Source organism: Microcoleus sp. Pol12A5, from assembly GCF_036701435.1.
Classification (GTDB): Bacteria; Cyanobacteriota; Cyanobacteriia; order Cyanobacteriales; family Microcoleaceae; genus Microcoleus.
Map to the genome: position 1 here is coordinate 1 of NZ_JAUBQU010000008.1, position 57,671 is coordinate 57,671.

The 57,671-nt window shown below is 46.5% G+C and carries 49 protein-coding genes (1 of these 49 running past the window's edge); 21 read left to right on the forward strand and 28 right to left on the reverse strand.

Features of this window, described 5'->3' with window-relative positions:
• Nucleotides 1-376 precede the first annotated feature (376 nt).
• From QUA45_RS03635 to QUA45_RS03645, 3 genes are all read left to right on the forward strand, one after another.
• The gene (locus QUA45_RS03635) at nt 377-1,633 is read left to right on the forward strand and encodes an ABC transporter substrate-binding protein (RefSeq protein WP_333219531.1); all 1,257 of its coding nucleotides are present in this window, start codon (nt 377-379) and stop codon (nt 1,631-1,633) included.
• A gap of 151 nt (nt 1,634-1,784) precedes the next feature.
• Nucleotides 1,785-2,735, forward strand: coding sequence for a branched-chain amino acid ABC transporter permease (locus QUA45_RS03640; RefSeq protein ID WP_333219533.1), 951 nt, complete (start codon nt 1,785-1,787; stop codon nt 2,733-2,735).
• A gap of 164 nt (nt 2,736-2,899) precedes the next feature.
• The gene (locus QUA45_RS03645) at nt 2,900-3,835 is read left to right on the forward strand and encodes a branched-chain amino acid ABC transporter permease (protein ID WP_333100993.1); all 936 of its coding nucleotides are present in this window, start codon (nt 2,900-2,902) and stop codon (nt 3,833-3,835) included.
• 324 nt (nt 3,836-4,159) lie between these two features.
• Here QUA45_RS03645 and QUA45_RS03650 read toward each other — a convergent pair whose 3' ends face one another.
• The 13 genes from QUA45_RS03650 to QUA45_RS03710 all read right to left on the reverse strand — a co-directional run bounded on the left by QUA45_RS03650 (nt 4,160) and on the right by QUA45_RS03710 (nt 15,177).
• A complete protein-coding gene (locus tag QUA45_RS03650; protein WP_333100992.1) occupies nt 4,160-4,567 on the reverse strand; it encodes a VOC family protein in 408 nt (135 codons plus the stop codon).
• A gap of 98 nt (nt 4,568-4,665) precedes the next feature.
• On the reverse strand, nt 4,666-5,079 hold the full coding sequence (locus tag QUA45_RS03655) for a VOC family protein (protein WP_333219535.1): 414 nt from the start codon (nt 5,077-5,079) through the stop codon (nt 4,666-4,668).
• Between the two features lie 88 nt (nt 5,080-5,167).
• On the reverse strand, nt 5,168-5,599 hold the full coding sequence (locus tag QUA45_RS03660) for a YciI family protein (RefSeq protein WP_333219536.1): 432 nt from the start codon (nt 5,597-5,599) through the stop codon (nt 5,168-5,170).
• A 37-nt stretch (nt 5,600-5,636) separates the two neighbouring features.
• Nucleotides 5,637-6,089: a nuclear transport factor 2 family protein gene (locus QUA45_RS03665; RefSeq protein WP_333219538.1), complete on the reverse strand. Its 453-nt coding sequence runs from the start codon at nt 6,087-6,089 to the stop codon at nt 5,637-5,639.
• A gap of 175 nt (nt 6,090-6,264) precedes the next feature.
• Entirely contained in the window at nt 6,265-6,624 is a 360-nt protein-coding gene (locus QUA45_RS03670) for a YciI family protein (RefSeq protein WP_333219540.1), read from the reverse strand.
• An 89-nt stretch (nt 6,625-6,713) separates the two neighbouring features.
• Nucleotides 6,714-7,958: an RNA polymerase sigma factor gene (locus QUA45_RS03675; RefSeq protein WP_333219542.1), complete on the reverse strand. Its 1,245-nt coding sequence runs from the start codon at nt 7,956-7,958 to the stop codon at nt 6,714-6,716.
• Between the two features lie 25 nt (nt 7,959-7,983).
• Nucleotides 7,984-8,550: a GNAT family N-acetyltransferase gene (locus QUA45_RS03680; protein ID WP_333219544.1), complete on the reverse strand. Its 567-nt coding sequence runs from the start codon at nt 8,548-8,550 to the stop codon at nt 7,984-7,986.
• A 25-nt stretch (nt 8,551-8,575) separates the two neighbouring features.
• Nucleotides 8,576-10,447, reverse strand: a complete 1,872-nt coding sequence (locus tag QUA45_RS03685; RefSeq protein WP_333219546.1) for a serine/threonine-protein kinase — start codon at nt 10,445-10,447, stop codon at nt 8,576-8,578.
• Between the two features lie 229 nt (nt 10,448-10,676).
• Nucleotides 10,677-11,636 (reverse strand): aldo/keto reductase, encoded by a 960-nt coding sequence (locus QUA45_RS03690; RefSeq protein ID WP_333219548.1) that lies wholly within the window; start codon nt 11,634-11,636, stop codon nt 10,677-10,679.
• Between the two features lie 304 nt (nt 11,637-11,940).
• Nucleotides 11,941-12,492 carry a DUF3124 domain-containing protein gene (locus QUA45_RS03695; protein WP_333219550.1) on the reverse strand — a complete coding sequence of 184 codons (552 nt, stop codon included), beginning with the start codon at nt 12,490-12,492 and terminating at the stop codon, nt 11,941-11,943.
• 78 nt (nt 12,493-12,570) lie between these two features.
• Nucleotides 12,571-13,851 (reverse strand): HAMP domain-containing sensor histidine kinase, encoded by a 1,281-nt coding sequence (locus QUA45_RS03700; RefSeq protein ID WP_333219552.1) that lies wholly within the window; start codon nt 13,849-13,851, stop codon nt 12,571-12,573.
• Between the two features lie 9 nt (nt 13,852-13,860).
• Nucleotides 13,861-14,547: a two-component system response regulator RppA gene (gene rppA / locus QUA45_RS03705; RefSeq protein WP_333219554.1), complete on the reverse strand. Its 687-nt coding sequence runs from the start codon at nt 14,545-14,547 to the stop codon at nt 13,861-13,863.
• 246 nt (nt 14,548-14,793) lie between these two features.
• Nucleotides 14,794-15,177, reverse strand: coding sequence for a nuclear transport factor 2 family protein (locus QUA45_RS03710; RefSeq protein WP_333219556.1), 384 nt, complete (start codon nt 15,175-15,177; stop codon nt 14,794-14,796).
• Nucleotides 15,178-15,392: 215 nt separating this feature from the next.
• Here QUA45_RS03710 and QUA45_RS03715 point away from each other — a divergent pair, with 215 nt between their 5' ends.
• Both QUA45_RS03715 and QUA45_RS03720 read left to right on the forward strand, forming a co-directional pair.
• On the forward strand, nt 15,393-15,728 hold the full coding sequence (locus QUA45_RS03715) for a YnfA family protein (protein ID WP_333219558.1): 336 nt from the start codon (nt 15,393-15,395) through the stop codon (nt 15,726-15,728).
• Between the two features lie 163 nt (nt 15,729-15,891).
• A complete protein-coding gene (locus QUA45_RS03720) occupies nt 15,892-16,278 on the forward strand; it encodes a hypothetical protein (protein WP_333039132.1) in 387 nt (128 codons plus the stop codon).
• 131 nt (nt 16,279-16,409) lie between these two features.
• On the opposite strand, the gene QUA45_RS03725 is transcribed toward QUA45_RS03720, so the two are convergent.
• Nucleotides 16,410-16,814: a BON domain-containing protein gene (locus QUA45_RS03725; RefSeq protein WP_333098202.1), complete on the reverse strand. Its 405-nt coding sequence runs from the start codon at nt 16,812-16,814 to the stop codon at nt 16,410-16,412.
• A gap of 344 nt (nt 16,815-17,158) precedes the next feature.
• Here QUA45_RS03725 and QUA45_RS03730 point away from each other — a divergent pair, with 344 nt between their 5' ends.
• The 3 genes from QUA45_RS03730 (at nt 17,159) to QUA45_RS03740 (ending at nt 22,566) form a co-directional block, all read left to right on the forward strand.
• Complete coding sequence (locus tag QUA45_RS03730; protein ID WP_333219560.1) at nt 17,159-19,873, forward strand: cation-transporting P-type ATPase; 2,715 nt, start codon at nt 17,159-17,161, stop codon at nt 19,871-19,873.
• A gap of 81 nt (nt 19,874-19,954) precedes the next feature.
• The gene (locus QUA45_RS03735; RefSeq protein ID WP_333219562.1) at nt 19,955-20,479 is read left to right on the forward strand and encodes a hypothetical protein; all 525 of its coding nucleotides are present in this window, start codon (nt 19,955-19,957) and stop codon (nt 20,477-20,479) included.
• Nucleotides 20,480-20,934: 455 nt separating this feature from the next.
• Nucleotides 20,935-22,566: a sodium:proton antiporter gene (locus tag QUA45_RS03740; protein ID WP_333219564.1), complete on the forward strand. Its 1,632-nt coding sequence runs from the start codon at nt 20,935-20,937 to the stop codon at nt 22,564-22,566.
• On the opposite strand, the gene QUA45_RS03745 is transcribed toward QUA45_RS03740, so the two are convergent.
• The 3 genes from QUA45_RS03745 to QUA45_RS03755 all read right to left on the reverse strand — a co-directional run bounded on the left by QUA45_RS03745 (nt 22,523) and on the right by QUA45_RS03755 (nt 24,387).
• Entirely contained in the window at nt 22,523-23,239 is a 717-nt protein-coding gene (locus tag QUA45_RS03745) for a TrkA family potassium uptake protein (protein WP_333098198.1), read from the reverse strand. The genes QUA45_RS03740 and QUA45_RS03745 overlap by 44 nt on opposite strands.
• Before the next feature lie 208 nt (nt 23,240-23,447).
• Nucleotides 23,448-23,729, reverse strand: a complete 282-nt coding sequence (gatC, locus tag QUA45_RS03750) for an Asp-tRNA(Asn)/Glu-tRNA(Gln) amidotransferase subunit GatC (protein ID WP_190663714.1) — start codon at nt 23,727-23,729, stop codon at nt 23,448-23,450.
• A 136-nt stretch (nt 23,730-23,865) separates the two neighbouring features.
• Nucleotides 23,866-24,387 (reverse strand): photosystem I assembly protein Ycf3, encoded by a 522-nt coding sequence (locus QUA45_RS03755; RefSeq protein ID WP_332954237.1) that lies wholly within the window; start codon nt 24,385-24,387, stop codon nt 23,866-23,868.
• A 632-nt stretch (nt 24,388-25,019) separates the two neighbouring features.
• Between QUA45_RS03755 and QUA45_RS03760 the strand changes: the two genes are divergently transcribed.
• Nucleotides 25,020-26,336 carry a hypothetical protein gene (locus QUA45_RS03760; RefSeq protein ID WP_333098196.1) on the forward strand — a complete coding sequence of 439 codons (1,317 nt, stop codon included), beginning with the start codon at nt 25,020-25,022 and terminating at the stop codon, nt 26,334-26,336.
• Nucleotides 26,337-26,537: 201 nt separating this feature from the next.
• Here the strand turns inward: QUA45_RS03760 and QUA45_RS03765 are convergent, their stop codons facing one another.
• Nucleotides 26,538-26,762: a hypothetical protein gene (locus tag QUA45_RS03765; protein WP_015174403.1), complete on the reverse strand. Its 225-nt coding sequence runs from the start codon at nt 26,760-26,762 to the stop codon at nt 26,538-26,540.
• Nucleotides 26,763-26,953: 191 nt separating this feature from the next.
• On the reverse strand, nt 26,954-28,129 hold the full coding sequence (locus QUA45_RS03770; protein WP_333098194.1) for a SpoIID/LytB domain-containing protein: 1,176 nt from the start codon (nt 28,127-28,129) through the stop codon (nt 26,954-26,956).
• Between the two features lie 264 nt (nt 28,130-28,393).
• Here QUA45_RS03770 and QUA45_RS03775 point away from each other — a divergent pair, with 264 nt between their 5' ends.
• The 5 genes from QUA45_RS03775 to secA all read left to right on the forward strand — a co-directional run bounded on the left by QUA45_RS03775 (nt 28,394) and on the right by secA (nt 36,606).
• Nucleotides 28,394-29,326, forward strand: a complete 933-nt coding sequence (locus QUA45_RS03775; protein ID WP_333098192.1) for a ribonuclease Z — start codon at nt 28,394-28,396, stop codon at nt 29,324-29,326.
• 298 nt (nt 29,327-29,624) lie between these two features.
• Nucleotides 29,625-29,843, forward strand: coding sequence for a hypothetical protein (locus tag QUA45_RS03780; RefSeq protein WP_333098190.1), 219 nt, complete (start codon nt 29,625-29,627; stop codon nt 29,841-29,843).
• Entirely contained in the window at nt 29,836-30,261 is a 426-nt protein-coding gene (locus QUA45_RS03785) for a retroviral-like aspartic protease (protein ID WP_333098188.1), read from the forward strand. Before QUA45_RS03780 ends, QUA45_RS03785 begins: the two co-directional genes overlap by 8 nt.
• A 69-nt stretch (nt 30,262-30,330) precedes the next feature.
• Nucleotides 30,331-33,447 (forward strand): HEAT repeat domain-containing protein, encoded by a 3,117-nt coding sequence (locus QUA45_RS03790; RefSeq protein WP_333219566.1) that lies wholly within the window; start codon nt 30,331-30,333, stop codon nt 33,445-33,447.
• A gap of 342 nt (nt 33,448-33,789) precedes the next feature.
• On the forward strand, nt 33,790-36,606 hold the full coding sequence (gene secA / locus QUA45_RS03795) for a preprotein translocase subunit SecA (protein WP_333098183.1): 2,817 nt from the start codon (nt 33,790-33,792) through the stop codon (nt 36,604-36,606).
• Nucleotides 36,607-36,699: 93 nt separating this feature from the next.
• Here secA and QUA45_RS03800 read toward each other — a convergent pair whose 3' ends face one another.
• The 3 genes from QUA45_RS03800 to QUA45_RS03810 form a co-directional block, all read right to left on the reverse strand.
• Nucleotides 36,700-36,993 (reverse strand): DUF3288 family protein, encoded by a 294-nt coding sequence (locus QUA45_RS03800; protein ID WP_333098181.1) that lies wholly within the window; start codon nt 36,991-36,993, stop codon nt 36,700-36,702.
• Nucleotides 36,994-37,079: 86 nt separating this feature from the next.
• The gene (locus tag QUA45_RS03805) at nt 37,080-37,988 is read right to left on the reverse strand and encodes a hypothetical protein (protein WP_333098179.1); all 909 of its coding nucleotides are present in this window, start codon (nt 37,986-37,988) and stop codon (nt 37,080-37,082) included.
• A 55-nt stretch (nt 37,989-38,043) separates the two neighbouring features.
• Entirely contained in the window at nt 38,044-38,613 is a 570-nt protein-coding gene (locus QUA45_RS03810) for a tetratricopeptide repeat protein (protein WP_333098177.1), read from the reverse strand.
• Between the two features lie 171 nt (nt 38,614-38,784).
• Between QUA45_RS03810 and QUA45_RS03815 the strand changes: the two genes are divergently transcribed.
• Nucleotides 38,785-39,525 carry an SDR family oxidoreductase gene (locus QUA45_RS03815; protein WP_333098176.1) on the forward strand — a complete coding sequence of 247 codons (741 nt, stop codon included), beginning with the start codon at nt 38,785-38,787 and terminating at the stop codon, nt 39,523-39,525.
• 51 nt (nt 39,526-39,576) lie between these two features.
• Nucleotides 39,577-40,566, forward strand: coding sequence for an NADPH:quinone reductase (locus QUA45_RS03820; protein ID WP_333098175.1), 990 nt, complete (start codon nt 39,577-39,579; stop codon nt 40,564-40,566).
• A gap of 532 nt (nt 40,567-41,098) precedes the next feature.
• Here the strand turns inward: QUA45_RS03820 and QUA45_RS03825 are convergent.
• Nucleotides 41,099-43,153, reverse strand: coding sequence for a serine/threonine-protein kinase (locus QUA45_RS03825; RefSeq protein WP_333219568.1), 2,055 nt, complete (start codon nt 43,151-43,153; stop codon nt 41,099-41,101).
• Nucleotides 43,154-43,605: 452 nt separating this feature from the next.
• On the opposite strand from QUA45_RS03825, the gene msrP reads away from it, so the two are divergent.
• Nucleotides 43,606-44,589 (forward strand): protein-methionine-sulfoxide reductase catalytic subunit MsrP, encoded by a 984-nt coding sequence (gene msrP, locus QUA45_RS03830; RefSeq protein WP_333098172.1) that lies wholly within the window; start codon nt 43,606-43,608, stop codon nt 44,587-44,589.
• 183 nt (nt 44,590-44,772) lie between these two features.
• Nucleotides 44,773-45,432, forward strand: a complete 660-nt coding sequence (locus QUA45_RS03835) for a Uma2 family endonuclease (protein WP_333098171.1) — start codon at nt 44,773-44,775, stop codon at nt 45,430-45,432.
• Nucleotides 45,433-45,541: 109 nt separating this feature from the next.
• On the opposite strand, the gene miaA is transcribed toward QUA45_RS03835, so the two are convergent.
• Complete coding sequence (gene miaA / locus QUA45_RS03840) at nt 45,542-46,444, reverse strand: tRNA (adenosine(37)-N6)-dimethylallyltransferase MiaA (RefSeq protein WP_333098170.1); 903 nt, start codon at nt 46,442-46,444, stop codon at nt 45,542-45,544.
• A gap of 258 nt (nt 46,445-46,702) precedes the next feature.
• Here miaA and gyrB point away from each other — a divergent pair, with 258 nt between their 5' ends.
• Entirely contained in the window at nt 46,703-48,643 is a 1,941-nt protein-coding gene (gene gyrB, locus QUA45_RS03845; RefSeq protein WP_333219569.1) for a DNA topoisomerase (ATP-hydrolyzing) subunit B, read from the forward strand.
• A 249-nt stretch (nt 48,644-48,892) separates the two neighbouring features.
• Nucleotides 48,893-49,609, forward strand: a complete 717-nt coding sequence (locus tag QUA45_RS03850; protein ID WP_333069533.1) for a heme oxygenase (biliverdin-producing) — start codon at nt 48,893-48,895, stop codon at nt 49,607-49,609.
• A 250-nt stretch (nt 49,610-49,859) separates the two neighbouring features.
• Here QUA45_RS03850 and QUA45_RS03855 read toward each other — a convergent pair whose 3' ends face one another.
• Nucleotides 49,860-50,513, reverse strand: a complete 654-nt coding sequence (locus tag QUA45_RS03855) for an S-layer homology domain-containing protein (RefSeq protein WP_333219571.1) — start codon at nt 50,511-50,513, stop codon at nt 49,860-49,862.
• A 132-nt stretch (nt 50,514-50,645) separates the two neighbouring features.
• On the reverse strand, nt 50,646-54,209 hold the full coding sequence (mfd, locus tag QUA45_RS03860; protein WP_333219573.1) for a transcription-repair coupling factor: 3,564 nt from the start codon (nt 54,207-54,209) through the stop codon (nt 50,646-50,648).
• A 289-nt stretch (nt 54,210-54,498) separates the two neighbouring features.
• Here mfd and QUA45_RS03865 point away from each other — a divergent pair, with 289 nt between their 5' ends.
• Nucleotides 54,499-55,830, forward strand: a complete 1,332-nt coding sequence (locus QUA45_RS03865) for a hemolysin family protein (protein ID WP_333098166.1) — start codon at nt 54,499-54,501, stop codon at nt 55,828-55,830.
• Nucleotides 55,831-55,897: 67 nt separating this feature from the next.
• Here the strand turns inward: QUA45_RS03865 and QUA45_RS03870 are convergent, their stop codons facing one another.
• Nucleotides 55,898-57,232, reverse strand: a complete 1,335-nt coding sequence (locus QUA45_RS03870; RefSeq protein ID WP_333098164.1) for a hypothetical protein — start codon at nt 57,230-57,232, stop codon at nt 55,898-55,900.
• A gap of 6 nt (nt 57,233-57,238) precedes the next feature.
• On the reverse strand, nt 57,239-57,671 hold the 3' portion of the coding sequence (locus QUA45_RS03875) for a hypothetical protein (RefSeq protein ID WP_333098161.1). The gene runs 893 nt beyond the window's last position; the window shows 433 of its 1,326 coding nt (coding positions 894-1,326); its start codon lies off the right edge, out of view; the stop codon is at nt 57,239-57,241.

A 57,671-nucleotide genomic window follows, 5' to 3' on the forward strand; every position in this document is an offset into this window, starting at 1 on the left:
CTAGATCTCTCTATCTTGATTTTTTTGACGAGGTTAATAGTGCTTTAAGCTTTCAAACTATTCTTTTTTCTAGGTTCAGTTTTTTGCCTTGAGTTCGCGGTTGTTTGAACCGCCTCTCTTCTGGCGCTTTATTAATGTATCAACTCTCCCCAGAGTTGTCAAGCGTTTTGCGAAAATATTTTTGAGTTTGTTTGTAGCCTATACGCACCAACGATTTGAGCTGTTTATTCCCGATCCTGCCTCCGCTGGCTGACTCCTCTTTCCGGGAAGGGGTCTTTTTTTTTGCAAGATGGGACTTTTGGGGGGAGTATCTACCGCGCATGGGTAGAATGTCTCTACGTGTAGATGTTCTATATATATGTTCGATCGCCCGCTCATGAAAAAACTTACAGTCCGCCCTAGTGGCTTATTCATTACCTGCGCTTCACTGCTGATCGCTTGCAGTCAGACGAACACTCCCCAAACCTCCACTACAGCATCTCCGGCGAGTTCGCCATCTCCCGGTGCTTCCCCAGAGGGCTCGCCTGGGGGAAGTTCCAACACTATATCTATAGGTATAGGGGTAGCCCAAACTAGCAATGTGGCTTTACTGGGTCAGGAACAGGTGGCTGGGGCGAAAATTGCTGAGAAGTATTTCAACGATAAGGGCGGTGTGGATGGGACGCCGATTAGACTGGTGTTCCAAGATACCGGTGGAGATGAACAAGGAACGATCAATGCCTTCAATACTCTGATCAATCAGGATAAAGTGGTAGGTATTGTGGGGCCTACCCTCTCGCAACAAGCTTTTAGTGCCGATCCGATCGCCGAGCGAGCAAAAGTTCCCGTACTCGGACCCTCCAATACCGCTAAAGGCATTCCCCAGATTGGCGATTATGTGGCCAGAGTCTCCGCGCCTGTGGCTGTGGTAGCACCTAATGCGGTGAAAGCTGCACTGAAGCAAAATCCCAATATTAAGAAAGTAGCCGTGTTTTTTGCTCAGAATGATGCTTTTAGCAAATCTGAGACTGAAACTTTTCAAACTACTGTTAAAGATATGGGACTGGAATTGGCAACAGTCCAAAAATTCTTGACTACTGATACAGATTTCCAATCTCAAGCTACTAACGCAATAAATGTCAACCCCGATTTGATAATTATTTCCGGGTTGGCCGCCGATGGAGGCAATTTAATTAAGCAATTGCGGGAGTTGGGATATAAAGGCGTTATCATTGGAGGCAACGGTCTGAATACTTCTAATGTATTTCCTGTTTGCAAGGCTCTTTGCGATGGGGTTTTGATTGCCCAAGCCTACAGCCCGGAGTACGAAAATGAAGTTAATAAGGCTTTTCGCGATGCTTATCGCGCTCAATTCAAGAAAGAACCGCCTCAGTTTAGCGCTCAGGCTTTTACTGGCGTACAAGTTTTTGTTGAGTCATTAAAGGCAATTAATGCTAAATCTAAGGTTAGCGAAAAGCCGTTGGCCGAGTTGCGTACAAATTTGAATCAGCAGTTGTTGGGTGGTAAGTACGATACGCCTTTGGGGGAAATTTCTTTTACGGCTGAAGGTGAGATTAATCAGAAAGAGTTTTATGTGGCACGGATTAAGATGGAGGCTGATGGCAATAATGGTAAGTTTGATTTTTTGAAATGAGGGGAAAGGGAAGTTGGCAAACTGATTTTGTAACAGATGTAAGGGATATAACAGGCGTCAGGAAGACCGAAGAAGTAAGAGGGAAGAGGGACAATCGCGGACGTATTTGTTGTTGAATGATTTTGGTGTGATGCTCAACTCTTAACTGGTAATGGACTTAACTCTGTTTTTGCAACAATTTTTGAATGGTTTGTCGATCGGCAGCGTGTATGCTATTTTTGCCCTGGGATACACGTTAGTCTTTTCTATTCTGGGAATTATTAATTTTGCTCACGGTACAGTATTTACGTTGGGTGCTTATTTCACCTATGCGCTGATGGGAGGTGCTTTCGGTTTTAATGGGTTGTGGTCTAACGCTCGAATTCCCGTGGATTTGCCTTTTGCTGTGGCGTTAATTTTGGGAAGTGTCATGGCTGGTTTGGTGGGAGTAATTGTTGAAAGAGTGGCTTTTTTGCCTTTGCGCAGACGACATTCTGATTCTCTGCTGACTGTGGTTTCTAGTTTGGGTGTGGCTGTTGCGATCGCCAATATCATCCAATATCTTGTCGGTGCGGAAATTTACACTTTTCCTGCTAACACTTACGGTTATTTACCGCCTGCCATTAACTTCGGTACAGCGGATAAACCAATTCCGATTCGGACTGTTCAAATAGTAATTTTTGCGATATCAGTTGCGATTGTGGCTGTCTTAACTTACTTAATAAATTTTACTAAATTTGGCAAAGCAATGCAGGCTGTGGCTGAAGATGCGACTACTTCTAGTTTATTGGGGATTGATACTGATAGGTACATTGTGTTGACGTTTTTTGTGAGCAGTTTTCTGGCGGGTTTGGCGGGGAGTTTGGTGGGTTCTAGTGTGAGTATTGCTGGGCCGTATTTTGGTATTGCTTTTGGTTTGAAAGGTTTGGCGGTGATTGTACTTGGTGGGTTGGGGAGTATTCCAGGGGCAGTTTTGGGAGGTTTTATAATTGGTTTGGTGGAAGCTTTTGTGCCTGGTGATTTTTCCGCTTATAAGGATGCTGTTGCTTTTGCTATATTGTTTATTATGCTATTGGTTAGACCGCAGGGTTTGTTTGGACGGCGTTTGATTCAGAAGGTGTAAGATAATTCGGCGATTTAAATCGCTCAAGAGTCAAACTAAGTCTATCTTCAAAAAACTAAGAAATAGAGGTGTTTGATTCAGAAGGTGTAAGATAATTCGGCGATTTAAATCTCTTAAGAGTCAAATTGAGTCCCTCTCTAAGAGACTAAGAAATAAAAAAAGTTATGAATGAATTTTTTACTACTTATGGGTTTCTGATTGTCTCGATGTTGCTGGGTGCAATGTTGGGAATGTCGCTGTATTTGCCTTTAATGACTGGACAGTTGTCTCTGGCTAGCCCTGGTTTTTATGCTTTGGGTGGGTATATTGCGGCGATTTTATCTACGACGGTGTTTCAAACCACAGGGGGTTTATTTCCACTGCCTTTGCTGTTATTAGAGATGATAATTGCAGGGTTTGTTTCGGGGTTCCTGGGGATTTTGGTGGGAATTCCGGCGCTGCGGTTGAGTGGGATTTATTTGGCGATCGCCACTATTGCTTTTGTGGAAATTCTGCGGGTTTTATCGCTGAATCTAGATATCACTGGCGGCGCAGTTGGCATTTTTGGGATTCCGCAACCGTTTGCGACGCCGATCGAGTATTTGTGGATTGTACTACCTTTACTGTTGGTAAGTATGGCGATTGTCTATCGGCTGGAACGGATTCGGGTGGGGCGGGCTTTTGCAGCGATCCGCGCTGATGAGTTGGCGGCTGATGCGATCGGCATTAACCCAACTTTTTATAAGGTTCTGGCTTTCACGTTAGGTGCTGTTTTAGCTGGGGTTGTGGGTGCCGTTAGCGCTCATTTCCTCAATACTTGGAACGCCCGTCAAGGTACTTTTGATGCTAGTATTATTTACTTGACTTCTGTGTTGATTGGTGGTAGCAGAACTTTTCTGGGAGCAGTTTTGGGTGGGATGGTGTTTACTGCTTTACCCGAGGTTTTGAGGGGGATAGCAACTATTCAGGGATTGCCGATTTGGTTGGCGCAATTTCTGCGGGATGGGCGGTTAATTGTGTTTGGGTTGTTGATAGTTTTGGGAACGATATTTTTTCCGCAAGGGCTGGTGACGCCGGAGTTGTTGAAGAGGTGGAGGAAGGGCGATCGTACTTCTGTTTAAAAAAGGATGGCCAGCCATCGCCGACCTCAGCAATCATCACTACCGTATCGTTGATGCGGACTTCAGAGTCGATCGGCTTTTCCGATTCATTGGGGAACCGCCTCAGTTCGATCGCTCCCCATACTCAGATGAGAAATGCGATGTTTCTGCTACACCACCGACAACGAAATAGGGCGAAACGCAGTTGTAGCCAACTGGTTTAGATGATGAATTCATGGTTTATGCGGTCTTTTTGGATATTCGATCGCTCTTCTCAATGCGATCGCTAACTTGGACCCATTGAGAAGAGCTTTGTATTGTTTTCACGAAGCAGATAGAAAATGCCTAACCTTGATTGACTGCACTGGGTTCCATGAATACAGTTTCCCAAATGTGGCCATCTAAATCCTGAAAGCCATGACCATACATAAATCCGTAGTCTTTGGGTTCATTGTAGGTAGTTCCGCCAGCAGCAACTGCCTTGCCAATCATTTTATCCACTTCTTCTCGGCTCTCGGAAGACAAGCACACCAGCACTTCTGTACTCTTGGTGGCATCGCAAATTGCGTTGGGTGTAAATTCCTTGAACTTGGCTTCTGTCAATAGCATGACGAAGATGTCTTCGCTCACAACCATACAAGTGGCAGTTTCGTCAGTAAATTCGGCGTTAAAACTGAATCCAAGTTTAGTAAAAAATTCGACAGACCGAGCGAGATTTTTGACGGGTAAATTCACGAAAATTTTAGTAGCCATGTTTTCTCCTTTTTAACTTCGATCGCAAGGTGAAACATTAACGATTTTTCGCTAATGTTTGAATTGAAGGGTAAAGCCTGTGAGCAAACTTGAAAGGGTTAGGTAGCTGGCTGGACATTAATCATCCACGGTGTGCCAAATCGATCGACAAGCATTCCAAAACGGGTAGACCAGAAGGTCTCTTGGAATGGCATCTTTACCGTTCCGTTTTCTGCCAATTTTTGAAAGATCCGCTCCGCTTCGACCAGATCGTCAAATTGAAGATTCACAGAGAATCCCTGTGGTTTTTTAAAGCCATCGGGTGGAGTGTCAGAACCCATCAATACCATTCCACCAACAGTTAAGCTGGCGTGCATGATTCGATCGCGCTGTTCGGAGGGAATTTCCTCAGACATGGGCGCATCCCCATAGGTCATCATGTCGCCGATTTTGCCACCTAAACACTGTTCGTAGAATTTAAATGCAGCTTCGCATTCACCATCAAAAAAGAGATAAATATTCGATTGCATCATGTACTCCTTTGGTTAATAGTCGATCAAGCAATCCATTCACGGGAAATGATGTGACGGCCGGACGAAAAGTTAGGCAGTATTGATGCCCTCAAGAACGCTGGAGTTGTTCTGCCCCCGCCCGAATGCGTTCTTCCTGTTCCCTGAGTTCCGGCGTCAAGGATTCGCCGAAGTCCTCTGCACTAAAGATCGGGCGAATTTCGATCGCGGATTCTCCTGGCATCGGGTTGGGGCAGCGTTTGACCCAGGCAATCGCTTCGTCCATCGACTGCACTTGCCAGATCCAGAATCCGGCAATCAGCTCTTTTGTCTCTGTGAACGGCCCGTCAATCACGCTCCGATTTGTGCCTGAAAACGTCACCCGCGCTCCTTTTGAGCTGGGATGTAGCCCTTCGCCAGCGAGCATAATTCCCGCCTTGACCAATGCTTCGTTGTACTGCCCCATTTCCGTCAGAAGCTGTTCGCTGGGCATGACGCCTGCCTCTGAGTCTTCGGTAGCTTTGACTAGAACCATGACTTTCATCGTGAAATCTCCTTTTGTTTATGGTTGTTGAGCTGGGCTAAGGTGCGATCGAGAAAACGGCTTGAGACGTTTCTGGATCGAAGGGGACAGAGCAATGCTCGTGCACAATCTGCCATCTGCCCTGCTTCCGCTGGCACGCGGAGGTGATTCGCATCCACATCTGCGCCCCTGGGTGATCTGTTGGCATCCCTGTGAAGTGAAAAAGCCAGTGCGCGATCGCCAAATCACCGCTCACGGTGAGGCTGAGGTCTCGCATCTCAATCCCGAAGGAGTCCGGGAAGCAAGGCAGGCACGCCTCCCACGTCCGTCGAAATTCATCTGCACCTTTGATTTGGAACGGCGGTATTGCATCGAAAATAATCACATCTTGGGCGTAGTGCGCCATGATGCCATCGATGTCTTTGGCGCAGATGGCACTGGCCGTATCTGCGATGATTTGTCGAATCTGCGCTTCCTCTTGTGTTTTGGTGGTTTCGGTTGTCACAGTCATCGCGGTATCTCCTTATTGATGTCGATTGGTTTTCCGGGCGCAGATTGAAAACTGCTAACCCTTGCTCTACCATCTAGTCGAATAGAGGTGCGCGCGATCGACAAGTTGAACATTTTTTCTGGAAAAGTTTGTCAGTGCGGATGTGGAACTTTGCGTTGAGCGGTATTGACGGCAACTACTGGTCTGATGGCAAGCCCGACAGTTCCACGATCGGGCGAATTTCAACCGTACCTTTACTGGCGCTTGGTATGCGTGCTGCGATCGAGATCGCTTCGTCAAGATCCTTGGCATCGATCAGAAAGTAGCCGCCGAGTTGTTCGCGCGTCTCCGCAAACGGCCCGTCGGTGACAAGTTTTTTGCCGTCACGCACTCGAATACTGGTTGCTGTGGCGATCGAGTGCAGCGGCGAAGCACCCAAATATTGATTGTTCGCTTGCAGTTCTTGGGTTAGCTGCAAAGATTCTGCGTAGCATTGCTGCCGCTCGCTTTCAGTCCAGGCATTTTCGTCGCTGTAAATCAGCAATATGTATTTCATCGTTACTCCCAAATTCGATCTGAGATAGTCGCCTTCATTTAGTAGTCGTTCGGCGAAGCTGCAAATCGACAGCAAAGCAAAAAATTTTTTCAGCCTAACTCGCGAAGGCGTTTTTCGAGAAAACGACGCTCTGGTTCCTGTTTCACGATCGCCAGCGCCTTTTGGTAGGATTCTCTGGCATCAGCCATTCTGCCCAGCCGCCGACACAAATCGGCTCGCGCGGAGTGTGCCAGATGGTAGTCTGCCAAATCGCCACGCGCTAATATTTCGTCGATCGATTGCAGTCCCGGTAAGGGGCCATCGCGCATTGCCACTGCCACCGCCCGATTTAAGGCAACTACCGGCGACGGCTCTAATTGCACGAGCAGGTCGTATAAGCCCACAATCTGCGCCCAGTCCGTTGCTGCAGCACTCTGGGCCTCTGAATGCACCGCTGAGATCGCAGCCTGAAGCGTGTACGAACCAAACCGTCCCGATGATAGCGATTGCTGCACCAGCAACCTGCCTTCAGAAATTTGTGCTTGATTCCAGAGCGATCGATCTTGGTCTTCGAGAAGGATGAGGTCGCCTGTGGAGGAAGTGCGTGCGGTGCGCCGCGATTCTTGCAGCAGCATCAGCGCCAGGAGTCCAATTACCTCGGAGTCTGGCAACAGTTCCATTACCAGCCGTCCCAAACGGATCGCTTCGTCAGCGAGATCGGCCCGCGTCAGCGATCTACCAGATGAGGCCGCGTACCCTTCGTTAAACACCAGGTAGATCGTTTGAAGCACGGTTTCCAATCGATCGGGCAAATCGGTTATCGACGGCACTTGATAAGGAATACGCGCGTCGCGGATTTTCGCCTTGGCCCGCACGATCCGCTGCGCCAATGTGGGGGGAGCAATCAGGAAGGCACTGGCAATTTCCTCGGTACTGAGTCCGCAGACTTCCCGCAGCGTCAACGCCACCTGAGCTTCTGGCGACAGGGCCGGATGACAGCAAGTGAAAATCAAGCGCAGGCGATCGTCCTCAACGTCCTCGTCATCCTCGATTGTGGTGTCACTCGGATCGAGTTGTTGAGCGAGTTCTGCCAAGTGCGTATCAAAGCGGGCGCGACGGCGGATGGTGTCGATCGCTTTAAAGCGACCCACTGAAACAAGCCACGATCGCGGGTTAGCGGGGATGCCGTCACGGGGCCATTGCGCTACGGCCGCAGCGAAGGCTTCGTGCATCGCCTCTTGGGCGCGATCGAAGTCACCCAGCAAGCGGATCAGGGTGGCTAAAACGCGACGCGACTCGGATCGGTACACAGCTTCCACCTGCTGACGGATTTGATTGGCTGCTGTCTCATTCATAAACCGTTCACAAAACAAACATATATTATCGGCCGTGCCGCCGAGTACGATGCTCCCATTGCGCCCGTGCAATCCGCCAATGGACCTCGCTCCAACCGCGATCGGACATCCATGATGACCCTGGGCGGGTAGCAACCACCTCTGCTCCTATCCACTCGGCCAACCGAGCGATCCGGGTATTTGCACTGACGGTAGACCCGGAGATCGCCTTCAGATCGAGTTCCGCGAACCCAAAGTCTAGCAGCGTACGCCCCACCTCGATCGCGTAGGCATATCGCCCCCAATAGGCTGGTGCGAGTTCTAGACCAAATTCCATCTCGCCAGTTTCGCACAACTCTCCCCGCAGTCCGCAGCAACCAACAAGCGCGTAAGGTTCCTGTCGTTGTACGATCGCCAGTTGGTAATTGAGTCTAGGGCGATCGCCAGCCCATGCCTGAAACATCTCGAATAGGCGTGCGGCCTGGTCGGGACTAGACCGATCTGGTTCGTAAAATGTCTGGTTGCGCGGATCGGCTTGATAGTCCAAGAATGGCGATCGATCGGAATCTACAAAGTCACGCAGCAGAAATCTTTTGGTTACAATTTTTATCATAACTTACAACTTTAATTATGGGTCATTAAACAAACATCATATTCTGCCAAATCTTAATAGTTTTGTCACTGCTGCCGCTAGCCAAAAACTCTCCTTCCGGGCTAAAATTAACGGAATAAACAGAGTTAGTATGACCTGCAATATTACAGATTTCTTGACCGTCTTTCAATCGCCAAATCTTGATAGTTTGATTGCTGCTGCTAGCCAGAATCTCGCCATCGGGACTAAAAGCAATAGAATCAACATACCAAGAATGTCCTGTGATAGTTAAAACTTCTTGCCAATCTTTGACCCACCAAATTTTAATAGTATTGTCATGGCTGCCGCTAGCCAAAAACTCTCCATTTGGACTAAAAGCTATGCAGCGAACGGAGTCTGTATGGCTTGTAAGTGTGCGAATTAGCTTCCCATCTGTGACTCGCCAAATTTTGACTGTTTTGTCCCAACCGCAGCTAGCAATAGTTTCTCCATCAGGGCTAAAAGCAACAAAATAAACTAAATTGATGTGACCCGCAAGCGTGCGAATTTCTTGCCCGTCTTTGACTCGCCAAATCTTGATTGTTTTGTCCCAACTGCTGCTAGCAATAATTTCGCCATCGGGACTGAAAGCTGCGCCGTAAACTGAGTTACTATGACCGATTAGGGTGCGGATTTCTTGTCCATCTTTCATCCGCCAAAGTTTGACAGTTTTGTCGTGGCTGCTGCTGGCTAGCATCTGTCCGTCCGGGCTAAAAGCTACTGTATAAACCGAGTTAGCGTGTCCTGTGAGGGTGACAATCTCTTGCCCGTCTTCAACTCCCCACAGCTTGATTGTTTTGTCATCGCTGCCGCTGGCTACAACTTCTCCGTTGGGGCTGAAAGCCACAGAGTAAATTAAGTTTCTGTGACCTGTGAGGGTATGAAAACATTGCCAGTTATAGGTTTGCTGTTGGGGCTGGGCGGGAGTTTTTCCTGGTTTAACTAACTTGGAATTTGTTTGAGGGATTGCTAGATCGCTCGCAACTTGGGGATTAATTTCTTTTAATACTTCAACAGCCGTTTGATAGCGGCGGTTGGTAGCATTTTGAATCATTTTGTCTAAAATTTTCCCCAGTTGTTCACTCACCGGGTTGTTAGCCAAATACTGCCGCCAGATCCAGGCATCTTCACCAGGATCGAACAGGTCAAAAGGGGAAACTTGAGTTAGCAAATACAAACAAGTTACGCCTAAACTGTACAAATCGCTGGTAAAAAATGCTTTGCCTCTAGCTTGTTCGGGGGCGATGTATTCGGGGCTGCCGATGCTGGTTCCTGTTTTGAGTAATGCTGTACCTGTGGCAATTTTTGCGGCGCCAAAGTCTACTAAAACTAATTTTTTGTCGGCGCGGCGGATGATGTTTCCGGGTTTGATGTCTCGGTGAATAACGTTGTGGGAATGGATGAAGTGAAGGACGGGTAATAAGCTATTGAGTAAGTCTTGAATTTGATTTTCTGTAAATGTTCCTTCTGTTTCTACAATTTGTGCTAAATTTTGCCCGTCGATAAATTCTTGGACTACATATTGTCTGCTATCTTGGATGGAATAGGCTAATAGTTCGGGAATTTGAGGGTGTTTGCCCAATTCGTCTAATCGCATTGCTTCTTGTTCAAAAAGTTCGGCTGCTTTTTTGCTGTTGCGATTGCTTGCTGATGGGATGAGTTGGGTTTCTGGGGGTAAAAATTGTTTGATGACGCAGCGAGGTTTTGAGGGTTTGTCTTCGTCAACGGCGAGAAATGTTCTACCAAAACCGCCTTGTCCGATCGCCTTTATGGCCCGGTAGCGATCGCGCAGCAGCAGTTTTGAACGGCAATTTCGGCAAATTTTGGCTGCGGGAGGGTTTTGCGGCTTAGAACAGTTGGGGTTTAGGCAGTAACTCATTCGATTTTAGATTTTAAATTTTAGATTTGGGATTGGGGATTACGGATTTGAAATTTTATGTTTTTGAATATTTGCCCTAGGCAGTAAATATTATAATACCTCTTGCCCGACTCTATAAAATTTATAGAACTTATTCTCAGAGGGGTTTTACCCGCTACTTCTAGGGGTAAGGTGCGCGCCAATAGCGCACCCTACATATAGAGGTTTTGCTAGTCCTGAATTAACTCTTTTAGAAATTCCACATAACGGGGTTATCGTCTAAATGATCGGTGACGGTGCGGCCGATGGCGTCAATTTCTTTTAATTCCTCTTCACTCAATTTTACCTCAGCAGCTTTCGCATTTTCGGCTGCTTGTTCGCCGTCGCGCGCCCCGACAATTGCATTTGTTTGTGGCTGGGAAATCAACCAAGCTAAAGCTAAATTTCCTAAGCTTGTCTGGTGGCGATCGGCAATTGGCCTGAGTTGATTTAATGCTGTTTGCACTCGGTCGTAATTTTCTTTGATAAACAGCTTATTTTTGGCGCGGTGGTCGCCTTCTTCAAACTTGTGTTCTGGCCCGAATTTACCTGTCAATATTCCTTGAGCTAGAGATGAATAGGCAATGATGGAGATATGATTGTCCACACAATAGGACATAGCATCTTTTTCTACCCAGCGCCAAAACAGAGAATATGGCGGTTGCAAGCTGTCGATGCGTCCGTATTGGGCCGCTTCTTCTATTTGGGCGCGCGAGAAGTTGGAAACGCCGATCGCCCGAATTTTTCCCTGTTCTTTTAACTTGTTCAAGGCGTCCATTGTTTCTGCAATTGGCACTAACTCGGAATTCCAAGTGCCAGCGGGCCAGTGGATTTGGTAAAGGTCGATATAATCGGTGTTGAGGTTTTTTAGCGATCGATCGCAGGCTTCGATTACCAAATCGGGTTTCAGGTGGTTGGCGAAAACTTTGCTAGCATAAACTACTTGCGATCGCACATCTGAAAGTGCTTGACCGATAATTTGTTCCGAATGCCCTTCTCCGTAAACCTCAGCCGTATCAAATGTGGTAATACCTGCCTCAAAGGCGGCGCGCATTGCTTTTACAGTTTCAGCATCCTCAATTCCCACCCACATCCGCTTCCCAGCTTGCCAAGTCCCCATAATTATCGGGGTAATCTGAATTTGTGATGTCCCCAATTGTCGCTTTTGCATACCCTAAGTCCTCATTTATATTTTTAGTATTCACCCTCAAACTCTCTAATCTTAACATAAAAAAGTTGGTAGTTATGCACAGTAATGCTATCGTTTTATTCTGGACTAATTATAGTGATGTACAAACTTAAAAATTAAAAATGCGAGGATCTCAATGAAAGCAGCAGAGCTAGAAATTGGAGTTAGGAGTCACGAGAAAATAGTCAGAAGTAAGAAGCCAGAAGAAGTGTTCTTACAAATATAAGATGCTCCTCTTATGGTAGTCTAAAACTACCTTGTAAAGCAAGAATTTAATCCTCTAAAATTATTTTGGCATTTTGTGTTGCTTGAGAACTTTAGCGGGACTAACAAATGAAATGCCCTGAGAAAAAGAGGTACTGATCATGACAGCTTCAATGACAGGCTCATAAACCGTTTTTTCTGCAACCCACTCCACAATAAAGTTGGCACCTGAGCCTCCACTTGTATCATTTGCTGCAATAAAAAAGTGTGTGGAAGCAAGCGGCTTGAGTTCTACAGGACTCTTAATATCCTGCCTAATCAATTTCCCATCGGTATCGTAGTAACGCACAGAAGTGATAATAATCGAATTTGTCAGATCCGTATTGCGAATACTGAGCGTGGCTGACAACTCCATCACCTCATCCTGGCTATTGTAGTGATAAATATGCGAGTAAATAGGGACATATACGGTTTGTCCCATCATAACCTTTGTTTTATCTAAGGTAACCGATCTCAGTGAGGTTTCACGTTTTGTATCAGGTTGTTGCCTTTGTGAGGTAGTTTGCTCAGAACAAGAGGTAATGACGATCGCGGCGATCACCCAACCAACCCAGAAATCATGTTTCAGCTTCATCGGCCTTCATCCAAATACACCACATACATTGCAGTTCTGTCTAAAGCAGAGTACACCTTCTCTCTCGTTTGAGGCGGCTTAGTGATAAGGTTTGAGCGGCAGTTCAATCTGAAACGTTGAGCCTTTGCCCACTTCACTCGTCACATAAATTTTTCCACCATGAGCCTGGACAATCTGTTGGACGATCGCTAACCCTAGTCCAAATCCACCACTATCGAGCGCTCGCTCAGTATCCACCCGATAGAAGCGATCGAAAATATAGGGTAAGTCCGCTTCTGGAATACCGATTCCAGTATCAATTATCTGAATGACCGCCAAATTGGAAGGAAGAACTAGGCGTATTTTTACAGTTCCGCCAACGGGAGTATATTTACAGGCATTGTAAAGCAAGTTTTCGACCACTTGCCGTAGCAAATCAGGGTCAGCCAATAATTCAATCCGTTGTGCCGGTAATTCACAGGTCAGTTTGATATTTTGGGGTTCTGCAAGTGCGACAAACTGGGTTGCTAAATTGCTCAGCAACTCGTTGAGATTGATTAACTTGAGCGATTCCGGCGTAAGTCGCCCTTGATGACGAGCCAACAGCAGTAAATTATTCACCAGCGCTCCCATTGATTTTGCGCTATCTACAATGTTTTCTAAGGGAGGATGGTAACGCGAATCATCAGTCGCGATGAGCAACCCAAGCTGGGCATTAGTGAGAATGGCAGACAGGGGCGATCGCAACTCGTGAGAGGCATCGGCTGTAAAGCGTTGAAGTTGTTGATAGGCTTGCCGAATCGGTTGCATGGCCAGCCCGCTGAGAAACCAACCTGTGAGGGCAATTAAGCCCAGTGCGATCGGGACAGCGAAAGTTAGCACAATCTGAAGTTCAGTGAGCCTGTTTTGAGTTTCTGTCAGGGGAGTTGCAACCTGAAGATAACCGAGTACCCCAGTTCTACCTTCAACGGGTAATGTCACCTGACGCAGCCAGATTCCTTTTCCCAAAAGTGGATCGGTCGATCGAACTGTGAGATAACCAAAGGGCGTATTTAACCGATCGGGAGGAGAATTCCCAAAAAAACGAACTAGCCGCCCTTGTGCGTTATACCAGCGCACGTAAATCAGATCTTCAGCAAGGGGATGCGAACCACTACCTAACAAGGAAACATGACTCAGATCGACCTGGTTGTGGTTTTGGCGAACTTCATAATGCACGCTGGCAGCCATGACTCTAGTTTTGTCATACAGCAGTCGATCGAGCGCCTCTAGTTTATCTTTCACCTCAATCTGATAAATCGCCCCAGCAAACAGCACGAGAATGCTTCCCATTGACAGGGTGAACCAACGAGCCAGATTGCGACGACTTTGATTGAACATGACTTGGCTTTACGATCGTTGCTTTTCGGGGGAAGTGAGGCGATAACCCATGCCGTAAATGCTCTCAATCCAGTCTGCCGATCCTACAGCCTGCAAGCGTTGGCGGAGTTTGCGAACTAGAACAGTAATCGCATTGCTCTCTGGTTGGGTCCCCCATTCCCACACACCTTGTTCAATCTGATTCCGAGTCAAAACCTGTCGGGGATGACGCATAAAATACTCCAACAACTGAAACTCGCGGCTGGAGAGGGAAACGGTTGCACCTTGTCGCTCAACAGTAAGAGTATCGAGGTGGAGGTGCAGATCCTCAAGGCTGAGCGTATCTCCTTGCCAAAGGGGCGATCGCCGTCTTAATGCCCGGACTCGTGCCATGAATTCAACCAAATCGATCGGTTTCACCAGGTAATCATCTGCACCTGCGTCTAACCCGGTCACTTTTTCACGCGTCGTGTCTCTTGCGGTGATCATCAAAATCGGTGCTGTTTTCCCTGCTGCTCGATATTGACGACAGAGATTTACCCCACTGATATGTGGCAACATCCAGTCCAAAATCAACAAATCATATTCTTTTTCTGATAACAGCCACTGTGCCGTCTCTCCATCTTTTACCCCATCCACGCTATGTCCTGCCTGAGACAGCACTGTTTGAAGCGGCATCAGTTGCTTTGGGTCGTCCTCCACAATTAGGATTCTCATAATATTTCCTTAATTTGGCTTATAAACATTGATATATTGATATGCCAGCAATTCTCATTATGACTTTTGACTGTTCAGGGCAGTGAGAACGGGGTTAGGTAAGAGAGTCAAAAGCTCACCGAGTCGAAAACGTTGACCCCCACCCGCAAGTTCGACGGCATCATTGGGTACTTTCGCGACGTGCTGCAAGCGTTAGTTGATTTTTCATAATGAGAATTGCTGTTATGGCAGAGAAGTTTGAACTGGTTAGGACTCTGGGGTGGACGATGGAAGTGGACAGACTTCCATGGCTTGAATCAAGCCGTGCTCAAGGGTGAATCGATGACCCACGTGCTCATCGACAAGAACTGCTCCTGCCAAGTCACGCACGACCTGATGCACATCGACCAAAATGCGCCCGATCTCCTCCGAGTAAAAGAAAACCGGCTCGACGTGCGGATCGATCTCGCTCCATTGCTCCGTCCAGTAAGCGCGAACTTCTTCAGGTCCACGGACAAAACCGCCTTTGAACGCTTTCGGCCAAGCCACGTCCGGAGTCATGAGGGCAAGGGCAGCGTCAATGTCTCGCGCGTTGAAGGCTGCGTACGCCGCATGGAGCAGTTCGATTTCTGGTGCAGGTCGATCTAACATAAGTTGATCTGACATAAGAGGTATGGTGACAGCAGGTTTCATTATGCAAGATGATGAGAGTGATTCCCATCCAAACTCGCTATTTTGAAGAATTTCGGTATCTGAAACCCTTATTCCCTCGTTAGCAATCTAGGCTTGAAAACTCAATTTATAGTGCAAGGGTTTCAAAATGAGAGTTGCTGTTGATATGCTGATTAAATTTACCTATTTTAAGCATGAATCTAAAAATGCCAACACTTGCTTTTTTTCTATTTGCGGCTCTAGGAGAAATCTCTGGGTGTTACGCTTTCTGGGTCTGGGTGAGACTTGAAAAGAGCATTTTGTGGGTTGTTCCAGGCATTTTAGCTTTAATCAGTTTTGCGCTTTCTCTAACTCAAGTTAATGCCTCAAACGCTGGAAGAGTATATGCTGCCTATGGAGGTATTTACATTCTTACATCTCTATTTTGGTTGTGGCTCATTGAAGGAGTTAAGCCAGATAAGTGGGACTTGCTTGGTGTTACAATTTCCCTGATTGGAACTGCTGTAATTTTGTTCAGCCCACATCGCTGAGCGGTGTTATTATCGAACTGAAACATTTGACGCATCGCCCTTGAGTATGATTTCAGCAGAGCGGTAACTCCACTAAAGTGCAAATATAGCAATCCTAAATCATTTGTGAATTTCTTACTCCCTCCCCTTGGTAAGGGGAGGGTTGGGGTGGGGTAAAAAATTTATGTGGCAGGTTACTAAACGTTGGCTAAAAGCATCAGGCGCAGAATTTTGGTTGCCATTGCCGTTTGTGGCGATCGCGTTTTGGGTTGGCTCGAGTTTCCTAATGGCTCAAGAATTACAACAACCCCAGATCGCAAAGAACAAACTTCAGGCAGATACCCAGCTTAAAGCAACGGTGTCTGTCAATATATTGCTGATCAACGCGGTGATTAACCGAAAACAAGGAACCACCCAGGTTGCGGTAGAAACAGCAGAACCCATTTTGAAGCGATTGGAATTAGAATTGCCAATGACTGACGCAACCCAGATAGAGGCAGCGATCGCGCAAGAGCTCCAGTTATCACGTCAAAATGTTCGCCAGTTAGTTCGTTACGAAATTGTTGAATAAGTTTATTGCTTCAATATTGCGATCGCATCCAGTTAAATAATGTTGGCTAAGCCATTGATTTTCTGGCTGCGATCGCGCAATTTTTTTTCAGTGGCAAGCGCCAAAGGCGCTTGCCACTTCACTGTTAGGAACTACTGAGTGACGATTTCGTTATTGATGGAAACATTCGCTGCAACTTGCCGAGCGAGTTGTTCTGCCAATGCTTTTTGTTCTGCCGTTTGAACGCGCCCTGTTAACACAATCGAATTATCCCGATCGTCTGCGTCCAAATCGAATGGCTTGAGGGTGGCATCCGAGTCTAAAGCGTCTTCTACGCGATCGGCAATATCGTCAATGTCTTGATTCTGAGGCGTCTGTGCGGTCGTGGTTGCAGGCGCAGAAGCGGTTGGAGCAGTCGTATTTCCAGTGGCAGTTGTGGGAGCAGAAGTAGATGGAACTGTTGTCTGTGAAGTATTGGGCGGGTTGCAAGCACCTAAACCCAAAATTGCAACAGTGCTGACGCTGATTCCTTGAACAAATAGCTTTAATAATTGCATATTCTTTGTTTGTTGTGTTTGTTGTGAAACGCAATTTTGCCGATAAAACTCAGCATCAAGTCTTTTAGCCTTTCAAATTAACAAGTGAATGTACGATAGTTCATCTATCAAAAGTAATGCTTTTGACAACCCTATTAATCAAAGGCAACAATAAATCAAATCCAGCGAACTAAGGTTTGCCAGTCCATAAGCTATCTCAATTGGTTCTCTTCCTAGGTATAGGAAGCAAATGTGATCCAAATGTGAGTAACAGAAATCAGTCCATCACTTTTAGCTCACATTCATCAATGACGCTAGAAACAAGACGAACCAACAGAAAAGCACTTGGCTTGACAAGAAGCGTTATGACTGCAACCAATGTAGAAAAATTAGTAGAACACTCTTGGCATCACCTCTCTGCCGAGAAAGTAGCTCGGCTTTTAGAGACTGACCTGGAAATAGGTCTATCTTCCCACGTGTCAGCCCAACGGCGCGAGATCATCGGGCCCAATCAACTAACGGCTCAGAAGCCGCAAAGTGCCTGGTTGCGATTTTTTCAGCAACTGAATCAGCCGCTAATCTACATTTTGTTAGCCTCTGGCATAGTGACAGCCTTTCTGAAAGAGTGGATTGATTCAGGGGTAATTTTTGGGGTTGCTCTGACGAATGCCACCATTGGTTTCGTTCAAGAATCAAAGGCAGAGAATGCGATCGCCGCCTTAGCAAAATCTGTTGCAACTGAGGCAACCATTCTCCGCAACGGTCAAAAGCAAGTGGTTCCATCCAGCGAACTGGTTCCCGGCGATCTCGTCTTGCTGTCTTCTGGGGATAAAGTGTCTGCGGATCTGCGGCTGATCGAAGTCCGTGACTTACAAGTCGATGAGTCAGCGTTAACGGGAGAATCTGTCCCGGTTCAGAAGCAATCCCAGGCGCTAGAGGCAGACGCTGCACTGGCCGATCGCACCAACATGGCCTATACCGGAAGCCTGGTAACGTTTGGACAGGGACGCGGACTGGTCGTCAGCATCGGTGACATGACCGAGACCGGACACATCTCCCAACTCATGCAGCAAAGTACCGCACTGGAAACCCCACTGAGCCGCAAAATTGACAAATTTAGCCAAACCTTGCTCTATGTCATTTTAGGTTTGGCTGCCTTCACCTTTGCTGCGGGCATTGCCCAGAGATTTTCTTGGGTTGAGGTGTTCAAGGCATCTGTGGCGCTTGCCGTCAGCGCAATTCCTGAAGGCTTACCCGCAATTTTAACGGTGACACTGGCGATCGGGGTTTCCCAAATGGCAAAGCAGCACGCCATTATTCGCAAACTTCCGGCAATTGAGACGCTGGGGAGCACCACCGTGATTTGTTCCGACAAAACCGGAACCTTGACTGAGAATCAAATGACTGTTCAAGAGATCGATGCCGGTGGAAAGCGATATCGGGTTAGCGGTGGAGGATATGCACCAGACGGGCAAATTTTTGTAAATGGACACCCCGTTGACTTGGCGAACGCACCTGCTTTATATGAATGCCTGCAAGCAGGACTGTTGTGCAACGATTCGCATCTTGAAGTGCAAGATGGAAACTGGACTGTAGTCGGTAGTCCAACGGAAGGGGCGCTGGTTGCGGTAGCCCAAAAAGCGGGGTTAATTACTGAGAAACTGGAGGAAGCGCTTTCCCGGCTCGATACACTGCCGTTTGAATCTCAGTTTCAATACATGGCAACCTTACATGACGATCGTCCAGAACGGTTGATTTATGTCAAGGGTTCAATTGAGGCAATTCTCAAGCGGTGTCGCCAGATGCTTGATGAAGAGGGAAAGGCGAGATCCCTCAACCCCGCGCCGATCGAGCAAACCGTGGACAAAATGGCGAAAAAAGGGTTGCGAGTTCTGGCACTTGCCAAGAAAGCTGTACCCGCTTCTCAATCTTCTATTGAGCATTCTGATATTGAGGAAGGGTTAACTTTTGTGGGTCTGCAAGGCATGATCGACCCGCCTCGCCCCGAAGCGATTCAAGCGATTCAAGCCTGTCGGTCCGCGGGAATTCAGGTCAAGATGATTACCGGCGACCATGCCAAAACAGCAGCAGCGATCGCCCACCAAATGGGACTAAATCAAACCCAAGAGACTCCTGTTTTTACCGGTCAAGAACTCGCTCAAATGAATCAGCAGCAATTAGCAAATACTGTTGAACAAAGCTGTGTATTTGCTCGTGTCGCGCCAGAACAAAAGCTGCGCATTGTCGAAGCACTTCAGTCTAGGGGCGAGATTGTGGCGATGACTGGAGATGGAGTTAATGATGCTCCCGCCCTGAAGCAAGCTGACATTGGGGTAGCGATGGGCATCACGGGCACTGAAGTCACAAAAGAAGCCGCAGATATGATTCTGACGGATGACAACTTTGCTTCGATCGAGAAAGCAGTTGAGGAAGGACGCACGGTTTATAAAAATCTGCTGCGGGCGATCGCCTTCATCCTGCCCGTGAATGGTGGAGAGTCCATGACCATCTTGATTGCCGTACTTCTGGCAACCCCGCTACCCATTTTGCCAGTACAAATTCTCTGGCTGAATATGGTCAGTTCAGTTGCGTTGAGCTTACCGTTGGCATTTGAGCCGCCCTCTCCCCATGTCATGCAACAGCCGCCTCGACCTGCCAATGAACCGCTTCTGTCTCGCAGGCTGACCGCTCGGATTCTGGCAGTTTCGGTATTTAACTGGATTGCGATCTTTGGGATGTTTGAATGGATCGTCCAAACCACAGGCAATGAAGCTCTAGCCCGGACGATGGCAATTCAAGCATTGGTTGCAGCCGAAGCTTTTTACCTGTTAAGCATCAGTCGCTTCGTTCCGGCGATCGTCGCCAAACTGCGCGGAAAAGATGAATCAGTTGGCTATGCTGTGGCGATCGGCATTGGGGCTATTTTCATTCTCCAATTCCTGTTTAGCCAATTGGGCATTATGAATCAGTTATTCGACACAGAAGGTTTGAGCCTAATCCAAGGCTTAATTTGTATCGGATTCGGACTGCCCATGATTCCTTTGTCAGCTTTGCTAAAGCGTTTTGCACCTCTGAACTAAGTGGTTTTTGTGATGCAACCATTGCCAGCGGCTTTACACACTATTTACCAATTTTGTAGCGTTGAATATTGAATATTTCTCATGAATTACCAAAACCTCAAACGTGCTAGCGGCCTATTTACCAATCATCGAAACGCAAAGCAGGCGCTAGTTGAACTAAAAAGCAGGGGCTTCCCCATGCACAAGATTTCAGTGATTGCTAAACCTTCTGACAACGATCATTTGGACTCTCTGGGCGTGCAGCAAATTTTAATCACAAGAGCAGCAGGTGCACAAGTAGGCGCGATCTTAGGCAGCATGCGACTAGGTGCACTAGCCTTAATTGTTGGACTCAGCAGCCTGCTAATTCCCGGTATTGGTCAGGCAGTAGCGGTGGAAAGCATTTTAGCAACTTTCTTTGGAACTGGGATTGCTGCAACTGCTGGCGGTCTGTATGGCGCACTTCAAGGATGGTTGGTGCCAGAAGAACAAGCAAGAGTTTACAATAACAGATTTAACCAGGGAGATTATTTGCTCGTCATGGAGGCAAGAGAAAATGAGATCGTGATTGCTGAACCTGTCCTTAAACGTTGGGAGATTCTGAGGTGGCGTGTCTGTGATGCCTAGGTAAATTCAAGGTAAGAAAGGACGATTACCTTCGAGGAATTTAGTCCCGCGAATCAGAACGTCCAAAACCCACTCAAAAATTGGAAGGTCGATGATTTTGGGCGATCGCTCTCCTATTTCTGACATGCGGATCGACAACTTCCAGTACCCGCCTTAGCGGCAAGGGCGATCGGGTCGGCAACACTTCAGAAGAGACTGTTAAAAAAAATTAAAAACCAGTACAATTAAGAGCAATTAGCATCTTGTAAGGGTTTGGAAATCATCGAGATCTACCAAAAAAATTGCACTTTAAAAACGATCGGATCGCCGAACCCACCCAGAAATCTCGTTTCAGCTTCTTCAGCATTCATCCAAATACACCACATAAATTGCAGTTACGCCTACAACAGAGTGAACCGTCTCCTGTAGACTAAAACGGTAGTTAATCAGTTAATTCCTTTGAGGAAAACGAGTTTATGGGAGGAGTATCGGTGATAGAGTCGATTGTAGCGCAACAAACTCCCTTGGGCAGCGAGCCTGCTACAAATAGCCAAACGGCAGGAGTCATTCCTGAATTGGTCATCATCTTGATCGTTCTGCTGCTGATTGCAACTTTTGTTGCACTCGTAACCCAACGGTTGCGAATTCCCTATGTAACGGGCTTAGTGTTAGCAGGCTTGCCCATTACGGAGGTCTTGTCGCGTCGAATTGGTTTAGACCCATCTTTAGTATTAAATCTTTTCCTACCAATTCTGATTTTTGAAGCCTCGATCAATACTGATATCAGCCGTCTCCGCAGCACCTTTAAGCCGATCGCCCTGCTGGCTGGTCCAGGCTCTATCTTTTCTTCAGCAATTATCGCTGTTCTGGTTAAATTTGGGCTGGGGCTAGACTGGATTCCAGCGTCGCTGATCGGAGTCATTCTGGCAAACACTGATACAGTCTCAATGATCGCGGTTTTTAAAGAGATCCGTGTGCCTTCCCGGCTATCCACCATCGTGGAAGGAGAAACTCTGTTTAACGATGCGGCTGCTCTAATTTCATTTAATTTGGTTTTGGTCATTTATGCGACAGGCTATCTCACCCCTATACAAGGCGTGAAGGAACTGCTCGTGGTTGCCTTAGGTGGGGCAGTGGTCGGGGGTGTTTTAGGTTATTTGAGCGTGCCGATATTTGTTCGCTTAAACGATCCGTTGAGTAGCCTTTTGCTAACCGTCGCTCTCGCATTGGGAACCTTCCAAATCGGACAATTTTTAGGCGTATCGGGCGCAGTGGCGGTGGTTATCACCGGACTTGTTTTTGGCAACCTCGGGCTGCCTCGCAGTTCGTCTGCCTCAGATCGGATTACCTTGCTGAGTTTCTGGGAATACGCTGGTTTTGGCGTCAATACGTTTATTTTCCTGCTGATTGGGATTGAAATTAACCCGCTAACGCTGTGGAGAATTTTGCCATCCATTTTATTCGTCATTCTGGCCTATCAACTCGGACGAATTCTTTCGGTCTATTTGTTCTTAGCCGGGCTGCGCTGGTTCGATCGTCCCATTCCGCTACGCTGGCAGCACATTTTAGTTTTAGGGAATATTAAAGGGTCTCTATCAATGGCCTTAGCTGTTGCGATTCCCTTGACTCTACCAGGACGCGATAACATAATTGCCCTGGTTTTCGGTGCAGTTTTATTCTCCTTAGTCGGACAGGGATTAAGTTTACCGTGGATGGTAAAACGACTAAAAATAAGCCGTGTTTCTGATGTAATGCAGGAAGCTGGGCAGTTACAGATTCAGTTGATCGCTTCCAAAGCGGCTCAAGATGAGCTAGATAGTTTGCTGAAATCTGGCGTGTTGCCGAAGGCAGTTTACGAGGAGTTATGGGCATCATATCAAGCACGAGTAGCACACTCTGAGCGAGTGCTGCGCGATCTCTACAATAAACATCGGGCAGGGCAAGTACAGGGCGATCGCAGCGGGTTAGATACGATTCGACGGCGATTGCTCCTAGCAGAAAAAGGAGCTGTTAGCGATGCCCTCCGCAAGCGAATTGTTCCAGAGGATCTGGTTGAGCCTTACATCAAAGATTTGGATGAGAAACTTCTAACGTTGGCAGATGACTAGCGCGAATGCCGAGGTAATCAATCATCTGGTGAACTAGCTCTGGACGGGTGACGACGAGAATGGTAGAACCTGCTTCTAGAACAGTATTGCCGTTTGGAATCTCCAGATTGGCGCAGGCATGGCATTGATAACCAATAATCAGCGAACCTGTTGGAAAACCAGGGTCTTGAGCAATTTGAGCAACGCTGCGACCTGCCACATTGCAATCGCCTGGAACGGGCAGCTTGAGCACCTCGACTTGTCCTTGTTCAAAGTGCATCATCGATTCGATTTGAGGATATTCAATCGCATTTGCCATTGTTGCGACTGCCAAATCAATCGTGCTGATGATGTGACTGGCTCCGGCAAGGCGATAGGCTTCCATGAATTCGCGATCGCGCATTCGCACCACTATATGGGAAATGCCATAGCTTCTGGATAGGGTGATCAGCGCTAAATTCAGTGCATCATCGCTGAGTGCTGCAACGACTGCGTTTGCTTGTTTAATTCCCGCTTCCAGAAGAACCGTTGTACTCACCGCACTGCCTTCAAATGCCATCACTCCGATTTTTTCACGAGCAAAGCGACACGCAAGCGGGTCGACATCGATGATTGCAACCGTATGACCGAGTTTTAATAGCTGCTGGGCTAAACCCAGCCCCATCATTCCTGCTCCACCAATTAATATGTACATGACTATTTGTCACCCCAAGAATGAACTTTACAGATTTATCCCTATTAGTGAGATTGTTTTGAGTTTCTATCAGTTTAATCTGCTTTTGGGGTGGCTTTTACCGGGCTTACTTATTACTTGTTCCACACTTAGTTTAATCTGCTTGTGGGGTTGGCATGGGAGCCAGCCCCTCAAGTGATTTTCCTGAGTTAGATGCGTAGGGGGAACCCTACATAATCTTAGGCACTTTAAAAAACTCCCCATCGCGATCGGGGGCTCCCTCCAAAATACTTTCTCGTTTAGGAAAAGGTTGCAAATCGTCCGATCGCATCACGTTACTAACATCGATCGCCCGCGTTGTCGGCTGCACCTTACTCGTATCCAGTTCGCTCAACTGCTCGAAATAATCCAAAATACCGTTAAGTTGACCAGTAAACTGCTCTTCTTCTTCCGGCGTTAATTCCAATCTCGCTAAATTCGCTACTTTCCGAACTTCTTCTCTGTCAATCATAAAAATTGGGAATTGGGAATTGGGAATTGGGAATTGGGAATTGGGAATTGGGAATTGCTTATTATAAACAATAACCAACAACAAACATAGAACAAATAACTAATGCTCCATGCCCTCTCTCTCATTCCCATCATAGTTAAAAATACACATCAATTTGCGATCGACCTGTTGTCTTCAGCCAATTTTGCACCTCAATGTAATTGTTGGGAGCCAAGCGAATAGCCTCCTTCCAATAATCTGCCGCTTTATCAAACAGCCCTTCCGCCGCTTCAAGATTGCCCGCTTCCTTTTCTTTTTCCCCTTGATAGTGGTAAATCACAGCAATATTATTCAGTGCTTGTGGCATTCTCGGATTGAGATCCAAAGCCTCGCTGTAATATTCCAAAGCTTTATCGTGTTCGCCGTTGCTAGTATGAATCAGCCCCATATTGTACAAGACATAACTGCGATCGTAAGGATCTTCCTCCAGTTTCAGGGCTTCATGATAATTGTCCAGCGCTTCAGCATATTCGCCATCTGCTTGAGCGGACATACCATCCCGGTAATAAGCAAAAGCTTCCTTCGCCTGCTTTTTGGCTGGCATAATCTTTAGGATGATATCAGCCATTACCGTGAAACTTTTGTCAATAAAGTTATCGTTGCGTTGAGTTCTTGGCATATGCGATTCTTTGGTTAGCGGCTAATCAGAAAAATTAGCCTGTAAAGTTTTCCTATTAATAATTGCGCCACTGTTGTAGTGGACCGTTGTGTTGAGGGCGCTAAAAAGTTTAGTCGATCGCAACTGCGAACCTTAAAACACGCCCTTGGGTTTAACACTCTCGCAAGTTCTATCTATTTTATATAAGTCTTGCAAGACTTGCAAAAAAACCAGATTTCTTTAACCTCTCTCTCGTACTCTACACAAAACTTACAAAAACCCGCAACGGTGGCAAAAGTTCTGCTGGAGGGTGCAGGGACAATCCTCTGCGATGGCTTTCCTTCGGATCGCGAAAGCTAACACCAACGGGCGACGATCGCGCACCTTACCCTACTAGCTGTACTCACCATCCCCGTCGTTGACCCTCAGAGCAAACAAGCAAATAACCTGCCGAGAAGAAATTCAATCACAAAGTTTTATTAAGCTATCCGAGTTCAGCCCATACTTAAAAGTTATTCGGCAAAACACTAGCAATATTTTGTCCCAAAGTCAAGGGCGGCTTCAAAAAAATCAGAAAGGCGATCGCCAAAACCCGCTCGAATTCCCGCAATATATAATAAAAATAACCGGGTAATTTTCACAGAGAGAAACCTATGGCTCCGAATCCCACCATTATGCAAGCCGTCGAACAACTTGGCTACCGCGTTACGGTTGGAGACGTGGCGGCAAAAGCTGGATTAGATGTCAATTTTGCCCAGCGAGAACTGTTAAGCCTCGCCTCCGAAGCAGGCGGCAACCTGCAAGTAGCAGAATCCGGCGACATTGCCTACCTATTTCCCAAGAACTTTCGAGATATTTTGCGAAACAAATTCTTGCGCTTGCAGTTGCAGGAATGGTGGCAAAAAATCTGGCGCATTTTATTTTATCTGATTAGGATATCTTTCGGCATAGTGCTGGTAGCTTCCATCCTCTTAATTTTTGTTGCTATCACGATTTTACTCTCCAGCGGCGACAGCAATAACGGTGGCGGAGGAGGAGGAGAGGGTGGCGGCGGGGGCGGCAGAGGTGGCGGCTTTTTGTTTTTTCCCTACTTCTGGAACGACTTAATCTGGATATTTTACTGGAACCATGACCAACCATACTACCAGCAGCGATCGCGCTTAACTGGCCAAAAACCCCAGATGAGTTTTCTAGAAGCAGTTTTCTCTTTTCTGTTTGGAGACGGCAATCCCAATTACAATCTAGAAGAGCGTAAGTGGAGCGATATTGCGACTGCAATTCGCAACAACCGAGGCGCCGTCGCCGCCGAACAAATTGCCCCATATCTAGACAATCTCGGACAAGGATACGCCCGAGAATACGAAGAATATATGTTACCAGCCCTCGCCCGTTTTGACGGCCGTCCCGAAGTCAGTCCCGAAGGGCAAATAGTCTACCACTTCCCGCAATTGCAAACCACAGCCACCGAGAGAAATTCAGAACCAGTAGCAGCTTATTTGCGAGAAATGCTGTGGCGTTTCAGCAACGCCAGTTCCGGCCAAATCATGCTCGCAGCAGGGTTAGGAGCCGTCAATCTTGTCGGTGCGCTAGTTTTGGGGAATCTATTAACTAATAATTTAATCGCAGGTGGATTTATCGGTTTCGTCAGCGCTGTTTATCCCACGATCCTGATTTACGGCGTCGGATTTCTCGCAATTCCTTTAATTCGCTACTTCTGGATTCAGTGGGAAAATAGCCGGATAGAAGCCCGCAATCAAGAGCGTCAGCAGCGAGCAATGTTATTAAACGAACCCGATGCCAACTTGCTCAAAAAACTGGCCTACGCCCGGGAATTTGCAGCAGAACACGTTCTGACAGGAGAAGACTTAGCTTATACAACAGAAACCGAATTAACCCAACAAGAACTAGAACAGTCAACAAAAATAGATGCCGAATGGCAGCGCAGGATCGATCGCTCGGACAACTTGTAATACTAATGAAAAAAATAGTTGTTTGTTGTTAAGTTAGGTGACACTAAAATCTTGCACCTTTTTCAATAATAGGCAGTATGCCTGTTCCACAATAAAATATTTTTGTTGGGGAACTGGCATGGCTGTTAGCTCGTTACTACTAATAATTGTGGAAAATATCAATTTTTATTGACGTCATAATTTTTTATACTCCGATTTTTATTAAATAAGCTTAGGGCGTTTAAAAATTAAACAATTTTGGTCATACTTCGAGTCGTGATCCAGAGCCACAAGTTCCCATCCCTCCTCGCCCAAATGGTTGACAAATAGATGCAGCGAGCCTTGTTTCCAATCTCGCTGTTCTTCACCGTTTACATATAAACTAATCAGCTTGTTTCCAAAAGGATACATATTCGCATCCACAAATAAATACTCCCACTTTTGCATAGCAATCCTTAATTTAGTTAGTTGGCAGTTGGCAGTTGGCAGTTGGCAGTAGTTAGTAGTTATTGGTTATTTGTTGTTGGCTATAATAACCAATGCTTTTCGGCGAAGATGCTTTTCGCCCCACTTCCAAGCTCCCAATTACCAATGCTTTTCGACCCAATTCCCAATTCCCAATTCCCAATTCCCAGCAGTTACTGCACTGCAATTCTAGCCAAAGTAGCACCCCGGTAATAGTGCGACAAAATCTGCTGGTAGCCATATCCCTGTCTAGCCAAATTGTAGGCCCCCCACTGGCTCATTCCTACAGCGTGACCGAAACCTTTGCCAGCAACTTGAAAACCGGTAGGAGCTTGGGCACTGTTTCTTGGGTTCCCACCGCCCCCATACTGAGGAATCACGGTAAACCGCGTACTCCTCAAATTTAAAACCCGGCGTAAATCTGCGCCAGTCATGACCCTAGAACCGGCATCTCCAACTACTTTCATCCTCAAAACGCTGCCGTAAGCGGTAGTGCGTTCTGGCTTCATCGAGATCACATTGCCCACGCCAGAAATCTTACTGCTGATTTGAGCCCGAGAAAAATTTTCTTTCCATTGGTAAACCGGCGCCCCTTGGTCGAAGTCAGGAACAGCACGCAGGTAGGGCAGGGGTTCCGTCCAAACATCCTCGACATTTTCAGTATGGCCCCCAGACGCAGAGTGGAAAGCGGCTAAAATTATCTGACCGTTGTAGGCCATAACTTGACCCGCCGTTGCATCGACTGCGGAATAAGTGCCAGAAGATTCTGTTTGCAGTCCTTTGTAAACCTGCGAAGACTGAGTGCTGTCCACGTCGTAAAGGTCGGTTTCGCTTTTCAGGCGCTGGTGGATAGCGTAGGAACGGGCGGCGACGGCTTGGGCTTTCAAAGCCTCTTGAGGCCAATTGCCGCTCATCTCGGCGCCGAGAACACTGTAGAGATATTGTTCGATATCCACGTAGTTGACGGCCGTCAAACCTCCTTTTTCGGGAACTAGAAGCGTGCGTCCCCGATACCAGCGATCGCCAATCCAAACATAACCGTTCCCCGTCGGCTCGATCCAAACTTGGTTGGCAGCCCAGCGACCAATTGCCACTGTTCCCGATCGAAATTGAGCCGACTGAGAACTGTTTGCCGACAGTTCGCCCAAATTGCGCCCGCTACCGTCCCGGATTGCAGCCTTTGTAGAACTGCCCACTTTTATCTGACTTGCCCCGTCTTGTACCGCAACTCGCAAGATCAGCGCGGCCTGTGCTGGGGCTACCATTGCCAGCCAAAACAACAGCGAAATCCAAAAGTAGCGTTTTTTTAATGTCGAAAGAACGGAAGCAAAAAATACTCCTGACTGCATTTGAAAATTTTCCTCCTGTGTTGTATGAGTTTAAGAATTTTTAAGGGAAGGCAAGGGAAAAAGGAAGGGGAACGGAAGAAACAAAACGTTAGAATTGGGTGGATCGCTCTGTACGCTTGTCAAAAATGATTTTAGCGAAGAGATGTTCGCAGGAACAGCGATTTATCCCGGTTCCAGCCTGCGACTATTTCCTATATGTCGGATTTGTCGCACTCTGGATATATGTAACATATTTTTTAAGACTTAATTGAGGTGATTTGACTCTTGCAGATTACATTTCTCGGAACTAGCTCAGGCGTCCCCACGCGATCGCGCAACGTTTCCAGCATCGCCCTCCGCTTGCCCCAGCGAGCCGAACTCTGGCTGTTTGACTGCGGCGAAGGAACTCAGCACCAGTTTCTCCGCAGCGATCTCAAAGTCAGCCAACTAAGCCGCATTTTCATCACTCACTTGCACGGCGACCATATTTTCGGCTTAATGGGTTTGCTCGCTAGCTGCGGTTTGGCGGGGAATGTCAAGCGCATCGATCTTTACGGGCCTCCGGGACTTGAAGAATATTTGCAAGCTGGTGTTCGTTATTCTCAAACTCATTTTTCTTACCCGGTTAAGGTACACAAAATTCACGAAGGAGTCATCTATGAAGATGACGAATATATTGTTAGCTGCGGCCCTTTGAAGCACCGAGTTACTGCTTTTGGTTATCGAGTAACTGAGAAAGATCGTGCGGGACATTTTGATGTAGAAAAAGCGAAGGCTGTGGGTATTCCTTCCGGGCCGCTTTACGGTCAATTAAAACAAGGAAAGACGGTAAAGTTATCGGACGGGCGACAGTTTAAAGGTACGGATTTTTGCGGCCCGGATCAAATCGGGCGCAAGTTTGTGTATTGTACTGACACTGTTTTTTGTGACGGGGCGGTGGAATTGGCGAAGGATGCTGATTTGTTGGTTCATGAAGCTACTTTTGCTCATCAAGATGCTCAAATGGCCTTCGATCGCCTGCATTCAACTTCGACTATGGCGGCTCAAGTGGCTTTGACGGCTGGGGCGAAACAGCTAATTATGACGCATTTTAGCCCGCGTTACGCTCCGGGGAATGCGATCGTCCTGGATGATTTGCTCAAGGAAGCGCAGGCTATTTTTCCGAATACGAAAATGGCCTATGACTTTTTGACTTACGAAGTGCCGCGCCCTGTTTAAAACTAGGGTTAATCTGGCCTGAGATGTGACAGCATTTTCCATAAGCTTTTTATGAACAGGCAAGATGCCTGTTCCACAAGAAAATTCACTCTTTGTGGAACAGGCATCTTGCCTGTTCTTGAGAATGGTGCAAGATGTGAGATGAATCTGAACTGAGATGTGACAGGATTTTCAATAAGGGCGATCGGGCGGGTTCTGGGGTCCGATCAAAATTTACGCATTGGCTGTGCTGTTTTGGAGTGGTTGAAATCTCAAGGTCATGGTAAAATATAAAAACTAATTTTATTGATGGCGTTTTATGTCAAATCTGGAATTATTAGCCCAACTTCGGCAATTGTCTCGTGCTGACAAGTTTCAAATGATGCTGTTTTTAATAGCAGAATTGGCGAAAGAAGAAGGAATTGTAATGGGTAATGAATCTGCTGAAATTATATATTCAGTGCATACTTCTAATAGTGCTGCAGAGCAATTGATGCAGTTACTAGAAACAGAACAAAAACAAACTCAAAATGTTTAATGGTAGGCGATATTCTTTTCAACCTAAACGAGATGAATCAGGTGTTTTAGCTGATGTTCCGTATTTGCCTTTAACACTAACTTATCAAAATCGTTCTGTTGAGGTTATGGGTTTACTGGATACAGGAGCTAGTGTAAATGTTTTGCCCTATAATGTTGGGGTGCAATTAGGGGCCATTTGGGAAGATCAAAGATTTTCTGTTACTTTAGCGGGAAATTTAGCGAGTGCTGAAACGAAAGGGTTATTAGTCTTGGCAAAAGTAGGGGACTTTGATCCAGTTCAGTTAGTTTTCGCATGGACTAGGGTGAATAATATTCCGATTCTTTTAGGACGAACTAATTTTTTTACTGAGTTTGATGTTTGTTTTTATGGGTCACAATTAGCGTTTGAATTGTGTCCTAAATTTAGAGATAGTTGAGATTATCAATGTTGGTGGATATAAACGCAATTATGTCCACCAACTTAAACACAAATATTTAAAATTACCATGATTGAATTTGGAGCAGCCGCCTTAAAAATAGCACCAGGAATTGGCGCCAAACTTGCAGAATTAGGATTCAAAGAAGCTATGAAAAAATTGAATCCTAGCGATTTTGAAAAAGCTTGTATTTGTGGCATCGAAGCTGCCGATAAAAATAAATTATTCTCTGCTTGCGAACAGGGTGTAGTCGAAGATTTTCTTAAAAGTTTCTTGACGGGTAAAGCACTTCCAGAACTCCTGAAACCTTTCAACGACCAAGAAAAGCCTCAAGTTAATTTTTTAGTTGAAGCCTTTAATGCGACAGTCCCAGAACACAAGAAAATTCAAGACCGATTCGCACCCGAAAGACTGCATGATTGGTTGGAGGTTTTTGCTGAAACCTATTTCCAGAAAACAAGTAGTTATTTAAGGTTTAAACTTGCCAAAACCGACTATTTGAAGCAACTGGCTAACTGGTTTGATGATGTTAAGTTTGCAGGCATTGCAGTCGAAGGTCAGGAAATCGAAAAGTCGGAAAAATTGGCTCAGATTTTTGTGATGCCCGATGTCTTGGAAGAGGTAAATATTTATGTTAAATTGGATGTCCTAGACTTAGAAGAAGGCGAAAGTTGGCAAGTATTGCAGCTAGAAAGCCACTCAGGAAGAAAGTTTTTAGCATCACAATTATTGAATAATCAAAATCAATCAAATAAATTTGTGTTGCTGGGCGCTCCTGGTTCTGGCAAAACAACTTTATTGAGCTTTTTTGCGGTGATGTTGGCTCAGAATAATCCAGAAAAACTCGGCTGGGATGCTGAGATGGATTGCTTGCCAATTTTGATTAAAATTCGGGATTTTGCTAGGCTTTTAGATATCAATCTCCTCGACTATGCCCGCCAGTTTGCTGAGAAAACTATGTCCGTGAAACCGCTACCAGAAGGCTTTTTTGAGTATTGGCTGGCAGACGGTAGGGCGATGATTTTGTTGGATGGATTGGATGAGGTTGTGGAAGAATCCAAGCGCTATGAGGTGGTGCAGCACATTGAGAGTTTTTTGGGGCAGTATCATCAAAATGTGGCAATTATTACTTCTCGCCCTGCTGGTTACAAACGCGATTTTTTTAATACTTCGGAGTTTGAACACTATCAGTTACAACTGTTTGATGATGCTAAGGTTGATGAGTTTATTAATCGCTGGTACGACAGCCGCGTTCCCGATGCGGCGGAAGCTCAACGTCGCAAAGATAGCATTAAAAAAGCTCTGGATGAAAACGATCGAATTAAATTGTTGGCGAGAAATCCGCTATTGCTGACAATCATTGCTTTGATTCACCGCTATCAAGCGGTACTGCCGAGGGCACGCCACAAGCTTTATGAAAAAGCTGTGGAGACGCTGTTAAAGTGTTGGGATGCTAACAAAAACCTGACTGAGCAGTCGGGATTCAAATGTTTAGATGTAGATGATTTACGGCGGTTGATGGAAATTCTCGCCTATTGGATTCACACTCAGGGTAGTACGGATAATCCTGAAGGCGGGACTCTGATTGCTAAGGAAGGCGGGACTCTGATTGCTAAGGATGATTTGTTAGAGCAGTTAACTCAGAATATTAAAACCAAAAAACAGGTTGAACGGTTCCAGGCAAAAGAGGAAGCTAAACGATGTGTTGATTTTCTTCAACAGCGGACGGGATTGCTCAACGAACAAGGACAAGATTTGTACGCTTTTGTACACAAGACTTTTCAAGAATATTTGTGCGCTCAGGAAATCGGCTATCAGGCAGATGATGAGGATGATTTTGAGATTGTTCTCAATCATATTCGAGAGCATTTGCATGACCCCCACTGGCGGGAAGTATTGCTGTTGTTAATTGCTCAACAAAAACCGAAGAAAGTGGCTAAAGCGATGCAAGCAATTTTGACGGCGAATAGCGAGCATGAGCAATGGTTGCACCGCGATTTATTTTTTGCAGGCAGTTGCCTTGCTGAAAATATTAAAGAGTTAAAGGCAGCCGATTCTAGTCTAACTGTAAGGATTTTGGAGAAGTTGGTTGAATTGGAGGTAAGGGATGAGGAGCAGGTTGGTCGCAGAGTTCGCTCTCAGGTTTTTCAAATCCTTTGCAGTATGAATGAGACTGAGTTTGAGGCGCAAACTTTGCAACTTTTGAAAGCAAGGGGCGTGGATGAAAATCGCTTGTGGAAATATCAAGCAGCTTTAGGGGAAAAAGAAGCTGTCATCAGTGTCATGCTACTACGCCTCGAAGATGGGGACAAATCAGTGCGTCGTGAGGCAGCACAAGCCTTGGGCGGGTTGGGAAATGCTTCAGAAAGGGTCATTAACGCCCTGCTGTTATGTCTCAAAGATGGGGATAAGTGGGTGCGTCTTGATGCAGCATCTGCCTTGGGCAGCTTGGGAAATACTTCAGAAACTGTCATCAATGCTCTGCTACCAGGTCTCAAAGATGCCGATAACTCAGTGCGTAGCTCGGCAGCATCTGTCTTGGGCAGCTTGGGAAATGCTTCAGAAGCCGTCATCAGTGGCTTGCTGTTAGGTCTCGAAGATGAGGATAACTCAGTGCGTAGGTCGGCAGCAGAGGCTTTGGGCAAGTTGGGAAATGCTTCAGAAGCCGTCATCAATACTCTGCTACTAGATCTCAAAGATGAGGATAACTTAGTGCGTGCCTTGGCAGCAGAGGCATTGGGTAACTTGGGAAATGCTTCAGAAGCCGTCATCAATGCTCTGCTACTAGGTCTCAAAGATGGGGAGGACTTAGTGCGTGCCTTGGCAGCAGAGGCATTGGGTAACTTGGGAAATGCTTCAGAAACCGTCATCAATGCTCTGCTGCAACGTCTCGAAGATGGGGATAACTTAGTGCGTAGCTTGGCAGTCTCTGCCTTGGGCAAGTTGGGAAATGCTTCAGAAACTGTCATCAATGCTCTGCTGCAACGTCTCGAAGATGGGGATAACTTAGTGCGTAGCTTGGCAGTAGGAGCCTTGGGTAAGTTGGGTCTCAAATCTAGTGACGTTTTGCCTGCTGTCATCCAATGGATCGATCGCCATCAGGATACAGAATATGTCGGTTTAGGTATTGATGTGTTGTGGGATTTGGTGGCGGGTGAGGGGAATCGATCGCCCGTGGGTTTTTAGAAGTATGTAGCTTTTGGGCGAGTAAAACCCGATCGCACTTCCGGACTTTTCACCAAAAATGCGATCGGTCTGCTGTTTGACGATTAGGGCCCGCCATCCCCTTAATAACCGGGAACAGAGGTCAACTATTCAATCGAAAATCCAAAATCCAAAATCCAAAATCGATCGAATATTCAATCGAAAATCCAAAATCGAAAATCCAAAATCGGTCGATCGCCCCCAGCGACGGCCCAGGAGGGTCAATGGTTGCTACAATCGGGGAGGGTATATGTTGTGGCTAACACTACAGCCCGTAACCCTGAAAGCTAATAGCTAAATTATTAAAAATCTGCCTCTCCTGCCATGTTTAAAAATCTGCTAGGCGATCCCAACGCGCGCAAACTGAGAAAATTTCAGCCTTGGGTAGCTGATATCAATATTTTGGAAGAAGACATCCGCGCACTCTCAGACGACGGCCTCAGAGGGAAAACGGCGGAGTTTCAAGAACGTCTGGCAAAAGCTAAATCTCTCAACGAGGAGAAAGAGATCCTAGACGAAATCTTGCCGGAGGCTTTTGCAGTGGTGCGGGAAGCGGGACAACGGGTTTTAGGAATGCGCCACTTTGATGTCCAACTCCTCGGGGGCATTATCCTGCACAAAGGCCAAATTGCCGAAATGAAAACCGGTGAAGGCAAAACTCTCGTTGCCACGTTGCCGGCTTACCTCAACGCCCTCAACGGTAAAGGCGTACACATCATTACCGTCAACGATTATCTCGCCAGACGGGACGCGGAATGGATGGGACAAGTACACCGCTTCCTGGGATTGACTGTGGGACTGATTCAGCAGGGCATGGATCAGGTGGAACGAAAGAAAAATTATAGCTGCGATATTACCTACGCCACTAACAGCGAAGTCGGCTTTGATTATTTGCGCGACAACATGGCTACTGTCATGGAAGATGTAGTGCAGCGTCCTTTTAATTTCTGCGTGATTGACGAGGTTGACTCGGTGCTGATTGATGAAGCACGGACGCCTTTGATTATTTCCGGTCAGGTGGAACGCCCCAGTGAGAAGTATATACGGGCGGCTGAGGTAGCTGCTGCTCTGAGAAAGGAAAATGAAGAACATTACGAGGTTGACGAAAAGGCTCGGAATGTGCTATTAACCGATGAAGGCTTTGGTGAAGCTGAGCGGTTGTTGGGTGTTACGGATTTGTACGACCCGGCTGACCCTTGGGCGCATTACATTTTTAATGCGATTAAGGCGAAGGAATTGTTTATTAAGGATATTAACTACATCGTCACTCCCGATCGCGAAGTCGTGATTGTCGATGAGTTTACCGGCCGGGTGATGCCGGGACGGCGCTGGAGTGACGGTTTGCACCAGGCGATCGAAGCGAAGGAACGGGCGGAAATTCAGCCGGAAACTCAGACGCTGGCGACGATTACTTATCAGAATTTCTTTTTGCTTTATCCGAAGCTGTCGGGGATGACTGGGACGGCAAAGACTGAAGAGACGGAGTTTGAGAAGATTTACAATCTGGAAGTGACGCTGATTCCCACTAACCGGATTACCAGCCGTACTGACCTTTCGGATATGGTTTACAAGGCGGAGGCTGGGAAGTGGAATGCCATCTCCCAAGAATGCGCGGAAATGCACGAGATCGGTCGGCCGGTGCTGGTGGGCACTACGAGTGTGGAAAAGTCGGAGTTGCTGTCGCGGCTGCTGCAGGAGAGGAAAATTCCTCACAATTTGCTTAATGCTAAACCGGAAAATGTGGAGCGGGAATCAGAAATTATCGCTCAAGCCGGACGCAAAGGCGCTGTGACGATCGCCACAAACATGGCGGGACGCGGTACAGATATTATTTTGGGCGGTAATTCTGAGTACATGGCGCGCCTCAAGTTGCGGGAGTATTTTATGCCCCGGATCGTGCAACCAGAGGATGACGAGGGGTTTTCGGTGGTGCAAGTGCCTGGTATTAGTGGCCGTCCCGCACCTCAAGGTTTTGCTCCGACTGCGAAAAAGGTAAAGTCTTGGAAAGCTTCGGCGCAGATTTTCCCGACGCAGCTATCGAAAGAGGCCGAGCAAATGCTCAAAGCGGCGGTGGAATTGGCAGTGAAAGAGTACGGCGAGCGATCGCTCTCGGAATTGCAAGCCGATGATATCGTGGCTATAGCTTCGGAAAAAGCGCCGACAAAAGACCCGGTAATTCAAAAATTGCGGGAAGCTTACAATTTAACTCGCAGGGAGTACGATGCTTTTACCAGCACCGAACACGATGAAGTCGTGCAGTTGGGAGGCTTGCACGTCATCGGTACGGAACGTCACGAATCGCGCCGGATCGACAATCAGTTGCGCGGCCGGGCGGGACGGCAAGGAGACCCTGGTTCGACGCGGTTTTTCTTGAGTTTGGAAGACAATTTGCTCAGGATTTTCGGCGGCGAACGGGTGGCCGGTTTGATGAAGGCTTTCGGTGTTGAGGAAGATATGCCGATCGAATCTGGAATGCTGACTCGTTCCCTCGAAGGCGCTCAGAAAAAAGTCGAAACCTACTATTACGATATCCGGAAGCAGGTATTTGAATACGACGAAGTGATGAACAATCAGCGTCGAGCAATCTATGCGGAACGCCGCCGAGTATTGGAAGGTTTGGACTCCAAAGAACAGGTAATTAGATATGCCGAACAGACGATGGACGACATCGTGGGAGCATACATCAATCCCGATTTACCTTCGGAAGAATGGGAAATCGACAAACTTGTGAGCAAGGTGAAGGAATTTGTTTATCTGCTGGCTGACATGACACCGGATCAGCTAGAAGATTTGTCCGTTGAGGAAATTAAAACATTCCTGCACGAACAAGTCCGCAACGCTTACGACATGAAAGAAGCGGAAGTTAATGCAATCCGAGCTGAATTAATGCGAGATGCAGAACGGTTCTTTATTTTGCAGCAAATTGATACTTTGTGGCGGGAACACTTGCAGCAAATGGATGCTTTGCGCGAGTCTGTAGGGCTGCGCGGTTACGGTCAGAAAGACCCGCTGATCGAGTACAAAACTGAAGGTTACGAGCTGTTTTTGGACATGATGACGGATATCCGTCGCAATGTGGTTTATTCGCTGTTCCAGTTCCAGCCGCAGCCGGCAATGCAAGTTTCGCCAGAGATGGTTTGAAAATAGTTAACAGTTCAGTGTTAACTGTTGACTGTTGACTGTTGACTGTTAACTGCAACTTCCAGGCTCTTCCTGGAAGTTGCAGATTTGAGATTAGACCCAATCTTCTTGATCGCTTTTTTGTTTCCTGTAAACTTCACCTGTGGCGTGAATTTTACGGGTTTGTTCGTAAAGACTGTCTTCGGTATGATTCCATTTTTGCAAGACTTTTTTTAAGTCTGATTGAATATCTCTAGCACCGGGAAAGCCTCGGTAGCGGATTATTAATCTTGCTAATTCCGATAAATTGTAGTCCGTTGCTTCTCCTGCTAATAAAGTATCGACACTGAGTCGATCGCGCTTGTATTGCGGATGCTGCTGATCTTGAGTTTTTTCTACTGAATCCATACTATTTATGTTTCCCAATCATTTAGAATACCCAGATACCAGACTTCTTCAAGAAGCCTGGTATCTAATTAGAGTGAGAGTTTTACTTATGTTGTCGCTTCAGTCATCCCCAGAAATTTTTGTGTTTGTTGAGTAATACCAAATAGTCGATCGCCGTGACAAAAGATTTCCCAGGCGCGAATTCCCATAAAACCAATACCTGCAACCGCCAAGGGCATCGCAGCAGCACCTAAAAGCGCAGCAATGGGGGGAAATATCATACACAGTGTTAAGAGAATGCCAGTAATAACACCGCCCGCAATGCCCGCTTTGGCGGTGGCGCTGGCAACTTGTTCGACTAACTCTGACTGCGTAATTTTACCTTCAACGCACAATAGCGAGTTTTCTAAGATAGAAAATATTAACTCAATTACTGCTGCGGCGATCGCCCCTTTCATTGCAGCCCCAACGATTTCCGCAACTGCTGCTTTAAACGCTGCATCTGCTAAAACTTGCTTAGCGACTGCTAATTCTGCGGCAGTCATGTTTGCACCACCGCGAGCACGATTCACCCGAAAATGTTCAAAAATCCCGTTAGCAGCTTCGCTTCCGCCTCCATTGACGTGCGCTTGGATGTGACTCCAATCTTTATCTTGACAGAAGTTGCGAATTGCTTCTGGGCCTTGGGCACGAATTTGGGCGGGTATTGATTCAAATACTTTTGCTGCTTCTTGCACATTTCGGATGCCGTCACGCATTCCAGCCCTCGCAAATTTCGATTGCAGATTTATTGGCAGGTTCTCAAAACCGATGTTGTGTGCTATTTTAAAAGCTTCTTGAGTGGCGATCGCCCCAGCACTAACCATTGAACTTGGCGCTGATTGTACCCACGCCGTTAATACAGTTGCATTTTCCTCAACTTTAGCAGCGATTTCGTTGGCTAAGTTTTGGGTATCGGCAACAGTTTCTTGTACTTTAGCCGTTAGGAATTCGAGCGGGTTCTGGCTAATTTCCATGTTGATCCAGCTTGCATCGTTAATGATTGAATTATTTTGACTATAACATTCCTCTTCAGTAAGTGTGATTTTTTACTGAATTGCTTCTACCTTCTAACTCCGGCTGTAAATTTAGAGCTTTTTTTTGATAAAATAAACCTTCATTGATTCGACCTTGCTCTTCCAAACTTTTGCCTAAATTCCAATAAGCGACGGCTAAATCTGGTTGAATAACAATAGATTTTTGATAGTAAGTTATGGCGTCATCGAGCTGGCCTTGTTTGTAAAACATACTGCCCAAGTTAACATAGGCTTCGACAAAATTAGGATCAAATTCGATCGCCTTGGAGTAGGCGCGAATCGCCGCGTCTATTTTACCTTGGGCTTGCAGGATATTGCCTAGAGTTTTGTAGGCGGGGGCGAAATTGGGTTGCTGGCGAAGTGCTTGGTAACAAGAGGCGATCGCCTCTACATATTTCTGTTGGGTATAATAGATTTCAGCTACCTTGTTGAGTGCGATCGCACTATCCGGCTGAATGGCTAGTAATTTTTGATATTGAGCGATCGCCTCCTCAAGTTTTCCTGATTTCTGGAGGGTCTCGCCCGTTGACAAATACTGCTCTGCTAACTCGGAATTTACGGTCATAGATTTTACTTTAACAGCCGATACTACTTTACCACAACTGTTAGTTAGCAACCGCCATTTCGAGTGATATTCTAAATGTGTGAGATTTTAAATTTGTTTGTGTACCGGAATGGCGAAAAAATAGTATGATTATTTTGAACTAGCATCAACACTAATTGCAGAGGAAATCTCATGGCATCACTAGCAGGAAAAGTGGCAATTGTGACTGGTGCATCGCGGGGAATTGGACGCGCGATCGCCCTCCGATTATCCCAAGAAGGCGCATCAGTGGTCGTCAACTACGCCAGAGGCGTAGAACAGGCTAAAGAGGTTGTGTCAGCGATTGAAGCAGCAAGCGGCAAAGCATTAGCCGTGCAAGCCGATGTCAGCAAAACCGCAGAAATTCGCGATTTGTTCGATCGCACTCTGGAAACATATTCACAAATCGATATTTTAGTCAATAATGCAGGAGTAATTCTTTACAAACCTGTAGCGGAAGTTACGGAAGCAGAGTTTGATAATCTTTTTGCAATTAACGTCAAAGGCACGTTTTTTGCTTGTCAAGAAGCTGCTAAACGGATGGCAGACGGAGGAAGAATTGTCAATTTTTCCAGTTCGACAACGGCGATGCTACTGCCAACTTACGGGGCTTACGTGGCGACAAAAGGCGCGGTGGAACAGCTAACTCGATCGCTGGCTAAGGAATTGGGCGATCGCCAAATTACAGTTAATGTGATTTCTCCGGGTCCAACGGATACAGAACTCTTTACAGTCGGCAAAACCCCCGAACAAATACAAAGATTTACTCAAATGGCTGCTTTGGGAAGACTCGGAAAAGTTGAAGATATTGCCGATGTGACGGCTTTTTTGTGCAGCGACCAAGCCCGGTGGATTACCGGACAAAATATCCGCGTTAACGGCGGGACTGCCTAAAGTAACGCGGGGCGGGTTTAGGAAGATTAAAAACATCAGGAGCAAACAACTGTGAAAGCTGCTTACTACGAACAAATCGGCAACGCCAAAGATGTACTCAAAATTGGCGAAATGGATGTTCCCGAATTGGGTGCAGGTGAAGTGCTGATTAAAGTACACACATCCGGCATTAACCCCTCCGATGTCAAGCAGCGCAGCGGTTGGGGCGGACTCACAATGCGACACCAGCGAGTCATTCCCCACAACGACGGTGCAGGAATAATTGAATCAGTAGGAGAAAGCGTGCCGCCGTCACGAATTGGCGAACGTGTTTGGATTTATGAAGCTACATTGCCCCGGCGATTGGGTACGGCGGCGGAATATGTGGTTGTACCCAGCGAACAAGCGGTTTTTCTGCCAGATAATACAGAATTTGTAGAAGGTGCTTGTTTGGGAGTACCCGCAATGACAGCTCACAATTGCGTTTTTAAAGATGGTGCTGTTACGGGGAAAACAATATTAGTTACGGGCGGCGCGGGTGCTGTTGGAAATTATGCAATTCAATTAGCAAAATGGGGCGGAGCAACTGTAATTGCGACTGTAAGTTCTGCGGAAAAAGTAGAAATTGCCAAAGCTGCAGGAGCTAATTATATTATCAATTACAAAGCCGAAGATGTGGCGGCGCGCCTCAAAGAAATTACGAAAGGGGAAGGAGTCGATCGCGCAATTGAAGTTGACTTTGCTAGCAACTTGGAAACTAATTTAAAAGCGCTCAAACGCAACGGCACCCTCGCCACCTATGCTTCGGATTCGGATGTAGCGCCTCAAATTCCAGTGTACTCCTTAATTTACAAAAATCTTACCGTACATTACGTGCTAGTTTATATGATGGACAAAGCAGCGCATCAACAAGCTGCAGAAGATATTACAACTTGTTTGAAAGCTGGAGTTTTGCGCCACGTTATTGCTGGGCGGTTTGCTTTAGATGAGATTGTCGCCGCCCACGAAATGCAGGAAAGCGGAAGGGCGATCGGGAATTTGGTTTTAGTCATTAGTTATTAGTTATTAGTTATTAGTCATTAGTCATATCAAATCCGTTGACATCGGAATTATTATCTCTCTCTTCTCTTTCTCTGTGTCCTCTGTGCCCTCTGTGGTTTAATCATTCCGATACAACCGGAATTGATATCATTAGTTATTAGTCAGTGATTATATCATGTCGGACGATATAAGCATCATAAGTTTGTAGTGAGGAAGAAGAGTCCTTTGTTAAAGCTTTTAGCTAATAAAGACTAAAGTCATTACTACAAACGAATTTTATAATGGTAATTTACCGCACATGATATTATTTTTTATTTCTAACTGAGAAAGGTTATATATGAAGGTTGATATCAAATCCGTTAGCATCGGAATAGTAAATTCGAGTTCACTGTTCACCGTCAACCGTCAACCGTCAACCGTCAACACTGAACATCATTGCGGTGTAACCGGAAATGATATAACCTAAGAAAAAGACAGCCCCACCACCCAATCAGAGTTTGTTGAGACTGTCCTTTCTTAAAAGTGTATATCTAACTCCGGGCGATCGCAAAAATCAAGGAGACAGCCGCCACACCTTAATCGTATCGTCAAAACTGCCGCTGATCAGAGTTTTGTCTTGAGGATTAAAAGCCAATTCCACCCAGGTAGAATGACCTTTCAGCGTGCCCGCGATTTCGCCGGAACCCATCCGCCACAGCTTGATAGTCCCGCTCAAATCGGCGCTGGCCAGCTTGTCTCCGTCGGGACTGAAAGCCAAGGACTTAACCTTGTCGGAATGGCCGATCAAAGTCCGTAGCAGAGAACCGTTGGACTGCCGGAACTGATTATTTGCGCTGATATCCCACAACTTCACCGTGTTGTCCCAACTACCGCTGGCTAGAGTTTGACCGTCGGGGCTGATGGCCAGAGACCAAACCCCCTCGGAATGACCCCACAGAGTTTCTTTCAATTCCCCAGTCTGCCAGTTCCACAGGCCGATCTTACCGTCGCTGCTGCCGATCGCCAAAGTTTCTCGATCGGGACTGAAAGCCACCGACTGCACCTCATCAAAAACCCGCTTGAGAGTTTCCAACTCGGCCCCGCCTTCGACTTGCCACAGCTTCAAAGTTTTGTCCTTACCGACACTGGCTAAGGTTTGGCTGTCGGGACTGAAAACCACCGAGAACACGCCGTCTTGGTGTCCGTCCAAAGTCTGAATTAACCTGCCAGAATAGAAATTCCACAATTTAATCGTACCGTCAACGCCACCACTGGCGATCGTCCTGCCGTCGGGACTGACAGCCACCGACCACACCGGTCCCAAATGTCCTGCTAAAACCTTGAGCAGCTTGCCGTGACGCTTGTGCAGCAGGTGAATTGTGCCGTCGTTGTTCCCGCTGAGAATCACGCGACCGTTGGGAGCGACTGCTACCGCCCAAACCGGGTTTTTGTCTTGATCCACCAGAGTCCGCACTGCGGGCCGGGATTGCGATGCCTCACCGTTGAAATCCTGCATCGGGGGCGGATTGAACCGAATTTCGGGAATGCTAGAAACAGGCTCAGAAGAAGTGAAAGCCTGCGGTGCAGGAGATGGGAAGCGAACACCCAGCACTACGGACAGCAGGGCAACCGCACTTGCTCCCCACATGGCTAAACTCCACTTGGGTTTGCTGAGAATCACGTCTACCGGTGCCGGGCCGTATTTCATGTCTGTGAGAATTGCCTCGGTTGAGCGATAGCGTTTTGATGGTTCTCGCTGCACCATTTTATCCAGAATGCGGCCGAGTCGCGCCGACACTGGTACTTTCAAATAATCTCTCCAAGTCCAACTTTCGGCTTTAATGTCAAACAAATCAAACGGCGACATTCCCGTTAACAAGTGAATGCAAGTAACGCCCAAACTGTAGATGTCGCTGCTTTTAATTGCTTGGCCTTTAATTTGTTCCGGGGCCGCGTATTCAGCAGAACCTGTGACCGTTTCTGTTTTCAGCGGCCCGCTATTTGCCGGAATAGCCGCGCCGAAATCGACTAAAACTAGCCCAGAGGCACTTTCTTGGGACACGGAATGTAAATCCTCTTTCCCTGCCAAAGCTGGGGATGCTTGGGGAGTTTTCCGGTGAATAATATTGGACGGTTTGATATCTCCGTGAATCAGTTGATGTTCGTGAACAAATTGCAGGACTGGCAACAATTCGCCCAGCAGATACCAAATTTGAATTTCTTTAACAACACCTTTTTCTGAAAGCCGATCGGCTAAATTGCGGCCTTCGATGTATTCTTGCACTAAATACTGGCAGCCTTCGAGTTCAAAAGATGCCAGCAGTTTCGGTATTTGCGGATGTTTGCCCAACTCGTCGAGAACTGAGGCTGAGCCGCGAAATATCCGGTTTGGCTGTGTGCCACCGTCTGCGGCTGCTGCGGGGCCGCAGAACTGTTGAATAACGCAGCGGGGTTGCGAAGGTTGGTCTTCATCTACTGCTAAGAAGGTGCGGCAAGTGAGACTTTGACCGAGGGTGTGAAAGACTCGGTAGCGGCCTTTTAGGAGCAAGTTCGACTCGCAACTTTTGCAGACTGTCGCGCGATCGAGATTTTGGGGATTCTGGCAATGGGGATTGGTGCAGTAACTCATTTGTCTTTCCGCTGGAGACCCCCGTCCGACATTATTGCTGGTGGGGGAGGAAAGCGGGGCGGTGCGTGCCGCTTCCTGTGGACAAATTAAATAATTGGAATCTTTGCTTGATCATAATTGTTTCCCAGATTTTCGCCACAATGGCTTTGGTCGATCGCGCGTAAATAATTGCTGACTTTCCTGCGAGCGAGGTTTAATAGGTCGATCGAGTGCTCGCGCGAGCGGTCGCTCGGCTGGATTTGCTGTTACCGAATTACGTTATACTGTCATTGCGAATACTTTCAGTGCGATCGCAAGCATTGCCAAAGCAATCGCGAGGCATTGCCAAATATCCGCACTTGTTTGTTCTATGGAGTCAATCTCAAACCTCAAATCTCAAATCTCAAATCGACTAACAGATTAAAAATTAGGCAACTTTTGCCAAACTAACTACTAACTTTTAACTATTACTTATGCCGTTAATTCGCGTTCCCAAACCTTGGGAAATTCTCGAACCCCAAATTACCCCAGAAACAGCATTTCTCAACCGCCGCCGCTTCATGACAAATTTAATTGGCGCCGGCGTGACTGCTTCGCTGCTGCCGCTGGCCGGCTGTCAAAGCAATGCTAGCTCAAAAACTGCTCTGGAGCAAAGCTCAACCCAAGCATATTCGGAATTGAGCCGGAATCCCGCCTTTGCAAAAGTCGATCGAGCGATTACCGACGAAGCCTTAGCTACAAAATACAACAATTTTTACGAATACGGCGGCACAAAATCTATTTGGCAAGCCGCTCAAGCTTTGCCAACAGAAAACTGGAAAGTAGAAGTAGGCGGTTTAGTAAAAAATCCCCGCACTTATGATATTGACGACCTCTACAAAAAATTTCCCATCGAAGAACGAGTTTATCGATTTCGCTGTGTAGAAGCGTGGGCAATGGTAGTTCCTTGGGTCGGATTTCCCATGAAATTACTGATGGCAGATGTCGAACCGCAATCGAAGGCTAAATTCGTTCGCTTTACCTCATTTTACGATCCAAAAATTACTCCAGGCCCCGGTTTGATGTCGCAATTTTATCCTTGGCCTTATACCGAAGGTCTGCGAATTGAAGAAATGGCTAATGATTTAGCATTTTTTGCCACAGGCTTGTATGGCCGAAGACTACCAAAACAAAATGGTGCGCCGCTGCGGCAAGTAATTCCTTGGAAATACGGTTTTAAGGGCGCAAAGTCGATCGTCAAAATTGAATTTGTCGAAAAACAGCCCGCCACTTTTTGGAATACAATCGGTCCCAACGAATACGCCTTTGAAGCAAATGTCGAACCGGACAAACCGCACCCGAGATGGTCGCAGGCCAGCGAACGGATAGTCGGCCCCGGTAACAGTTGGTCGTGGGAAACTCGCCCGACTTTGCCCTATAACGGTTACGGCGAATATGTAGCTAGTTTGTACAGTTAATTGACGGATTTCCCCTCGTTTCTAGGCTCTGCCTAGGAAAGCAGATCCGGAGGCTCTGCCTCCCTATTACCGCAAGGCAGAGCATCGGATTTAGGCATTCCCAGGCTCTGCCTGGGAACGAGAAAAAAAACCTCCTATTATCCTCTATAATAAAAATAGATGAAGCTACCAAGGACTTGTTAAATGGTAACAACAACATCAACTCCCATCGAGCAGCAAAATACCCCAGAAAACCGAGTTATTTTAAAAGGTGTCAGTTGGTCAACTTTTAAAGCATTGCTGGTAGATGTTGGGGACGATAGAGCTTGGAGAATTGCTTACGATGAAGGAGTATTAGAAATCAGGATGCCGCTGGAAGAACACGAAGAACCCAAACGACTGATAGAAAGCTTTGTTGAAGTCATTGTAGATGAACTGGAAATTGAACTTAGGAGTCTTGGTTCGCTGACTCTTGAACGAGAAGATTTAACTCGTGCTGTAGAACCTGATTCCTGTTTCTACATTCAAAATGAATCTTTAGTTAGAGGCAGAAATATCAATTTGCCAAATGACCCGCCGCCGGATTTAGCAATAGAGTCAGATTACACAAATTCTTCTATCAATAAGTTTACAATTTATGCTGCTCTTGGTGTTCCCGAACTTTGGAGGTATCGGCGGGAATCTCTGCAAGTTTATCAACTTGTAGATGGAAAATATAAAATGTGCGATCGCAGTTTAGCTTTTCCCTTTTTACCCGTTGCCGAAATTCCAGGTCTCATCGAACAAAGCAGAACAATCGGACAGCGGGCGGCTGTGCGTTTATTTCGGCAAAGAATTAGAGAAATCTTACCGACTCAAAGTTAACGCAAAAATCAGAATTGCTGTAGTTGAAAAACTAGCAAATCAATTTAAATTACATCAGCGTTAATTAGCGTTCATCTGCGGTTAATAAAATCTTTAATCTCGATAAAAATCAATTGACAAACTCCTGCACTCTCTGCCAAACTCGCTCCAATAAATCTGGCGTGCTAACATCAAACCATTCAATTTCAGGATAAGCTCGAAACCAAGTCCGCTGTCTCTTGGCAAATTGCCTCGTGTGCAAAATTGTTAATTCTTTAGCTTCTTCAAGCTTAATGTCCCCCGCCAAATATTGTTTCATTTCCTGATAGCCCAGCGTGTTCAACAGTGGCAAGTCGCAGCCGTATTTTTTACACAAATATTCTACTTCGGCAATCCAACCGCGTTCTAGCATTTGTTCTGTGCGCTGTTCGATCCGATCGACCAAAACATCGATCGCGCAATCCAACCCAATTTGTAAAATAGGATAATTGGGAGGATTTTCGCCCTGCTGTTCGGAAATAGGGCGACCGGTGACATAAAATACTTCCAGTGCTCTTAAAGTTCTTACTGGATCATTGAGGTGAATTTTCTCAGCGGCAGACCGATCGACCTGCTGCAACATCGCGTAACATTGAGATTGTCCGAGTTCTGCAAGTTGCGATCGCAATTCGGGCATCGGCGCTACTCTCGGAATTTTCAAACCGCGCACGATAGATTTAATATATAAGCCCGTCCCTCCCACCAACAACAGGGGGGGAGACAGGGGAAAATCGACATCAGCCATTAGTTTTTGAGCTTGCTGTTGGTAATCTGCTAGTGTCAGAGTTGCTGTCGGATCGCAGATGTCAATTAAGTGATGCGGTACACAAGTGCGATCGACCGCCGTCGGTTTTGCGGTTCCGATGTCAAATTCGCGGTAGACTTGACGGGAGTCCGCACTCAGGATCGAGGATTGCAGTCGCCCCGCCAAAGCCAAAGCCACTCCAGACTTCCCCGTCGCCGTCGCCCCGCAAATCGTAATTAATCTAGGCATAAGCTGTCGCAAATTTCCCTATAAAAACTCTCAAATCTTCTCGTATCCAGGCTTTCGCCTCTCTCCATCCACTGATTCACCGCGATCTGCCCCTGGAGCCTTTGAGTAATCTCAAAACAATTCCCCTCCGTCCCCCCGATAAATTTCCCTTCAGAAAGCCCTAGCATCGCCTTTAACGGTTTTGTGCTATAATTTTAGAAGTTTTATCATTTTAGAAGCTTTCGGGGCTTGAGGCCTCATTATTGGAGCTATTTTTGTATGACCAGCAGCTACAGCGCCGACCAGATTCAAGTTCTCGAAGGTCTCGAAGCAGTCCGCAAACGACCGGGGATGTACATCGGTACCACCGGCCCGCGAGGACTCCACCATCTAGTTTACGAGGTTGTGGACAATTCCATAGATGAGGCGCTGGCTGGCCACTGCACTCACATCGAGATTGACATCAACGCCGACGGTTCCGTTACCGTGACAGACGACGGCCGGGGTATTCCGACCGGCATCGTTGCCAAGACTGGCAAATCAGGAATAGAAACAGTAATGACTGTACTTCACGCCGGCGGTAAATTTGGCGGTGGTGGCTACAAGGTTTCTGGAGGATTGCACGGTGTAGGTATTTCTGTTGTTAACGCGCTGTCCGAGTGGGTAGAAGTGACAGTTTGGCGCGACCAAAAAGAACATTTACAGCGCTACGAAAGAGGCAATCCAGTTACGGAACTTAATGTCAAGCCCCACAAAGGCACTCGCACCGGCACTTCAGTTTCTTTCTTGCCAGATACTCAAATATTTAGCACTGGCATTGAATTTGATTACACTACACTCGCCGGGCGCTTGCGAGAATTGGGTTACTTGAATGCGGGCGTGAGAATTACGTTTAGCGATCACCGTTTGGAACTGCTCAAAAGTAGCGAACCGCGCGTCGAAACCTACTGTTACGAGGGCGGAATCAAGGAATATATCGCCTACATGAACCGCGAAAAGCAGCCTCTGCACGAAGAAGTGATCTACGTGCAAGGAGAACGCAACAACGTGCAGATAGAAGTGGCTTTGCAGTGGTGCGTCGATGCTTTTAGCGACAACGTTCTCGGTTTTGCTAACAACATTCGGACGATCGACGGAGGCACGCACTTAGAAGGTTTGAAGGCTGTTTTGACGCGGACGATGAATTCGTTCGCCCGCAAGCGCAACAAAATCAAAGAAAACGAGCCCAACCTCGCCGGCGAAAACGTTCGCGAAGGTTTGACAGCAGTGATTTCGGTCAAAGTCCCAGACCCGGAATTTGAAGGTCAAACTAAAACTAAGCTAGGAAATACAGAAGTTCGGGGAATTGTCGATTCTTTGGTAGGCGAAGTATTGACAGAATATTTGGAGTTTCGCCCCCAAGTAGCGGACGCTATTTTGGAAAAAGCAATTCAGGCATTTAAAGCCGCTGAAGCCGCCCGCCGTGCCCGCGATTTAGTGCGCCGAAAATCCGTTTTAGAATCGTCTCCTTTGCCTGGAAAATTAGCGGACTGTAGTTCCAGAGACCCCGCCCTGTCTGAGATATACCTGGTGGAAGGCGATTCGGCAGGCGGATCTGCAAAACAAGGGCGCGATCGCCAATTCCAAGCAATCCTGCCTTTGCGCGGTAAAATTCTCAACATTGAGAAAACAGACGATGCCAAAATCTATAAAAATAACGAAATTCAGTCGTTAATTACAGCCCTGGGTTTGGGTATCAAAGGCGAAGAATTCGATCCGGGGCAATTGCGGTATCACCACATCGTAATTATGACTGACGCTGACGTAGATGGCGCGCACATCCGCACCCTGTTGCTGACTTTCTTCTACCGCTACCAGCGCGCACTTGTAGAACAAGGTTACATCTATATTGCTTGTCCTCCTCTCTATAAAGTGGAACGCGGACGCAATCATTACTACTGTTACAGCGATCGCGAAATGAACAATCTCATCCGCAATGAATTTCCGGCGAATGCTAACTACACCATTCAGCGGTTCAAAGGTTTGGGTGAAATGATGCCGACACAGTTGTGGGATACAACGATGAACCCAGAAACTCGGACGCTGAAACGGGTGGAAATTGAAGATGCTGCTGAAGCCGATCGCATCTTTACGATCTTAATGGGCGATCGTGTCGCCCCCCGCCGGGAATTCATCGAAACCTACGGCCCGAAACTCAACCTCCTTGACTTGGACATCTAAATTAGCCATTAGTCCTCAGCTATTAGCTGTTAGCTAACCACTGACGACTAATGACTAAACTTTTGTGGTCCTGATGCCTTCTGCCCTTTCGGGCGATCGGGCATCAGGGCCGTTTGATGTTTCTAGGTTTTGTTATAAAAATTAATACAATCTCTCATCAAATCGATCTAAGGTAAACACTTAGGTAAATTTTAGATTTTTGGCGCATCCATCAGCTACCACAAAAATAGAAGGTTGGACAAATATAGCATGAGCATCAATTTAGCGACCAAATTGCGTGAGGGAACGAAAAAATCCCACACAATGGCAGAAAACGTCGGTTTTGTCAAGTGTTTTTTAAAAGGCGTTGTAGAAAAAACTTCTTACCGGAAGTTAGTAGGAAACCTCTACTTTGTCTACTCGGCAATCGAAGAGGAAATGGAACGCCAAAAGCAGCATCCGGTTGTTTCAAAAATTTACTTTTCTGAGTTGAATCGCAAACAAAGCTTAGAGCAAGATTTATTTTACTACTACGGTGCAAATTGGCGCGAACAAGTAGCTCCGTCAGCCGCAGCTAAAGCTTATGTGGAGCGAATTCACGAGATTTCGGCGACAGCACCAGAACTGTTAGTAGCTCACTCTTATACTCGCTACCTTGGCGATTTATCTGGCGGACAAATCCTGAAGGGAATTGCCCAGCGCGGGATGAATCTTTCCGATGGAGAAGGCACTGCTTTCTATGAATTCCAGGATATTCCTGATGAAAAAGAATTCAAGGCTAACTACCGTCAGGCAATGAATGAACTGCCGATTGACGAAGCAACTGCAGAGCGAATTGTTGACGAAGCTAATGCAGCTTTTGGCATGAACATGAAGATGTTCATGGAGTTAGAAGGCAATTTGATTAAAGCAGTTGGTCAGATGCTTTTCAATACCCTGACGCGGAAGCGCGGTGGTGGCAGTACCGAATTGGCTACTGCTGATTGAGTTAAAGCTCACTGGGGATAATTTGAGCCTCGTTTAAGAGGAAAACTTTAAATCCTGGGGGTTTGATGGCTGCTTTTACAGTCACCAAATCTCCGGGATTTTGCATGGCGGGCGATCGACTTTTTAACTCATATCAAATCCGTTAGCATCGGAATAGTAAATTCGAGTTGACGGTTGACTGTCAACCGTCAACCGTCAACTGTCAACATCATTCCGGTGTAACCGGAAAGAATATCACAAGTCAACACTATCACCTTCCCACGCCGCGATCGGGAGGCTGCTCGTCCGGGACAGGCAAAGAAGTCGGCCTTATCTGCCGCTCCAAATACTTGCTCAAAGCGTAAGCGATATCCCAGCGAGTCATCGGCTTCAAAGGATTAATCTTATTAGTTCCGAGTTCAACATTAACAAACCCTTCATAAAGTGCAGTAGCAATAGACTTTCTAGCCCAATTAGGAATTTCCCCTGCATCTGGATACTTAGCTAAAATCTCGGAAATACTGGCATCGGGAAACTGAAAAACCCCGTAAGCTTGAGCAAAAATCGCCAAAGCTTCAGCGCGAGTCACCCTTTGATTTGGGAAAAACATTCCGTCGCGATATCCACTCATTGTTCCCGTTTTCAAAACAGTTTGAATAGCACTGTAAGCCGAGTAACTCTTCGGTACGTCCGGCAATTCCCGATCCGGTTTCTGAGCTGTTTTCCGCCGTTCCAAACCAAAAGTTTTTACTAAAATCACCGCCAAATCGGCGCGACTGACAAGACCCTCAGCATGAAAATTGCCACTGGCATCTTTATTCATCAACCCTGCACTCACAACCCGGTCTATCGGGTCAATTATTTCTTGAGATTGAACCGCCATAGGCACTCCTTGCAGTAGGGCGATCGCCAAAAAAACATTCACTAACCTTTTCACGATTTTAATCCTTTCTGTCGCTAAAACAATCATGAAAACAGCAGTAATATTTTTTCCGGTTCTATCGGTATAATTCTGTGGTTTCGGCAGGGCGCTAGATTGGGCGATTATATATCAAAATTAAAGATTTGCTTCCGGCAAAGCGTTCTGCATTTTACCCAGCCAATCAATCAAATTATCCAATTGCTTTTGGGCCGTCAAAACAGCCATACCTCGAATAGTAACCTTCCCCTTGCTGTAGACAAAACGAGCTTGCAAATGTTCCGGCAACTTAGCCTTAAGCAAATTCCAAGCAGGCTCCTCCATAGGTGTTTCCAACACAATGTGCTGCTTATTCTCCGGTTTTATCCGAGAAAAACCAATTTTTTTAGCGATTTGTTTGAGTTCGACAATACGGATAAGTTGCTGGGCGGGAAGAGGAATTGGCCCGTAACGATCGCACCAATCAGCCTGAATCTGCTGTAATTCTTCAGGGGTATTAGCAGAAGCCACAGACCGGTAAGCGCTCATCTTTTGATCCAAATCTGCGATGTAATCGGCAGGAATAAACGCCGTCAAAGTGAGGTCGATTTGCGCGTCCTCCACTTTCGGAATTTCCTGACCCTTGATTTCCCGAATAGCCTCCTCTAACATTTCAGCATACAAATCAAAACCGATCGCCTCCATTTGGCCAGACTGTTCAGTACCCAAAACATCACCCGAACCGCGAATTTCCATATCTCGGACGGCCAACTGATAGCCCGATCCCAACTGGGCAAACTCTTGAATTGCCCGCAACCTCTGCCTTGCAGCATCCGACAGTTGGTTCTGCTTGGGATAAAACAGCCAAGCGTGAGCTTGAATCCCCGCGCGTCCCACCCGTCCCCGCAACTGGTACAGTTGACCCAAACCAAACCGCTGCGCGTCCTCAATTAAAATGGTATTGACTCGCGGAATATCTAAACCCGACTCAATAATCGTCGTACACACCAAAATATCGAACTCCGCCGCACTGAAAGTCAGCATGATCGATTCTAATTCCGAAGCCTCCATTTGACCGTGGGCGATGGCAATTCTCGCCCCCGGAACCATCTCCTGCAACTTATCCGCCAACTCATCAATCCCCTCAATCCGCGGCACCACGTAAAAAACCTGACCGCCCCTGTCCAACTCTTGACGAATTGCCGATCGCACCGTTTCCGGGTTATAGGGAGCCAAATGCGTCTGAATCGGGCGCCTGCTGGGAGGCGGAGTCGCAATTAAACTCATCTCGCGAATCCCCGACAGCGACATATACAAAGTCCGGGGAATCGGCGTTGCTGTCAGAGTCAGAACATCTACCTCTGTTTTGAGAGCTTTAATCGCTTCCTTTTGCTTAACCCCAAACCGCTGTTCTTCATCCACCACCAACAAACCCAAATCCCGAAATTTAATCGCTTTGCTCAAAACAGCTTGAGTACCGACAATCACGTCTAATTCCCCAGTCGCCAAACGCTTGTGAATCTCCCGGCGCTCGGTTTCAGTGCGAAAGCGATTGAGCAAACCAACTTCGATCGGATAAGGGGAAAAACGCTCCGAGAGCGTGTGATAGTGTTGTTGGGTCAAAATCGTCGTCGGCGCGAGCAAAGCCACCTGCTTGCCCGCCGTAACCGCCTTAAAAATCGCTCTCAGAGCAACTTCTGTCTTGCCAAAACCGACATCGCCGCAGACCAAGCGATCCATCGGTCGATCGCCCTCCATGTCGCGTTTCACATCCTGAGTTGCCTTCAACTGATCCGGCGTTGGCTGGTAAGGAAAAGAATCCTCTAATTCTTGTTGCCAAGGCATATCAGGAGGAAAAGCGTAACCTGTTTGTTTAGCTCTTTTAGCATAAAGATTCAGCAAATCCACTGCCAATTTTTTAACAGCTTTGCGAACCTTTGTTTTAGTTTTTTCCCAAGTTTGACCTGTCAGCTTGTTTAGATCCGGTACTTTATCGCCTACCGTCCGAAACCTCGACAAAGCGCCCAATTGATCTGCCGCCACTCTCAGAGTACCGTCAGCGTATTGTATCAGCAAATATTCGCGAGTTTCCCGATCGATAGTCAAACGTTCTAACTTGATAAATTTTCCCACTCCGTGCTGGCGGTGAACCACATAATCACCAGGGCTTAATTTATTCGGGTCTACTTGCTTAGAAGCAGCGCGGCGGCGCTTGCGGACGTAGCTAAAAGTAGCAAGAGAATGCTGACCGTAAAATTCCCGATCGGTAATTAAAACAATCCGAAAAGTCGGCAGAATAAACCCTTCTAATTCTGCTAAGCCGCTGTACTTCAAAGCAACCGGAATGTGCTGCAATTGCAACTTATCGATCGCCAAATAATCGCGCGGATTTACCACAAACTGAGCCGGACAGTCGTGTTCCGACAGCAGAGAAACCGATCGGCTCGGTTGAGCAGAAACCAGAAAAATGGTAAAACCCCGATCGCGCTCTTCCCTGAGCATTTGAGACAGCTTAGCAAATTGGTGAGGCATCACCGGCACAGGCCGAGAAGCCAAATTAATCGCAGACGGTAGTTGGTCGCCCTCCGCAGAGCTTTGAAATTTTTTAGCCGTAGAATCTTCTGCCAATTCTGAAAGTTCTAGCCTGTCGAAAGCTGCGACATCGACCATAGATTCAGCAAAAGTGCGGTGAATTTTCGGAACTTTCAAATTAGCAATTGGCAAGTTGTCTGTTCCCGCACCAGAAACTTCCGATTCGCGATTGCAATTATTCCACTGTTCCTGTGCATTCTCAAACCAGCGGTCGCTGTGAGCTTCGCACCCTTGCGGCTCGTCAATAACAACTAAAGTATTTTCGGGCAAATAATTCAACAAAGATGCAGGTTTTTCAAACGCTAAACCCAACAGCCGGCGGACAAATTTTTCGGTTTCATTTTCTTCTGTGTCAATAGAGCCTACGCGGTTGATTTCGTCAATATTTTTTTCAGCTAAAACTGCTTTAATAATTGTATTAAAATTAGTAGGAGTTAAAACTAATCGCTCGACCTTATCGAGCGATCGCTGCGAAGACGGGTCAAACTCCCGAATTTGTTCCAAATCATCCCCAAACCACTCCAGCCGCACCGGCAACTCAGCCGCCACCGGAAACACATCGACAATATCGCCCCGACGGCTCCATTGACCCTCCATTTCCACCAGAGCCACCCGATCGTAGCCCATTGAAGCAAGTTGGCGGTCTAAAATCTTCGAGTCTTGAACCGCACCTCGCTTTAGCGTCAGACAGTAGGGTTCAAAAGCAGCAGGCGGCGGCAAGTGAGACTGGAGAGCTCTTTCGGTAGCTACAATCGCGATCGGCTTCGACTGATTGGCGGTTTTTTCTTCCTTATCCACCAAATCCGCCAGCACCTGCATTTGCCCCCACGTCATTTCATTTTCGTCGGAGTAAGATAGCTCGTAGGGTGAGGTCTCCGAAGTCGGGTAAAAATGTACGGTTTGCCAGCCCATCGCCTCTAAAGAAGCCACCCAGCGACCGGCTTCTTCTAAAGTAGCTGTTACTGCCAATAAGTTTCGCCCCTCTTGCTGTGCGAGGGCGGAAGCTACTAAACCTTTAGGCAAACGGGCGATGCCGGACAGTTGCAAGCAGCGATGCCGTTTGAGCTTGTTGAGAAGTTCTGTGGCTAGGGGCGATCGCCCCAGGGTACGAATTATTGAAGAGAAAGTCATGCGCTTTTAATTTTAATCCCCGATCGGCTCCGGCTCTTTCCCTTTGCCTGTTAAGGAGATTGTACGACAAACATCCATGATTGTACCGCTCTGCGGTTGACGCCTGGGAACTTAACTGGCGATAGATTTCTGCTTTAATATCTCGATCCTGCGATCGCGATTGAGCCAGTTCCGTTAATCTAGTGACAGGTTTAGAAAAAATTTCGATTTTGCCATCGAGATTCGCAGCTTGCAGGCTTCTCCTTTAACCGGGCAGAGCGCTTCGCCGTTACTACCGAAAATTTTAGAAATGTCCCCAAGTACCGATATTCTGATTGTTCTCTTGCTAATTTTCCTCAATGGCTTGTTTGTGATGTCAGAGATGGCCATCATCTCTGTACGGAAGGTGAGACTGCAACAGATGGCCAACCAAGGTTCAGCCAATGCCCGCATAGCCTTGGATCTGGCTAATGCCCCCAATCAGTTCTTGCCGACAGTTCAAATCGGGATTACGATGCTGGCCATTCTGTCGGGCGCTTTCGGAGAAACGACAATTGCTAAAAGGGTAGAGCCTTTGTTGCGGCTGGTTCCGGCCCTGGCGCCCTACTCTCAGACGATCGCGTCAGTAGTAGCAGTTTTAACCATCACTTATCTGACCTTAATTATCGGCGAACTGGTGCCAAAGCGGCTGGCACTCAACAACCCAGAGCCGATCGCTTCAAGCGTCGCCATTCCCATGCGAATGCTCTCAAAAATTGGCGCTCCTGCGGTTTATCTGTTAAGTCATTCCACTGACTTGGTGATGCGAATGCTGAGGATATCGCCCTCGACAGAACCGCAAGTTACAGAAGAGGAAATTAAAGTTTTAATCGAGCAAGGAACCGAAGCCGGAACCTTTGAAGAAGCCGAACAAGATATGGTGGAAAGAGTCTTTCGTTTGGGCGATCGGCGAGTCAGCGCCTTAATGACCCCGCGTCCCGATCTTACCTGGCTCGACCTCGACGACTCAGTAGAAGAAAATCGCCAAAAAATGCTCGGCAGCGGTCATTCTCGGTTTCCGGTGTGTCAGGGAGGACTCGACAACGTTGTCGGTTTAGTACACGTTACTGATATGCTGTCGCGGACTTTAACTGGTCAACCCCTCGATTTAAGCGCTTCTTTACGGCGACCGTTATTTGTACCGGAAAGCACGCGGGGTTTAAAAGTATTAGAACTGTTCAAACAATCTAGCAATCAAATTGCCTTGGTAGTAGACGAATACGGGGTGATTCAAGGATTGGTCACAGTCAACGACATTTTAGTCGAATTGGTGGGGGACTTTCCCTCTATTGAAGATGCAGACGAGCCTCAAGCCGTGCAGCGCGAAGACGGTTCTTGGCTGTTAGACGGAATGCTAGCAGTCGAAGATTTTTTTGAGTTGTTTGGAATTGAAGAATTGTCAGCAGAACACAAAGGAAGTTACCACACAATGGGCGGTTTTGTGATTACTAATTTGGGCAAAATTCCCACAGCAGCCGAGCATTTTGAGTGGAATGGTTTGCGCGTGGAAGTAGTCGATATGGACGGGAACCGAGTTGATAAAATCTTGGTAATGCCGATCGACTCAGCGGGCGATCGATCTAGAACCCAACCAACAACCTAAAATTTAAACTCAGCGGTAAGGTGCGCTAGGCGCACCCTACATTGACCATTCCGCGAATATTTCAGACCTACTTCTTTTTGCTTCTAGCCGCATCTTTCCGCAAAGATTCCAGAATAGAACGGCCCACATAATTGCTAAAAACTACCTCTCCAGCTTGATTGTAGTGGCAGCAGCTATCTACATAAACAGCCTCTTTAGTCTTGTCAAAAACATTGACAGCATTCACTAGATTAATATTATTTTTTTCCAAATTAGGAAACTTTTTGAAAAGAGCCGGATATCCAATTTGCACAGCTTTAGCATAAGGAGTATCCTTGTTAAAAGCAATCTGCTTTTCGGCTTCAGGAAACACTCTTTTCGTCTGATAATATTGATTAGGCTGAAGAACATGAAAATAAGGCACATTACTAGCAGACAGAACTTTGTGCATAAAAATTGAACTTTTTGCCCAATTTAACGCCATTTCTTGAAAAGCTACTGAATCCTGTAAAACCGATTTATTAGTATTGATGTAAATAACGCTGCCGCTGTCATCTTTTTTTTGTTTATTCCGTTCTTTTTCAAATTTAATAACATCGGTTTTATAGTTATTAACTAGATTTTGAACGTAAACAGAAGTCAAAGCATCGCACGCAGCGAAAGAACAGTTTTGCAAACGTTCCAAACCCTGATTAATCCTAGCTTTATTTTCTTGGATTCTGATAGTTGCTTTCATAGCTTTGGTAGAAAGGCTATTATTCGCCAAGCTAGTCAGCGGTAAAATATGCTGAATGCTTGGCATCGCCAAATCGACTTGATTTTTATTGTTTAAGTTAGAAAGTGCTACTTCATTAAAACCATCTATATTGACGACCAGATCCAATTCTTGCCCTAAAGCCAAAAAATAGTTTAAAATCAATAATTGCTGGGGTTGTTTGTAGCCGCCGGTAGCAAAAGACAAAATTACAAATTCTTTATCTTTCAAACCCGGAAGCTGCTTGAGGTATTGAGGTAAAATTTTATTTTGAACTTCAAATATTCCATAATTAGAAGCCACAGAACCGCCAAAAACTCCGATAATAAATTGATTGGGTTTAGTCTTTTTGAAAGGGTAATCGTAAGGTGAGATAAACCCATAGTTGTTATTTTTAAAGCCGGGGCGAAAGTCAAGGCCTGGTTTCTGAATAAACCCAAAAAAAGGATGAAATCTTTCGACTATAGACTCATTGAGTCGCACTCCTTCTAAATTAATTCCCAAGGCAGATTTATCTTGCGTCTTTTCTCTAGTATAGAAAAATTGCTTGTGCTTGACAAAATACCATCCCAAGGAGCCAAGCTCGAGGAAAACCAGTAAAAGCAATAAATTAATCAAAGTTATCTTGAGAAATTCTTGTCCTTTTTTGAGTAATTTTAAATCTTTCATAAACCTCTATTTCGACTCTCTTACTACTTTAATAATGGAACTAGAAACATAGTTTGCCAATAATTCGTCTCCGACGGAATTATAGTGGCAGCAGGCATCTTTGTAAACCGTCTCTTTTGTATTATCTAAAATATTCACTGCGTTAAAAACATTAACCCCAGCTTTTTGCAAATCATCGACTTTGGACAAGATCACCGGGTAACCTTTTTTCACACCTTCAATGTAAGGGCTATTCTGGTCGATCGCAATTTCGTTTTCCTTGGCGGTAAACGCTCGCTTAGTGGGATAATACTGGTTGGGCTGGATAACGTGAAAATACTTAATCTTTCTACTTGATAAAATTTGATTCATCCCGATCGACGATTCGTACCATATTGATGCCATTTTGTCAAAAGCAGCGACATCCTGCAAAACAAAGTCTGCTTTGGGAATGTATACT

Bases quoted from the DNA above. Each gene is read 5' to 3' on its own strand.
- QUA45_RS03720 (WP_333039132.1), top strand. From the start codon at position 15,892: ATGTGGCAGGTTACTAAACGTTGGCTAAAAGCATCAGGCGCAGAATTT.
- QUA45_RS03870 (WP_333098164.1), bottom strand. From the start codon at position 57,232: ATGAAAGATTTAAAATTACTCAAAAAAGGACAAGAATTTCTCAAGATA.
- QUA45_RS03645 (WP_333100993.1), top strand. From the start codon at position 2,900: ATGAATGAATTTTTTACTACTTATGGGTTTCTGATTGTCTCGATGTTG.
- QUA45_RS03790 (WP_333219566.1), top strand. From the start codon at position 30,331: ATGATTGAATTTGGAGCAGCCGCCTTAAAAATAGCACCAGGAATTGGC.
- QUA45_RS03695 (WP_333219550.1), bottom strand. From the start codon at position 12,492: ATGAAGCTGAAACATGATTTCTGGGTTGGTTGGGTGATCGCCGCGATC.
- QUA45_RS03715 (WP_333219558.1), top strand. From the start codon at position 15,393: ATGAATCTAAAAATGCCAACACTTGCTTTTTTTCTATTTGCGGCTCTA.
- QUA45_RS03765 (WP_015174403.1), bottom strand. From the start codon at position 26,762: ATGCAAAAGTGGGAGTATTTATTTGTGGATGCGAATATGTATCCTTTT.
- QUA45_RS03735 (WP_333219562.1), top strand. From the start codon at position 19,955: ATGAATTACCAAAACCTCAAACGTGCTAGCGGCCTATTTACCAATCAT.
- miaA (WP_333098170.1), bottom strand. From the start codon at position 46,444: ATGCCTAGATTAATTACGATTTGCGGGGCGACGGCGACGGGGAAGTCT.
- QUA45_RS03675 (WP_333219542.1), bottom strand. From the start codon at position 7,958: ATGAATGAGACAGCAGCCAATCAAATCCGTCAGCAGGTGGAAGCTGTG.
- QUA45_RS03680 (WP_333219544.1), bottom strand. From the start codon at position 8,550: ATGATAAAAATTGTAACCAAAAGATTTCTGCTGCGTGACTTTGTAGAT.
- QUA45_RS03850 (WP_333069533.1), top strand. From the start codon at position 48,893: ATGAGCATCAATTTAGCGACCAAATTGCGTGAGGGAACGAAAAAATCC.
- QUA45_RS03660 (WP_333219536.1), bottom strand. From the start codon at position 5,599: ATGAAAGTCATGGTTCTAGTCAAAGCTACCGAAGACTCAGAGGCAGGC.
- QUA45_RS03745 (WP_333098198.1), bottom strand. From the start codon at position 23,239: ATGTACATATTAATTGGTGGAGCAGGAATGATGGGGCTGGGTTTAGCC.
- QUA45_RS03655 (WP_333219535.1), bottom strand. From the start codon at position 5,079: ATGATGCAATCGAATATTTATCTCTTTTTTGATGGTGAATGCGAAGCT.
- QUA45_RS03725 (WP_333098202.1), bottom strand. From the start codon at position 16,814: ATGCAATTATTAAAGCTATTTGTTCAAGGAATCAGCGTCAGCACTGTT.
- QUA45_RS03835 (WP_333098171.1), top strand. From the start codon at position 44,773: ATGGTAACAACAACATCAACTCCCATCGAGCAGCAAAATACCCCAGAA.
- QUA45_RS03685 (WP_333219546.1), bottom strand. From the start codon at position 10,447: ATGAGTTACTGCCTAAACCCCAACTGTTCTAAGCCGCAAAACCCTCCC.
- QUA45_RS03755 (WP_332954237.1), bottom strand. From the start codon at position 24,387: ATGCCAAGAACTCAACGCAACGATAACTTTATTGACAAAAGTTTCACG.
- QUA45_RS03800 (WP_333098181.1), bottom strand. From the start codon at position 36,993: ATGGATTCAGTAGAAAAAACTCAAGATCAGCAGCATCCGCAATACAAG.
- QUA45_RS03740 (WP_333219564.1), top strand. From the start codon at position 20,935: ATGGGAGGAGTATCGGTGATAGAGTCGATTGTAGCGCAACAAACTCCC.
- gatC (WP_190663714.1), bottom strand. From the start codon at position 23,729: ATGATTGACAGAGAAGAAGTTCGGAAAGTAGCGAATTTAGCGAGATTG.
- QUA45_RS03690 (WP_333219548.1), bottom strand. From the start codon at position 11,636: ATGCAAAAGCGACAATTGGGGACATCACAAATTCAGATTACCCCGATA.
- QUA45_RS03780 (WP_333098190.1), top strand. From the start codon at position 29,625: ATGTCAAATCTGGAATTATTAGCCCAACTTCGGCAATTGTCTCGTGCT.
- QUA45_RS03700 (WP_333219552.1), bottom strand. From the start codon at position 13,851: ATGTTCAATCAAAGTCGTCGCAATCTGGCTCGTTGGTTCACCCTGTCA.
- QUA45_RS03640 (WP_333219533.1), top strand. From the start codon at position 1,785: ATGGACTTAACTCTGTTTTTGCAACAATTTTTGAATGGTTTGTCGATC.
- mfd (WP_333219573.1), bottom strand. From the start codon at position 54,209: ATGACTTTCTCTTCAATAATTCGTACCCTGGGGCGATCGCCCCTAGCC.
- QUA45_RS03785 (WP_333098188.1), top strand. From the start codon at position 29,836: ATGTTTAATGGTAGGCGATATTCTTTTCAACCTAAACGAGATGAATCA.
- QUA45_RS03730 (WP_333219560.1), top strand. From the start codon at position 17,159: ATGACTGCAACCAATGTAGAAAAATTAGTAGAACACTCTTGGCATCAC.
- QUA45_RS03650 (WP_333100992.1), bottom strand. From the start codon at position 4,567: ATGGCTACTAAAATTTTCGTGAATTTACCCGTCAAAAATCTCGCTCGG.
- rppA (WP_333219554.1), bottom strand. From the start codon at position 14,547: ATGAGAATCCTAATTGTGGAGGACGACCCAAAGCAACTGATGCCGCTT.
- QUA45_RS03710 (WP_333219556.1), bottom strand. From the start codon at position 15,177: ATGTTAGATCGACCTGCACCAGAAATCGAACTGCTCCATGCGGCGTAC.
- QUA45_RS03825 (WP_333219568.1), bottom strand. From the start codon at position 43,153: ATGAGTTACTGCACCAATCCCCATTGCCAGAATCCCCAAAATCTCGAT.
- QUA45_RS03760 (WP_333098196.1), top strand. From the start codon at position 25,020: ATGGCTCCGAATCCCACCATTATGCAAGCCGTCGAACAACTTGGCTAC.
- QUA45_RS03665 (WP_333219538.1), bottom strand. From the start codon at position 6,089: ATGACTGTGACAACCGAAACCACCAAAACACAAGAGGAAGCGCAGATT.
- QUA45_RS03770 (WP_333098194.1), bottom strand. From the start codon at position 28,129: ATGCAGTCAGGAGTATTTTTTGCTTCCGTTCTTTCGACATTAAAAAAA.
- gyrB (WP_333219569.1), top strand. From the start codon at position 46,703: ATGACCAGCAGCTACAGCGCCGACCAGATTCAAGTTCTCGAAGGTCTC.
- QUA45_RS03635 (WP_333219531.1), top strand. From the start codon at position 377: ATGAAAAAACTTACAGTCCGCCCTAGTGGCTTATTCATTACCTGCGCT.
- secA (WP_333098183.1), top strand. From the start codon at position 33,790: ATGTTTAAAAATCTGCTAGGCGATCCCAACGCGCGCAAACTGAGAAAA.
- QUA45_RS03810 (WP_333098177.1), bottom strand. From the start codon at position 38,613: ATGACCGTAAATTCCGAGTTAGCAGAGCAGTATTTGTCAACGGGCGAG.
- QUA45_RS03865 (WP_333098166.1), top strand. From the start codon at position 54,499: ATGTCCCCAAGTACCGATATTCTGATTGTTCTCTTGCTAATTTTCCTC.
- QUA45_RS03670 (WP_333219540.1), bottom strand. From the start codon at position 6,624: ATGAAATACATATTGCTGATTTACAGCGACGAAAATGCCTGGACTGAA.
- QUA45_RS03815 (WP_333098176.1), top strand. From the start codon at position 38,785: ATGGCATCACTAGCAGGAAAAGTGGCAATTGTGACTGGTGCATCGCGG.
- msrP (WP_333098172.1), top strand. From the start codon at position 43,606: ATGCCGTTAATTCGCGTTCCCAAACCTTGGGAAATTCTCGAACCCCAA.
- QUA45_RS03805 (WP_333098179.1), bottom strand. From the start codon at position 37,988: ATGGAAATTAGCCAGAACCCGCTCGAATTCCTAACGGCTAAAGTACAA.